Annotated in this window: 37 protein-coding genes and 1 tRNA gene (1 of these 38 running past the window's edge); 25 read left to right on the plus strand and 13 right to left on the minus strand. The window is 53.2% G+C overall.

The annotated features are described in order from the left end of the window. Nucleotides 1–546: 546 nt before the first annotated feature. From PLF13_05230 to PLF13_05245, 4 genes are all read right to left on the minus strand, one after another. The gene (locus PLF13_05230) at nucleotides 547–3,648 is read right to left on the minus strand and encodes an SBBP repeat-containing protein (GenBank protein ID HOP06679.1); all 3,102 of its coding nucleotides are present in this window, start codon (nucleotides 3,646–3,648) and stop codon (nucleotides 547–549) included. 174 nt (nucleotides 3,649–3,822) lie between these two features. Next, complete coding sequence (locus PLF13_05235; protein ID HOP06680.1) at nucleotides 3,823–4,764, minus strand: hypothetical protein; 942 nt, start codon at nucleotides 4,762–4,764, stop codon at nucleotides 3,823–3,825. 193 nt (nucleotides 4,765–4,957) lie between these two features. Beyond that, nucleotides 4,958–7,654 (minus strand): thrombospondin type 3 repeat-containing protein, encoded by a 2,697-nt coding sequence (locus tag PLF13_05240; protein HOP06681.1) that lies wholly within the window; start codon nucleotides 7,652–7,654, stop codon nucleotides 4,958–4,960. A 246-nt stretch (nucleotides 7,655–7,900) separates the two neighbouring features. Then, the gene (locus PLF13_05245) at nucleotides 7,901–9,700 is read right to left on the minus strand and encodes a thrombospondin type 3 repeat-containing protein (protein HOP06682.1); all 1,800 of its coding nucleotides are present in this window, start codon (nucleotides 9,698–9,700) and stop codon (nucleotides 7,901–7,903) included. A gap of 268 nt (nucleotides 9,701–9,968) precedes the next feature. On the opposite strand from PLF13_05245, the gene PLF13_05250 reads away from it, so the two are divergent. Continuing rightward, nucleotides 9,969–11,198: a dicarboxylate/amino acid:cation symporter gene (locus PLF13_05250; GenBank protein ID HOP06683.1), complete on the plus strand. Its 1,230-nt coding sequence runs from the start codon at nucleotides 9,969–9,971 to the stop codon at nucleotides 11,196–11,198. A 242-nt stretch (nucleotides 11,199–11,440) separates the two neighbouring features. Here the strand turns inward: PLF13_05250 and PLF13_05255 are convergent, their stop codons facing one another. Further along, a complete protein-coding gene (locus PLF13_05255) occupies nucleotides 11,441–12,205 on the minus strand; it encodes a DUF4412 domain-containing protein (GenBank protein HOP06684.1) in 765 nt (254 codons plus the stop codon). A 311-nt stretch (nucleotides 12,206–12,516) separates the two neighbouring features. On the opposite strand from PLF13_05255, the gene PLF13_05260 reads away from it, so the two are divergent. Together PLF13_05260 and PLF13_05265 are read left to right on the plus strand one after the other, a co-directional pair. Beyond that, nucleotides 12,517–16,065, plus strand: a complete 3,549-nt coding sequence (locus PLF13_05260; protein HOP06685.1) for a M4 family metallopeptidase — start codon at nucleotides 12,517–12,519, stop codon at nucleotides 16,063–16,065. Between the two features lie 205 nt (nucleotides 16,066–16,270). Further along, nucleotides 16,271–18,532, plus strand: coding sequence for an FG-GAP-like repeat-containing protein (locus PLF13_05265; protein HOP06686.1), 2,262 nt, complete (start codon nucleotides 16,271–16,273; stop codon nucleotides 18,530–18,532). 35 nt (nucleotides 18,533–18,567) lie between these two features. Here PLF13_05265 and PLF13_05270 read toward each other — a convergent pair whose 3' ends face one another. Continuing rightward, nucleotides 18,568–19,491, minus strand: a complete 924-nt coding sequence (locus PLF13_05270) for a hypothetical protein (GenBank protein ID HOP06687.1) — start codon at nucleotides 19,489–19,491, stop codon at nucleotides 18,568–18,570. 638 nt (nucleotides 19,492–20,129) lie between these two features. On the opposite strand from PLF13_05270, the gene PLF13_05275 reads away from it, so the two are divergent. From PLF13_05275 to PLF13_05290, 4 genes are all read left to right on the plus strand, one after another. After that, nucleotides 20,130–21,503: an MATE family efflux transporter gene (locus PLF13_05275; protein HOP06688.1), complete on the plus strand. Its 1,374-nt coding sequence runs from the start codon at nucleotides 20,130–20,132 to the stop codon at nucleotides 21,501–21,503. 86 nt (nucleotides 21,504–21,589) lie between these two features. Further along, nucleotides 21,590–22,570, plus strand: a complete 981-nt coding sequence (locus tag PLF13_05280; GenBank protein ID HOP06689.1) for an NAD-dependent epimerase/dehydratase family protein — start codon at nucleotides 21,590–21,592, stop codon at nucleotides 22,568–22,570. A 10-nt stretch (nucleotides 22,571–22,580) separates the two neighbouring features. Continuing rightward, nucleotides 22,581–23,330, plus strand: coding sequence for an MBL fold metallo-hydrolase (locus PLF13_05285; protein ID HOP06690.1), 750 nt, complete (start codon nucleotides 22,581–22,583; stop codon nucleotides 23,328–23,330). Beyond that, nucleotides 23,327–24,124, plus strand: coding sequence for an HAD family hydrolase (locus PLF13_05290; GenBank protein ID HOP06691.1), 798 nt, complete (start codon nucleotides 23,327–23,329; stop codon nucleotides 24,122–24,124). The genes PLF13_05285 and PLF13_05290 overlap by 4 nt, the downstream gene beginning before the upstream one ends. A gap of 98 nt (nucleotides 24,125–24,222) precedes the next feature. On the opposite strand, the gene PLF13_05295 is transcribed toward PLF13_05290, so the two are convergent. Continuing rightward, nucleotides 24,223–25,014, minus strand: a complete 792-nt coding sequence (locus PLF13_05295) for a DUF4097 family beta strand repeat-containing protein (GenBank protein HOP06692.1) — start codon at nucleotides 25,012–25,014, stop codon at nucleotides 24,223–24,225. A 125-nt stretch (nucleotides 25,015–25,139) separates the two neighbouring features. Beyond that, a complete protein-coding gene (locus PLF13_05300; protein ID HOP06693.1) occupies nucleotides 25,140–26,129 on the minus strand; it encodes a hypothetical protein in 990 nt (329 codons plus the stop codon). Nucleotides 26,130–26,356: 227 nt separating this feature from the next. On the opposite strand from PLF13_05300, the gene PLF13_05305 reads away from it, so the two are divergent. Then, nucleotides 26,357–27,634: a right-handed parallel beta-helix repeat-containing protein gene (locus PLF13_05305; GenBank protein HOP06694.1), complete on the plus strand. Its 1,278-nt coding sequence runs from the start codon at nucleotides 26,357–26,359 to the stop codon at nucleotides 27,632–27,634. Between the two features lie 9 nt (nucleotides 27,635–27,643). Here the strand turns inward: PLF13_05305 and PLF13_05310 are convergent, their stop codons facing one another. Further along, a complete protein-coding gene (locus tag PLF13_05310) occupies nucleotides 27,644–27,925 on the minus strand; it encodes a GYD domain-containing protein (protein HOP06695.1) in 282 nt (93 codons plus the stop codon). Nucleotides 27,926–28,095: 170 nt separating this feature from the next. Between PLF13_05310 and PLF13_05315 the strand changes: the two genes are divergently transcribed. The 8 genes from PLF13_05315 to PLF13_05350 all read left to right on the plus strand — a co-directional run bounded on the left by PLF13_05315 (nucleotide 28,096) and on the right by PLF13_05350 (nucleotide 37,196). Further along, entirely contained in the window at nucleotides 28,096–29,028 is a 933-nt protein-coding gene (locus PLF13_05315; protein HOP06696.1) for a hypothetical protein, read from the plus strand. A 124-nt stretch (nucleotides 29,029–29,152) separates the two neighbouring features. Then, entirely contained in the window at nucleotides 29,153–29,830 is a 678-nt protein-coding gene (locus tag PLF13_05320; protein ID HOP06697.1) for a PhoU domain-containing protein, read from the plus strand. 256 nt (nucleotides 29,831–30,086) lie between these two features. Next, on the plus strand, nucleotides 30,087–31,337 hold the full coding sequence (locus PLF13_05325) for an efflux RND transporter periplasmic adaptor subunit (GenBank protein ID HOP06698.1): 1,251 nt from the start codon (nucleotides 30,087–30,089) through the stop codon (nucleotides 31,335–31,337). A gap of 32 nt (nucleotides 31,338–31,369) precedes the next feature. Further along, complete coding sequence (locus PLF13_05330; protein ID HOP06699.1) at nucleotides 31,370–32,035, plus strand: ABC transporter ATP-binding protein; 666 nt, start codon at nucleotides 31,370–31,372, stop codon at nucleotides 32,033–32,035. A gap of 9 nt (nucleotides 32,036–32,044) precedes the next feature. Continuing rightward, nucleotides 32,045–33,283 (plus strand): FtsX-like permease family protein, encoded by a 1,239-nt coding sequence (locus PLF13_05335; GenBank protein HOP06700.1) that lies wholly within the window; start codon nucleotides 32,045–32,047, stop codon nucleotides 33,281–33,283. Next, nucleotides 33,280–34,473 carry an ABC transporter permease gene (locus tag PLF13_05340; GenBank protein HOP06701.1) on the plus strand — a complete coding sequence of 398 codons (1,194 nt, stop codon included), beginning with the start codon at nucleotides 33,280–33,282 and terminating at the stop codon, nucleotides 34,471–34,473. The genes PLF13_05335 and PLF13_05340 overlap by 4 nt, the downstream gene beginning before the upstream one ends. Before the next feature lie 27 nt (nucleotides 34,474–34,500). Continuing rightward, on the plus strand, nucleotides 34,501–35,889 hold the full coding sequence (locus PLF13_05345) for a sigma-54 dependent transcriptional regulator (protein ID HOP06702.1): 1,389 nt from the start codon (nucleotides 34,501–34,503) through the stop codon (nucleotides 35,887–35,889). Then, the gene (locus PLF13_05350) at nucleotides 35,886–37,196 is read left to right on the plus strand and encodes an ATP-binding protein (protein ID HOP06703.1); all 1,311 of its coding nucleotides are present in this window, start codon (nucleotides 35,886–35,888) and stop codon (nucleotides 37,194–37,196) included. The genes PLF13_05345 and PLF13_05350 overlap by 4 nt, the downstream gene beginning before the upstream one ends. A gap of 157 nt (nucleotides 37,197–37,353) precedes the next feature. Here PLF13_05350 and PLF13_05355 read toward each other — a convergent pair whose 3' ends face one another. Both PLF13_05355 and PLF13_05360 read right to left on the minus strand, forming a co-directional pair. Further along, nucleotides 37,354–37,917, minus strand: coding sequence for a hypothetical protein (locus PLF13_05355; protein HOP06704.1), 564 nt, complete (start codon nucleotides 37,915–37,917; stop codon nucleotides 37,354–37,356). 252 nt (nucleotides 37,918–38,169) lie between these two features. Then, nucleotides 38,170–40,479 carry a TonB-dependent receptor gene (locus PLF13_05360; protein ID HOP06705.1) on the minus strand — a complete coding sequence of 770 codons (2,310 nt, stop codon included), beginning with the start codon at nucleotides 40,477–40,479 and terminating at the stop codon, nucleotides 38,170–38,172. A 118-nt stretch (nucleotides 40,480–40,597) separates the two neighbouring features. Here PLF13_05360 and PLF13_05365 point away from each other — a divergent pair, with 118 nt between their 5' ends. The 8 genes from PLF13_05365 to PLF13_05400 all read left to right on the plus strand — a co-directional run bounded on the left by PLF13_05365 (nucleotide 40,598) and on the right by PLF13_05400 (nucleotide 53,998). Continuing rightward, entirely contained in the window at nucleotides 40,598–41,380 is a 783-nt protein-coding gene (locus PLF13_05365; protein ID HOP06706.1) for a response regulator transcription factor, read from the plus strand. A gap of 119 nt (nucleotides 41,381–41,499) precedes the next feature. Beyond that, nucleotides 41,500–42,447, plus strand: coding sequence for a substrate-binding domain-containing protein (locus PLF13_05370; GenBank protein HOP06707.1), 948 nt, complete (start codon nucleotides 41,500–41,502; stop codon nucleotides 42,445–42,447). 20 nt (nucleotides 42,448–42,467) lie between these two features. Beyond that, a complete protein-coding gene (locus PLF13_05375; GenBank protein HOP06708.1) occupies nucleotides 42,468–43,976 on the plus strand; it encodes a sugar ABC transporter ATP-binding protein in 1,509 nt (502 codons plus the stop codon). Between the two features lie 32 nt (nucleotides 43,977–44,008). Then, complete coding sequence (locus PLF13_05380) at nucleotides 44,009–45,397, plus strand: ABC transporter permease (GenBank protein ID HOP06709.1); 1,389 nt, start codon at nucleotides 44,009–44,011, stop codon at nucleotides 45,395–45,397. Between the two features lie 40 nt (nucleotides 45,398–45,437). After that, nucleotides 45,438–49,364, plus strand: a complete 3,927-nt coding sequence (locus tag PLF13_05385) for a glycoside hydrolase family 38 C-terminal domain-containing protein (GenBank protein HOP06710.1) — start codon at nucleotides 45,438–45,440, stop codon at nucleotides 49,362–49,364. Between the two features lie 137 nt (nucleotides 49,365–49,501). After that, entirely contained in the window at nucleotides 49,502–51,226 is a 1,725-nt protein-coding gene (locus PLF13_05390; protein HOP06711.1) for a hypothetical protein, read from the plus strand. A gap of 928 nt (nucleotides 51,227–52,154) precedes the next feature. After that, a tRNA-Leu gene (locus PLF13_05395) sits at nucleotides 52,155–52,241 on the plus strand. A 182-nt stretch (nucleotides 52,242–52,423) separates the two neighbouring features. Continuing rightward, entirely contained in the window at nucleotides 52,424–53,998 is a 1,575-nt protein-coding gene (locus PLF13_05400) for a hypothetical protein (protein ID HOP06712.1), read from the plus strand. A gap of 63 nt (nucleotides 53,999–54,061) precedes the next feature. On the opposite strand, the gene PLF13_05405 is transcribed toward PLF13_05400, so the two are convergent. Together PLF13_05405 and PLF13_05410 are read right to left on the minus strand one after the other, a co-directional pair. After that, nucleotides 54,062–55,384, minus strand: coding sequence for a TldD/PmbA family protein (locus PLF13_05405; protein ID HOP06713.1), 1,323 nt, complete (start codon nucleotides 55,382–55,384; stop codon nucleotides 54,062–54,064). Nucleotides 55,385–55,415: 31 nt separating this feature from the next. Then, nucleotides 55,416–56,954, minus strand: coding sequence for a metallopeptidase TldD-related protein (locus PLF13_05410; GenBank protein ID HOP06714.1), 1,539 nt, complete (start codon nucleotides 56,952–56,954; stop codon nucleotides 55,416–55,418). A 168-nt stretch (nucleotides 56,955–57,122) separates the two neighbouring features. On the opposite strand from PLF13_05410, the gene PLF13_05415 reads away from it, so the two are divergent. Beyond that, on the plus strand, nucleotides 57,123–57,671 hold the start of the coding sequence (locus PLF13_05415; protein HOP06715.1) for a hypothetical protein. Its footprint extends 996 nt past the window's final position; the window shows 549 of its 1,545 coding nt (coding positions 1–549); the start codon lies at nucleotides 57,123–57,125; the stop codon falls past the right edge of the window.

The following is a 57,671-nucleotide window of genomic DNA, read 5'->3' on the forward strand; positions in this document are numbered from 1 at the left end:
ACAGCAGGCAAAAAAAAGGCAAAACCGCCTGGTGACGAAATTCGGAGTGGTAAAATCGTCTGTTGTTGATAGTGCTGTGAAAGGCCAACAGGGAAGACCTGAATCACTCCCCCGATGGATATATATAGAATGGATATCGAAACCGTAATCAGGAAGCTATATCGTGAATTATGTCACAAGCAAGCTCGCTTTGAAGAAGGTCTTTTTAGCGTCAATATTGTGATTATATTCACATACCGTACCTGCTGAAGCAAGTCAATGAAGTCGAATTGAAGGGTATTCATTAGAATAGAATCGGGCTCGTCTTAAAAGCTGGAAATCGATCTAATAATAGAGCTATATGATCCAATAAATGGTATTATTGGGAGTGCTCGAATATGTAATGTAAGATGTAATTAGTGGTATTTAATGAACGGTTAGAGATCTTTGTCTCGGAGAGGGCGATCAACTTGGGATATGGTGAAATGCTTCACAAACTGTAACAGCTCAGTGGGTCAATATATAAGCTGTCATATAACTAACGTGAGTTTAGTGAGGAGGGCAAAATTATGGGCAGTCTGCCGGTGGCGGACCACTGGAAAACATATAGTCGACCATGTGTATCAGATCGGTAATATCCGGATTGTCGGAGGCGCCTTCTCCGTTGATATTGGCTTCTTCCATGCAAGGAGGTGGAGGGCCGCCGTTGAATAAGTAATTGACCATGTAGACAAGGTCGCTGATTGAGATTTCCTCAGCCGGATCATTGTCGATATTGCCTCGTATAGGCGGGACACAACACCCCGAGTCACAGGCATCACCAACTCCGTTTCCATCGGTGTCGATCTGGTCCGGGTTGTAAGTATATGGGCAGTTGTCATTATCACAGGTATTGGCCGGGAAACCGGGATTGCCGTAACCGTCTCCGTCATAATCAGTACAGGTGTCACAGGAATCGCCTAAGCCGTCGGCATCGAAATCTTCCTGGCCGGGATTGTAGGTTTCGAGGCATATATCGCAGGAGTCACCAACACCATCTCCGTCCAGGTCTTCCTGATCCGGATTATAGATATCGGGGCAGTTATCGAGAGTGCAGGTAGTGGCGGAATACCCCGGATCACCGTAGCCATCGCCGTCGGAGTCGGTGCATTCATCGCAAAGGTCACCGATTCCGTCACCATCGGTATCTTCCTGCCCGGGATTGTAATTGTCGGGGCAATTGTCCGTTTCACAGGTATTTTCGGGAAAACCGGGATCTCCATAGCCGTCATTATCGAAATCGGTACAGACATCACAGGAATCGCCGAGGCCGTCGCCGTCATAATCCGACTGATCGGGATTATAGAGATCGTTGCAGTTGTCGCAGGCATTGCCGGCGCCGTCGGCATCGGAATCGGACTGGAGGGGATTGTGAGTGTAAGGGCAATTGTCGTCCGGGCACATATTTTCAGGATGACCGGGATCGCCAAAACCATCGTTATCAGAGTCAATACAGATGTATTCCTGCCAGTCTACGCGGGCGAAGAACAGGTCGTAAGCTCCTGCGATAGTATCCTGAAGGGCGCCGATCGGATCAATATCAATGGAGTTGGTGTATCCGGACCAGAATACATTGCGATTCTGGTCGACGGCCAGGCCATAACCGAAATCATAGCCGGTGCCGCCATAATAAGTTGAATAAGCTAAAGCACCACCATCCGGTGAAAAACAGGTCAGAAACGCGTCAGAACCGCCATCGAGGAGCGGATCAAAAGCTTCTTCGGTTGGGAAATCCATGGAAGTGGTGTTGCCGGTGACAAAAACATAGCCGTTTTCTGATATAGCAAGTCCTGAGATTACTTCATCGCCGGACCCACCCAGATAAGTACTGAAGCGAACCGTATCACCGGTTGGATTCAACTGAGTAACAATTGCCTTGTAATAGCCGGTAAAAGTGGCGTCATAAGCGTTGACGGTAGGATAAGAATTGGAATATGTGTACCCGCCTACGGTGGCTTGAGATAAGCTGTCCAAACCGATCGTCAGAAGGAAATCGTCTACCGCTCCTCCCAGATAGGTGCTATAGACCAACGAAGCGCCACCCGTCTCAAAACAAGTCACGAAAGCGTCACCGATATGGTTGCCGCCGGCGAAAGTGGGATAAGCGGCATTAAAGATCGGGAAGTCGGTTGAGGCTGTATAGCCGGTCAGATAAACACGCAGAGCCTCATCGACAGCCAGGGCTACGGCATAATCCTCATCAGTTCCGCCTATGAACGTGACATATTCAAGCGCTGAGCCGTCAGCCGCCATAACGGCATAATAACCATCTCGGGCGCCGTCGAGAGCGCCGTCGTAAGGTGTTCCGGCTGTGGGGAGATCTGCCGATTGGGTGTGACCGGCGAAGTAGATTTTAGAACCGGAATCCAGATCGAGCCCAATACAAACATCGTAGGCGCTGCCGCCGAAGTAGGTACTGAAAGCAAGGGCATCACCCGCCGGTGTCAACTTGGTTATAAATCCATCCTGACCACCGGCGTTAGTGCTCTGTAAAGCACCGACAGTGGGAAAATCGGTCGAGGCCGTAGCTCCGGCAATGATGGCTGCGCTGGTGCCGTCTACCTTGATCATAAAACCCTTGTCGTCGCCGTCGGAACCACCTAAAAAGGTACTGTAAATTACCGTATCACCGTCAGGGGATATTTTTGTTATGAAGGCGTCATAATTATCGAGGGCCTCGCCATGATAGACCGGATCGTACGGATCTATGAGTGGGAAGTCGACCGACTTGACATAGCCGGTTACATAGACATAGCCATCATCATCGAGTGCTAAGGCGCGGCTAATGTCATTACCCACGCCGCCAAAATAAGTGCTGAAAGTCAACACAGGGTCGATAACCAGAGGTTTACCGGTGTCATATAGGGGGGAGATGCTGAAGCCGAAGCTGTTGTCATCATATATGACGAATGAGCCCTCGACCGGAACTTGTTCCTCACCGTCGAATTGGTAGATGAGTGGCCGGTATTCGAAGAATTCGCCAAGCTCTGTTACAACTACCAGGTCACCGTCGGCCGAAAGGTAGAGTGAGTCAACACCGTAGTATCTCATTCTTATCGGGTCCGGTGAAACACCACTGCCGATTTCAAAATCGTATTCGAGACGCTTGTTACTGTTTTTGAATCGAAGATCGATGCCCGGATAAACATCGTCGTACAGGAGACCATCATAAGCCTGTACTCCCGTGACCCAATTGGCCGGATTATTAGTTCGGAAATAGTTTATATTGCCGCGGATTGCAGTCGTTCCTGCCGGACGGCTCAGGTCACCGTCTACAGGTTCCAGTCGTATCAGAACGTAGTCGACGGGATCGCCGGATTCCTCAACGTTAAATCCACTCTGATCAAAAGGATCGATTGGTAAATCTGAGACAGTTGAGTCGAATAACTGCAGGTAGACGCCGTATTGAGAAAACCAGATGGTTGAACGGGAAACATCGGCACGATAATCAATTAAGGACGAGAATTGACCATGGTTGGGAATAAAAAGCAGGTTACTCGCACATAATTCCAGAGCATCACCATCCAATAATTGCGGGGTGGCAACGGCATTGGCCGTTCCGCAAATGGATATGATTAAAATTATCAGATACGCCACAAGAACGGTGAGAAGTTTGGTTACTCTTTCCATTCGTTTCCCAAGATGCCAGATCATGGCGATGCTAAATGTTCCGGGCGGACAAATCCAAGATACCCTCTAACTGCTTCGAAGTCAACGAAAACCTTGATCAATGAGAATGCGATTATGGCATTCAAGCCTCTCTTCGCATTCCAACGAATCATTCTGGCTGCTCATTGGAGCAGTTTATATTCCGCTGCAGGTGAGCGGAGAGCCCTGCTGAAACATGAAATTAACAAGATAAACAAGGTCTGATATGTCTATGCTGCCTTCGCCGTTTACGTTCCCTGCAGACATAACCGGCGGCGGCGGACCTTGTGAAAACATCCAGGTTACAAGATAGACCAGATCGGATATGTCTGGTCCGGCCCCGCTGTTATTTATGTCTCCGCATACATAGCCACCTGTAATGGTGATCGACCCATCAGAGACATAAACATTGGCGGAGTCGAGATAACTATAGTAATTCCAATAAGGTACGATGGAATCATTCTCGCCTTGCGGTTCATAATACACTTCCCAGTCAAGACAAGTGTCTCCATCCCAGAGATTGCAAACGTAATAAGCGGTATCCAGCACGGAATCCCTGATAGTGCCGATCGAATAGCCGGATGGATCAGAGAAATTGAAATTGAACAACTGGTCATCGTTGATATTGATATTAACCGTTCTATCCGTTGTGGAATCCGGAATTTGATCGACATCTATGACAAGTATCAGAAGGGGAATATCATCGATTTGGGGAGCAATCCCCGGGGTGGTGGGAGCCGCCGGCAGGTTCGCAATGGCCGCAACTCTTACATCCAGAGGTTGACCGCTAACACTCCGGCTTTCGACATACTCCCAATTCTCAATCAGAGTGCCCTCAGTCACAATATCCGGTCGCAATTCAACCTTACCCGATTCACTGAGTTGGAACCAAAGGGCAAATCCGGCTACGGTGTCCTGGTAATTCTTAAAATAAACCGGAATCTCTAGTCCCGTCTCACCCGGCTGAGCGGTTGTATCGGGGACTGAAATATCAAGGATAGCTGAAACCTGGCTTTGTGAAATGCCAACAGCCAAGAGGATAAAAATGACCAGACTTGGCAATATCAACAATCTGTGTGTTTCTGATTTCTTGTTCATAGGCCAGATTATTCGACGGTCGTATTGGCCCGTCTTTCGGGTATTTTCACCACTTCTAGTAGTATTTCCAGATCGGTACGCCATAAACTAATACATCGACAGAATTAGGTCAAGCCTTCACAACGACTATCAGGCCAGTTGGATACAAAAAAACGGCCATCCCACCAGGGGATGGCCGCATAAATAGGTAAAATTACCAGGGGCAGTCAGGGGGACGTTCACCACCCTGGAACATATAGACTACAAGGTAGACCATATCACCGATATTAATATTCTCATTTCCATCACCATTAACATCGGCCTCTTCAAAGCACGGTGGCTCCGGTCCGTTACCGAACATGTAATCAACGAGATAAATCAGATCACGAACATCCGGTTGTTCAAGACCGTCATAGTTGACGTCGCCTCGGAAACCTTCGCAGCATCCGTCACAAACGTCTCCGATGCCGTCCTCGTCGGTATCGGCCTGGTCCGGATTGTAAGCCTCGGGGCAGTTATCACAGAGATCGCCCCAGGTATCCTCGTCAACATCTTCCTGACCGGGATTATATTCATCGGGACAGTTGTCGCAAACGTCACCGTAGGTGTCTTCGTCGATATCGTTCTGGTCATTATTGTAAATAGTCGGGCAGTTGTCGACATCGCCACAGACGCCGTCGCCATCCTGGTCATTGTAGTAATCGTCGGGGCAGGCATCGCAGACATCGCCGATACCGTCGCCGTCCCGATCGGCCTGGTCGTAGTTGGCGACTTCAGGGCAATTATCACAGGCATCGCCCCAGGTGTCGGAATCGGTGTCGGTTTGCAGGTTATTAGGCGTGTTCGGGCAGTTGTCACAAATATCGCCAACATCGTCTGAGTCGACATCTGCCTGTCCGGTGTTGGCGTCATTGGGACAATTATCACAGACATCGCCGACATCGTCTGAGTCTACGTCTGACTGATCAGTGTTGGCTTCGTTCGGGCAATTGTCGCAGACATCACCGTAGGTATCGTTGTCGACATCGTTTTGGTTGGTATTGGCCATATCCGGGCAGTTGTCGCAAACGTCTCCGACGTTATCGGAATCGCCGTCGGCCTGGTCGGTGTTGGCCACATCGGGGCAGTTGTCGCAAACGTCACCGTGGGTGTCGGAGTCGGCATCATCCTGCTCGGTGTTGGGATCGGTCGGGCAGTTGTCGCAGACATCGCCGACATTATCAGCGTCCACGTCGGACTGATCAGGATTGGCTTCTTCCGGGCAGTTGTCACAGGCGTCACCGTAGGTGTCGCTGTCGACATCGTTCTGGTCCGGATTATAGATGTCGGGGCAGTTGTCCTCGGGACAGGTATTGGCCGCGAAACCGGGATTGCCGAAACCGTCGTTGTCGGTATCGGTACATTCATCACAGGCATCGCCGATACCATCTCCATCGGTATCGTTCTGATCGTTGTTGACCACATCGGGGCAATTGTCGCAAACATCGCCGTAATTATCGCCGTCCGCGTTTTCCTGGCCGTTGTTGGGGACAGTAAGGCAGTTATCACAGACGTTTCCGACGTCGTCTCCATCAGTATCAGCCTGGTTGGTGTTGGAGACATCGGGGCAATTATCGCAGATATCACCGACATTGTCGTTGTCGACATCCTCCTGGCCGGTGTTGGCAATATCGGGGCAATTATCGCAAACGTCACCGACGTCATCGGAGTCGGCATCGTTTTGATTCTGGTTGGCTTCAGTGGGACAATTGTCGCAAATATCGCCGACATCATCACCGTCGGCGTCTTCCTGACCCGCATTCGGATCGAGGATACAATTGTCGCAGGCATCGCCCACGCCGTCGTTGTCAACATCCCCCTGGCCGGGATTGCTGACGTAAGGACAGTTGTCATCGGGGCAGGTATTGGCCGCGAAACCGGGATTGCCGAAACCATCATTGTCGGTGTCGGTACATTCGTCACAGACATCACCGATGCCGTCCCCGTCGGCGTCTTCCTGATACGGATTGTAGGTATCTACGCAGTTATCGACATCCCCGCAGATGCCGTCTCCGTCGATATCGTTGTCCGGATCGTTGGGGCAGGCATCACAGGCGTCACCCAAACCATCGTCGTCGGAATCGTTTTGATTAGGGTTATAGTTATTGGGACAGTTATCGCAGAGGGAGCCTCGGTCGTCACCGTCCGGATCGGCCTGATCGGGATTGTAAATGTCCGGACAGTTGTCGCATACATCACCGTAACCGTCGTTGTCGCCGTCGGCCTGATCGACGTTGCTTACGTACGGACAATTGTCGCAGGCATCGGCCCAGGTGTCGCCGTCGCTGTCGTTGGGATCATCCCAACAAGCGTCGATAGTATAACAAAGCGGGCCGTTCCAATAAGGGATCTGGTCGTAATCCTTGGAAAACATGACCCATTTCCAGAGACCGCTGGGGGGAAAGTACGATGAGTCGACACAGATGGTTTTGCCGTTGTACTCATCCGAAATCGGTCCTACATCAACCGTGTAAACGATGTCGCTGAAGGGACTGGCAAGGCCGGTGCTGAACATGATCGATCCCGCAAAACCGACCGTGTCGGCTCCCGAGCCGGTCACACGATGGTTGATCGTAAACAGCAGATCAAAAATGCTCTTGCCAATAACGCCGGTGGAATCGGCTGCTACGGTAGTCCAGGTCGCTCCTTCGGGTGAGTAGAATCTCAGCCCGTTGGTGAATCCTTTAAGATTGGTGCCGGAGTTGTTGGTGAGGCGGATGTTGAACGTAACCACATTGTCGGTAGGGAATCTCCCCGCCGCCGTCAATCCTTCGACGTTGTCCACGATGAATTCGGTATCCTCGGCAACGGCCAGTCCGGCGCAGACCAAGGCGAGGAGAGCGATCATCAACCGATACAGGAGACCTCTCATATTGGCTCCTCCTTGTGAGGGGTTAGGCGGTATGAGCCACCATGTGCTTGGTTATTCTGATGTACGGATTTCTGCGACTTGACAATTATAACTAACCACCCGCTGGAAGTTTTGTCAAGCCATATTAATGTCACTGAATGTGATGCGAAGGGCTATACGCAGGATAATCCGGTGCGGAGAGTATAAAAAACGGCCGACGCAAATAGCGCCGGCCGTTCCTCAAACTGGGTCGGAATAAGAAGCGAATTACCAGGGGCAATCCGGGAGCGGATAATCCCCCCCGTAATGGAACATATACGATACGAGGCATACCAGATCACTGATGTCAATACGCTCTTTGCCGTCAGCGTTGATATCGGCTTCCTCAAAGCATGGCGGGTCGAATCCGTTTTGGAACATGTGCTCCACGAGATAGACCAGATCACGAATATCGGGTTCGTATAGGCCGTCATAGTTGACGTCACCGCGAATCCCCTCGCAGCAACCGTCACAAGCATCGCCAAGGCCGTCTTCGTCGGTGTCGGCCTGGTCCGGATTGTAGTCTTCCGGGCAATTATCGCAAGCGTCGCCGTAGGTGTCCTCATCGGTGTCGATCTGATCCTCGTTGTAGACGAACGGACAATTATCTACTTCGTCACAGACGCCGTCGCTGTCCGTGTCGGTGCATTCGTCACAAGCATCGCCGATGCCGTCGCCGTCCGTGTCGGTCTGGTCGTTGTTGGCTACGTCGGGGCAGTTGTCACAGGCATCGCCGTAGTCATCGCCGTCGGCATTCACCTGGTCCGGGTTATATGTGTCGGGACAGTTGTCTTCGGCGCAGGTATTGGCGGCGAATCCCGGGTTTCCAAAACCATCGCCATCCGTATCGGTGCAATCGTCGCAGGCATCGCCGATACCGTCACCGTCGGTGTCGACCTGATCGTTGTTGGCTACGGCCGGACAGTTGTCGCAGGCATCGCCGTAATCGTCGCCGTCAGTGTTCTCCTGGCCGCTGTTGGCATCATTGGGACAGTTATCACAGACGTCACCGTAGTCGTCGCCGTCGCTGTCAATCTGATCGTTGTTGTCAATATCAGGGCAGTTGTCGCAGGCGTCACCGTAGTTGTCGCCATCGGCGTTCGCCTGGCCGGGGTTGGCGTCATTGGGACAGTTATCGCAGGCATCACCGTAGTCATCGGCGTCAACGTCGGACTGGTCCGGGTTGTAGACGTCCGGGCAGTTATCCTCAGCACAGGTATTGGCCGCGAAACCGGGATTCCCAAAACCGTCGCCGTCCGTATCGGTGCATTCGTCACAGGCATCACCGATACCGTCACCGTCGGTGTCGGCCTGATCGTCGTTGGCAACGTCGGGGCAATTGTCGCACACATCGCCGTAGTCATCACCGTCGACATTGGATTGATCGACATTACTTATCGCGGGACAGTTGTCGCAGGCATCGGCAATACCGTCACTGTCGCTGTCGTTCGGGTCGTCCCAACAGGCATCGATCGTATAGCAGAGGGGACCGTTCCAGGCTGGGATCGCGTCGTAATCCTTGGACAGCATAACCCATAGCCAGAGACCGCTGGGGGGGAAGTACGTGGAATCAACGCAGATGGTTTTGCCGTTGTCGGCATCATCGATCGGACCGACGTCAACGGTGTAGGCGATCTCGCTGAAGGGGCTCGCCAGTCCCGAACTGAACATAATCGACCCGGCGAAACCGACGGTGTCGGCGCCGGAGCCTGTTACACGATGGTTTATAGAGAAGATGAGATCGAAGATGTCTTTACCTATGACGCCCGTGGAATCCGCCGTAACCGTGTTCCAGGTAGCGCCGTCGGGAGAGTAGAACCGAAGTCCGTTGGTGAATCCTTTGAGGTTGGTGCCGGATTCGTTCGTCAGGCGGATATTGTATGTTACGATATTGTCCGTCGGGAATCTCCCCGCAGACGTCAATCCTTCGACATTGTCCACGATGAATTCGATATCCTCGGCAGCAGCCTGTCCGGTGCAGACCAGGGCGAGGAGGGCGATCATCAACCGATTTAGGAATCCTCTCATGCTGGCTCCTCCTTGTGAGGTATTAGGCGGTATGAGCCACCAGAGCTTGGTTTGTTCGACTATAGTCCGGGTCTTTTGCAAGTTGACAACAATAAATAACAAACGATGGGGAATTGTGTCAAGGCCAAAGAGAGACAAAAACTGGATAGCGCGCACCACGATATGGGTGGGAACGTTTCTCCACATATCTTTTGGTTGTGCGAAGCTGCCTGTGTCTCTATAATCGTAAACGATACGACTGCTTAAGATCTCGTACTGAGAGGAGATAATGGATAAGAGAACCGGCAATATCATACTGATTGGAATGATCGTTGGCGCCGTGACCGGTGCTGTTGGGGGATATTTCCTGAGCGACTGGTTTGCGGCGATCAGTTTTGTCGGTGAGTTGTTCCTTAACGCCCTGAAGATGATCGTGGTGCCGTTAATCGTTTGTTCCATGATCGTCGGAGTGGCTTCGCTCGGTGACGTTCGCAAACTGGGGCGCACTACCGGTAAGACCTTGTTGTATTATCTCGTTACGACCGGTTTCTCGGTGGTTATCGGGCTTATTCTGGTCAATGTGGTGCGTCCGGGGACGGGAGTCGAGAGCTTCGGCGCTTATGTGCCGGATCTGGTCGAGGCCAGCCGTGAAAAGAGCCTGATCGATGTCATTATGGGGCTTATCCCTGCAAACATCGTTAAAGCCGCAGCGGAAGGACAGGTTCTTCCATTAATCGTTTTCTCACTTCTATTTGGTGGTGTGCTGGTAACGATAGGAGAAAAGGGGAAACCGGTGCTGGCTTTTTTTGACGGCCTTAACGAGGCGATCATGAAGCTGGTGACGATAATCATCTATTTTGCTCCGCTCGGTGTTATGGCATTGATTGGCGGAATCGTGGCGCGCGAACGTGACTCTCTCGACCAGTTGATCACGGGATTGGGATGGTACGCCTTCACGGTAATCGCCGGACTGACCATTCACGGCGTAGTAATCCTGCCGTTGATTTTAAAGCTTTTAGGTAAACGAAATCCCTGGGAGTATTTCGTTAACATGGGTCAGGCGCTTACGACCGCGTTTACCACCGCTTCATCTTCGGCCACTTTACCGATTACGATGGAAGCGGTAGAAGAGAAAAACGGTGTCGATGGCCGTGCCGCTTCGTTTGTTCTGCCGCTCGGAGCGACGATCAATATGGACGGGACCGCTTTGTACGAAGCGGTGGCAGCTCTGTTCATCGCTCAGATATATGGGGTGGACCTTACCCTGGGAGCACAGGTAGTAATCTTCCTGACGGCAACTCTGGCCTCAATTGGGGCTGCTGGTATCCCGCATGCCGGTACGGTTACGATGGTATTCGTACTCGGGGCGGTCGGTTTACCGCTTGAAGGGATCGGACTGATCTGGGCGGTTGACTGGTTTCTTGACCGCTGTCGCACTACTATCAATGTCTGGGGCGATGCGGTTGGCGCTGCAGTGATCGGCGAAACAAAGGAAATGCGGTCGGAAGCCGGGAAGTAACTCCAGCCTTAGCGATTGTTGTAAGAAATTCCGCGCGACACCTTCTGCCGGGGAGACAAACTCCCCCGCTATGCGAAGCAGGGCTCTAACCTCGCGTAGCGGGCGGTCTTGTGTCGACTGCATTACAGACGTGTCTTGCTGGCCATTCGCGCGTGAGGCTTCTTCAATAGACACCATAGAGTGCAAAACGCCGCTCCGGATAGACCGGAACGGCGCTGTTACATTTAGACCGATGTGGATCTCTATTTGCCGCCGCCGGGCATCTGCATATCGGTTTTTTTATAGCCTTCCGGAACAGTATAGGCACCTGTCGGAGCACTCGCTTCCTCGTACTTAATCAATTTGGAATGGGTTTTCATAACGATCCCGTTGAAGTTAGTCTCCGAACTACTTTCAACCGTCACACCCTTGATCTTCTCGAGTTCAGCCATCATTCCATCGAATCCCGGGAGGATAGCCTTCATGGCATTGCTGGCGATGCTGTAGATATTGGCATCCATATTGATGTCGGTGGTAGTCCAAATTTCAGTGGGGACAACCGTTCCCATCAGTTCTACCTTTGACAGATATTTGGTGCAGTTCCAGTCGTCGATTTTCTTCGTCTCTTCAGTTGGAGTGACGGTAGCTTTGACCTGGAACATCGCTTTCATTTGTTCCATCATCGGACCGGCATCGGCGCCCATTTCACGCTCAAGCAAAGACTCAAAATCACCTACGGAAAATTCGAAATATGATTTGTCGACATGGTTCAGACCGTACATGGTCTTGGTTTCGCTGTGATAAATGAAGCTGGCGCTGTCACCCATGTTTACCCGCGCGTTGCCGTTCTCAAGCCAGTATTCCGTGGTATCGGTTTTATCCGGAATGGTCTGACCGGCAACCTGGTAAGCATCGACATGATTCTCCATCAATAAATGCTGAGCGGCGGCATTAGCGATGGAAGCCATGGCCATGAGAAGGATCAGGGCCAAGCTGAAAGTGAAGTAACGTTTTTGGGACGGTGTCACCACATCCTCCTTAATGTTGGTTTATACTAATCAGTGGTTTCAAACCTAAATGCGCCGAGTATTACCTGATACATATACCCCTGCGCCGAACGCCGTTAAACTATCAATTACTCTTATGGCTAACAAGGAAATAATCAGGGCTGTCGACAAAGAAATATGGAGGTCTGTCTATGGTATTGACTAATCACAAGAATTCATTATCTTTCTTTAACTTAGAGGTGTGCTGTAGACGGATTCGCTTTACTTCGTTACTTACCCGGCGGCGCCGTCCGCGGATAGAATGGAAATATGGGTCAAAAGGAGTCTTACCGATGAAGAGCCTGCTCGTTGCGGTATGTCTTGCCGCTATGCTGTTTAGCACTACCGGTGCAGCCAACTCGGAGGAGACGGTTTTCGGACCGAACCTTCTCCGAAACGATCCAACAATTTCAATTTACCGGGAATCCGGGTCCGGTGTTGCAACCTTCGTGAGTGGCCATCTGTCTTCGAATAAGTCCACGGGCAACGAGGTTGAAGCCGCTCTCGAATTTCTTGAGGCTAACCAGGGGGCTTTCAGGATCGAATCACCGCGTGAAAATTTACTCGTCAAGCGGGTGGATAAGGACGATCTTGGGATGGTCCATGTTCGTTTCGATCAATACTATCAGGGGATCAGGATTCTGGAAGGGGAGTTGCTCGCTCATTTCAGCGCCGACGGTCTCCTGCAAACGGTCAACGGTAATGTTGAGACGGAACTGGATCTTTCGATAACTCCGGATATCGATGCCGCGACCGCCGTTGCCGTTGCCGAGCGTGAACTGATGGATCATTTCGGTAAAGGCGAGCCGAATAAGCCGGAACTGGTCGTATTCCGCTGGCAGGATGAAATTTATCTCTGTTGGCGGATGTTCTTATGGTCCTCAACTCCGATGGGCCGCTGGGAGTATCTGGTCGATGCCCATACCGGTGATATTCGCTTCCTGGCCAATCGTATCATGGATGCCAACGATATCGGAACCGGTGTCGGAGTAATGGGCGATCCCCGTTATCACATTGACACCGACTACAACGGTTCTGTCTATGAAATGAACGACTACACCCGCCGTCTGAACAACAATCCTCATGGACACGACGGCGAGATGCCCGCCGGGGCTTATATCCGCACCTATCTGGCGACTTCCTCGTTGCCGGGATCGGTAGCAACCGACGCCGATAACTACTGGAGCGGCACGACCTATGCCCCCGCTGTTGACGGTCAGGTGTACACCGGTCTGGTTTATGATTATCTGTTGCATCATCTCGGTCGGAACGGTTTCGACGACGCCGGCAGTTCCATGCGGACTTCGGTCAACTACTCTGCCGAGGGCGACAACAACGCCTATTGGAACGGTGATCAGATTGTGATCTGGAGTTATTCCGGAAGTTACCGTTCACTGGCCGGATGTCCCGACGTGATTGCCCATGAATGGGGGCACGCGGTAACCGAGAACTGCTCTGACCTGGCCTATCAGCTTGAATCCGGAGCACTAAACGAGGCGTTTTCGGATATGATCGGCACCGCTTTCGAGTTCGCCCACGATACGCTGGATACTCCTGATTGGTTGATAGGGGAAAACGGGACTCTCGACGGCAGCGGCTTCCGCGACATGTCCGCGCCGCATAATGCGGGTGATCCGGACTACTACGGCACCAGCGATCCTTATTGGATCGATGTCGAGAATTGTTCCCCCTCTTATTTTAACGACTACTGCGGTGTTCATACCAACTGCGGTGTCGGCAACAAGTGGTTCTATCTCTATTCCGACGGCGGGAGTCATCACAGTGTGACCGTGACCGGTATTGGAGTGCAGAACGCCATCCAGGTGGCATACCGCGCCAACCGCTACTACTGGACTTCGAGTACGGACTACCATGAAGGCGCTTTAGGCACTCTGCAGGCCGCGGCGGATTTGGATGCTACCGGCACCTGGCAAGCCCAGGCGGCTTTGGCCTGGAATGCGGTGGGCGTCGAAACACCCATGCCGGGTCTCCAGTTCACCTGGTCCGAAGGCGTTCCGGAAACCGTGTCTCCCGGTGAGGATACCGATTTCTATGTCACCATTGCCGGTGAATACGGCGGGCAACTGGTTGTTGCCAGTCCGACGTTGTTCTACAGCGTTGACGGCGGCGCCTACAGTTCCACGTCTATGATGGAAATGCTCAACGGTAATTATCTGGGAACACTGCCGTCGGTCGATTGCGGCAGCTCGATCGATTTCTACATTCGCGCCCGCGAACAGGACAACGGTTATTACTACGATCCGGATCCCTCAACTCCATACCATGCCGTCCCGGTTACTTCCATGACTGTTCTGTTTGAGGATGATTTCGAGACTAATAAAGGCTGGACGGTCTCGGGTTCGGTTGACGACGGTGCCTGGAATCGCGGTGTTCCGGTAGGAGGCGGTGATCGCGGTGATCCTCCGACCGACTACGACGGCTCCGGTTCCTGTTATTTGACCGATAATGTCGACGATAACTCCGATGTCGACAACGGCACGACTATCCTGACTTCGCCGGTCATTGATTGTTCCTTGGGTGACGCTCAGGTCAGTTATGCCCGTTGGTTTAGTAACGATTACGGCTCTTCGCCGAACGAAGACACCATGCATGTGTTCGTTTCCAACGACAACGGTTCAAACTGGATTCTGGTTGAAAACGTGGGACCGGTCGATGAAGCCAGTGGCGGGTGGTACACCCACAGTTTCCTGCTCTCGGATTTCGTAACACCTACTTCACAGGTGAAGGTACGTTTCACTGCCGAAGACCTGGGTGACGGCTCGGTGGTGGAAGCGGGTGTGGATGCTTTCAGTGTCGTCCACATGGAATGCGTCAGCGGGAATGCTCCTCAGATTCAAACGACGACACTACCGGAATGGACCCAGGGGGTAGCGTATTCTCAGCAGTTGACGGCTATCGGCGGCACCGGCAATCTGACCTGGACCGATCTGAACGGCGACCTTGTCGGTACCGGTCTGTCTTTAACCGGTACAGGTCTGGTAACCGGCACTCCGACCGTGTCTGGAGATATTACCTTTACGGCGGAAGTAACCGACGAAACTCCAGCCAGTGACACTCAGGTGTTGACGATAACCGTCAATCCGGTTATTTCGGTCACAACCACGACGCTTCCAGACTGGACGGCCGGAATAGCGTTTTCGCAGCAGCTTGCTGCCGTCGGTGGTACCGGAACGCTAAGCTGGCTGGATGAACTCGGCGATCTGTCCGGTACGGGATTATCTCTGAGCAGCAGCGGTCTATTGTCCGGAACCCCAACCACAAGCGGCACGATTGATTTTACCGCTCGCGTTAACGACGCAATAGGCGGAACACAATTACAGGAATTGTCGCTTCTCGTGAACGATGCCGTCGCGGTGTTGACCACTAGCTTGCCCGACGGAGTCGAGGGAGACGCTTACTCGCAACAGTTGAATGCCGACGGCGGCACCGGGACAATCGCCTGGACCGACGCCGGCGGTGATTTGGCCGGAACCGGTCTGACGTTATCGACTGCCGGTCTGGTCACCGGAACAGTAGCCTCGGCGACAACGATAACCTTCACGGCTCAGGCTGAAGATGCCCTCGGGAGTTACGACACCCGGACGCTTTCCATCCTGTTCACGCAGGCCTGGATCTGCGGTGATGCCGATGGGAACGGAAGTGCAACTCCGGATATTCAGGATCTGGTCTACCTGGTTGCATACATGTTCAACGATGGGCCCCCGCCTCCGGTAATGGCGACTGTTGATGTTGACGGCTCAGGCTCCGGCCCCGACATCTCCGATTTGATCTACCTGGTGAGTTACATGTTCCAGGGCGGACCGGAGCTACAATGCCCGTAGAAGGCTGATTATTCCGAAGTGAAAAGTATTCGGAATCACGATCAGACAGTTTTGATTTTCTGTCCGACGGGCGACCTATCAAGTCGCCCGTTGGCGTATGGAGCGAAAAGCTGAATTACAATACCGGTACAACAGCCTCGCGATATCCCGCGTCTTTAGAGAAATTCGGTTCAAGGATAGACGCAGGCCTTCAGGAGGAAGTCACATGAGAGCGATTATTATTGTTCCGGCGATTCTTCTGACCGCAATGTTTACGACCGTTACCGGTCAGGTTCCAATTGAAACTGTCCCATTTTGGCAATCGACGGAGGTTGATGCCTATTCAACCGGTATGATCTGGGAAGACGCCAACGGCGACGGTTATATCGACTTGTTCGTATCCAACGGCAACGACATGAACCGCGCCGCCAATACCATCTACCTTTCTCATTACGGTGAATTGGCCACCAGCGGGAGCTGGTATTCATCGGACGCCGAATACTCCGGACATTGTGCGGTGGGAGATCTCGATGGCAACGGTTTCCCCGAGTTTTTCGTTTCCAACTACATCGGCCAGAGCGGATTCGGCGAACCCAGTCTCGTCGTCGGATATTATAACTTCACCGGCTTACCGCAAAACAGCACCGCCTGGCACAGTGCCGATTCCTTTTTTACGTTCTCATGTGCGTTGGGAGATGTCGATAACGACGGCGACCTTGATCTGGCCGTAGCCACCGGGGAAGGGTATTACGGCTATTACAGTCCGGAATACCTTTTTCTGAACGAGAACGGGATTCTTTCCGATACCGCCTGCTGGCAGAGTAACCTTTCCACGGCGGCGCTGGATGTCTGCTGGGGGGACTACGACAACGACGGCGATCTCGATCTAGCCGTCTGCGACGAATCTCACGGAGCGTTCATCTTTAACAATAACAACGGAAGCCTTGAAAGTAATCCCGGCTGGCAGTGCTCCAATCCCGGTTCTTCCAACACCGTCATTTTCGGCTATGTCAACGATGATCGCTGGCTGGATCTCGTGGTGGCTTTTAACAGCCAGCTCGGGGGGCACGGTAAATTCTGTGCTTATCTCAACGACGGCGCCGGTTCGCTTCATACCAGCCCGGATTGGGAGTCGGCCGACGGCGGTTATGGCTCCGCTCTGAGTCTTTACGATTACGACAACGACGGCGACAACGATCTTGCCGCCGGGCGCTGGTATGATCGAATACGCATTTATGAGAATATCGGCGGGACCTTTGTCGTTTCTCCGACCTGGCAAGCGTCCCCGTCGACTGTGGCCGAAGAACTCTCCTGGATCGATATTGACGGCGACGGCCTGGAATTGTTCGTTGATACCTTCGCGGTTGACGGGAGTCGGCGGCTGTTCTATCTGAAGCGTCAACCGATTCAGATCATTGATTCAATCATAGTCGACGGCGCTCGGATCGGTCTTACCGACTATTGCCATGACCTGCGCGACGGCTGGATATCGCTGGCCGCGGCGCCTGTATCGGAACTGCTGGTTTATTATCAATACTCGTTCAAGAATGATCTGACCGTGGTCCATTGGGATACCTGCAACATGGCCTTTGCCAACACCAATGATCCGCTGCTTGATTTCTATGTCGATGTAGAAATGGGCTGGGCTCCGTTCACCGTCAATTTCAGCGACAGCAGCGCGGGCAGCTCGAACCAGGTATGGGATTTCGGTGATGGACAAACCGGGGCAGGGATGGAAGTCTCGCATATGTACGAATCGGGTGGAGCGATGGATGTTTCGCTTGAGGCCGATCTGGCTGACGGTTATCATCATCGTCGTTGCCGCAACATGGTCGTCGTGTTGGCCGACACGATCTATTTCGAGGATATCCACGCCGGACAAGCCGGGAGTGTCGTCGTCCCGGTGTATCTCAAGAACAGCAATCCGCTCAGCCGGTTGGTTCTGCCGATTTCGTATGCGGGGGATGTAACATTGAGTTATGCCGGTTTTGACACAATCGGATGCCGGACGAATTACTTCAATGAAGTAACCGTGACCGGTGTCGCCGACATGGTGCAAAAAGTCTCATTTCGCCTCACCGTGTCCGGTACCGGGAACTATCAACCGCCGCTGTCGCCCGGAGACGGCCCCATTATCAATCTGCATTTCAACCGTCAGTCGGGATTCGGAGCAGCAGTCCTGGACAGCACTTCATTCAGCGGTCGAAGTCTCGATTTCGATGCCGACTACGCCTCGTTTGTACCGGCGGTGCGATCGGGAACGGTTACTTTCGGGATTGCCTGCGGTGATATCAACGGCTCCGGGACCGTGGCCGATATCTCCGACCTGGTTTATCTGGTTGACTATATGTTCAACTCCGGATTACCTCCGGCTTCACTGGCGGCCACCGATGTTAACGGCTCCGGTTCCGGTCCGGATATCGCCGACCTGGTTTACATGGTGGACTACATGTTCAATTCCGGCCCGGATCTTGACTGCGGCTTCTAAACCGGTCGGGAATTGCTAAAGTCGGTTTTGTCTTTTCAAGCACCCGAAGCATGACGTTGCGCGAGAATGGTCGGAAGATATCGACGGACGGAGTCCTCTGCCGGAAGGTCCCACCAGCAGTCGTCGGCATTGCCGCGTCGGACCTCGCCGACCAGGTCAGGATCGATGCACTGGTGGCAGCGGAATAAAACATCATCATCCTCGACCATTACTATTTCCCATTTTCCGGTGCTGTTGGACATGACCCAGCGCGGAGTTTTAACGACGCCCGTACAACGAGATTGAGCTCCCGCAAACACCTCATGGCCGTCGCGAAAAGACATCATGAATCGCTCATTGCCGATGGCCGGACGACATTGGAAAACATAATAAGGCTGGAGACGAGCGCCGGTGCCGGCGTACCATAATTCAGCCAACGTTTCGGCATCATCATTGATTCCGGCCAGCAGCGGAGTTTGAATCAGAAAACCGTAACGGTTGAACTCATCGACAACCTTGCGTAAACCGGGGCGGATCTCTTCTGGGCGGACGATATGCAGAACCAGAAAAATCCGCTTGGTGAGTCCCGTGGGAATACGGGCGGCATATTGATCAGGATCGTGGACTAAGGCGCGGGTACCGATTCGGATCGAGTGAATATGGTCTAGCGCTTCCAATCCCCGGATTAGTTCCTGAAGGTAGTCTCGATCGGCTAAAAGGGCATCTCCGCCGCTTAACAGGACGGAGTGAATTTCCCGGTGCCGTTTGAAATAATCGAGGGCCGGACCGATCTGGGCTATGCGGTCGGAAGGAAGGCTCTGCCCTTTGAACAGGCGCTTCCTGAAACACCAGTCGCATACGGTATGGCAGTTTCGGGAGACATAAACCAGGGCCGTCTCACGGTATTTGTGCTGCACGCCGGGAGTTACGAAATTTCTCTTTTCGCCGGAGGGGTCGTGTTGATAGATGCTGTTATTCATGATGTCCTCGCTTAATCCTATAGCCTTGACAAGTCGAGTTGAAATACGGCAGAGCAACTACGAGGGGACCTGAAACAGCTCTCCGGGTGATATGGATTGCTGGAAGATCGAAGAGCGGGCAGTTCCGGCAAGCGCCTGTTGTCTTGCCGTAGCCAAAGCCATCCCATAAGGATGGCTACAGGGTTATTCCTGTCTGTCAAGCCTGGTTCATATAATAAACGAGCGAGACGAGTCCTTTGTTTGCCGTACATATCATGCGATGCTTTATGGGGTATGTGTATCGGTATGTTGTACAATAGGTTGGTAGCGAATCGTGGTGGGTGGCGTTATGCTCGCAGGAGATAGTATAAACAAATCAAACTATTATAATGAAACGCAACTCCTTGTATCTCCAGTCACATTGTATCTTCGAGGGAGTGTTGAAAAAACGTTGGCGGTAGGAGACAAGTCCAGTCTACCCCTGTCCTCGTGTAGATGATGACTTTCTGTTGTCTGTGTTACGGTTTTGTTATCTCGAATGGCGGGGCAGATGTTATTCAAACAGACTCATTGAGCCGGCAAGTTTATGGTTCGTTTACTCCGAAGTTTGTTGCTAATCCACTGTTATTCGGTAAATTGCGGCCTTTGAAGGAGTGCCGTTGAGTCAACCGGTCGATAAAATCCGCACTGACTACACCGAAGGCTCGGTGATCGGGTCCATTCTGAAAATGGGCTTGCCGTCCATGTTTGGTTTTCTGAGCCAGAATATATACTCCCTGGCCGATACTTACTGGGTCGCCCAATTGGAACAGGGTGAGTCCGGAGTGGCAGCCATCACCTTCTTTGCAACGATTCAATGGCTGTTTTTCTCTTTCAACCATCTCATTGGACCCGGATCGGTGGCTGTTATTTCCCGTCGATACGGCGAAAAAGAATTCGATCAGACCGAGAAAGCGATCAAAGAGACGCTGATTCTTAAGCTGTTTTTCGGATTCGGTTTTGGTCTCCTGGGTTATTTCCTGACAAAACAAATGCTATGGGTGATGGGCGCGCGCGATCTGGCACTCGAACAAGGGGTTGTGTACGGGCAGATCATGTTCATTGGGATGGGGATCATGTTCGGGACCTACTCGATCTACACCGCTTTGCGCGGTATCGCCAATCCCAACAAGGCCATGATATTGATGCTGGCCTCGAATGCGCTGAACATTATCCTCGACCCGTTCTTTATTTTCGGGTATTGCGGTCTCCCGGCTATGGGCATTGCCGGAGCGGCGTTGGCGTCGGTGATCAGCTTTACTCTGACCTTCGGGGTCGGGATCGGCATTCTGTTCAGTGATTCGGTCAACGTACGCCTCCATCTAAAAAGTAAGATTCCGCTCGAAATCATCACTATGTGGAAAATCGTCCGCATCGGACTCCCTGCCTGGCTGGGACAGCTTTCGTTTTCTTCGGCCCGGCTGGTGATCACGCCGATGATTGCGACCTTCGGAACCAGTGTCGTGGCGGCCTATGGGGTAGGCAACCAGGTTACTCATTTTGGGATATCGATCCTGGTAGGGATCGGACTCGGGCTTGGGTCTTTGATCGGTCATAACATAGGCAGTAAAAAAATGGAGCGGGCTCGTCACACCGGAGACCAGGCTATTATGCTGGGCACCAGTGTCATGACCGTGTTCGCCGTAGTCTCGTTGTTGTTCCCCCGGCAGATCATGGGGTTGTTCTTTAACTCGACGGATACTATCGAATACGGTGTTTCCATGCTGCGGATTTTTGCCGTCGGTTTCCCGTTTATCGGAGCGTTTTTCATGGTTGAGGAGATCCATGTTGGAGTCGGGCTCAACATTCCGGGAATGGTCCTGAATATCGTCCATGCCTGGTTTCTGGAAGTTCTTCCGATTTTCATCCTGACTCAGGTGCTGGGCTATTCTCAGAATGCTATCTGGTGGTCGGTGACGCTGGCCATGATGTGTGCATCAACCGCTTTCTTCATCTACTATCGTCGTGGGGCCTGGCTTTCGGCCAAACTCTGAAGTTTTTGTTTTAGTTGGCAACCGGTAATCCCCGGCTTAGTTTGCTTCGCATAAGATTAAACATCAAGCAGGATTAGATTTTACCTATGGAGCTGTCCGGCAAGCGTTTCTTGGTAATTGGCGGAGCCGGTTTTATCGGGTCGCATATCGTCGATCAACTCACCCAAACCGATGCCCGCGAGATCATTGTTTACGACAACTTCTGCCGGGGAGCTCGATCCAATCTGGCCGAGGCCCTAAAGGACCCGCGTGTTTCGGTGTTTGATATCGGCGGCGATGTTCTTCAGACCGATATTCTATCCCGGGCCATGGAGGGAATCGACGGCGTGTTTCATCTGGCGGCTCTCTGGCTTTTGCAATGCTATGACTATCCCCGAGCGGCGTTTGATGTCAATATCCGAGGGACGTTCAACGTAGCGGAAGCAGCCATCGCCGCCGGCGTAAAACGCGTAGTGTATTCTTCCAGCGCCTCGGTTTACGGCAACGCACTGGAGATTCCGATGACCGAGAATCATGTGTACAACAACGAAACTTTCTACGGTGCGACCAAAATCTGCGGCGAGCACATCTTCAAAAGCCTTGGTTGTCGATACGGACTGAACTGGGTAGGTCTTCGTTACATGAACGTATACGGTTCCCGTCAGGACTATAAGGGGACTTATACCGCGGTCATTCACAAGGTGCTCGATCGCATTGAGGCCGGCCAACCGCCGCTGGTGTACGGTGATGGCTCCCAGCAATACGATTTCATCGATGTGCGCGATACCGCCCGAGCCAACCTCCTGGCAATGCAGGCCGATGTCAACGGTGAATGCTACAATGTCGGCCGAGGCATCGGAACGACTATCAAAGAACTGGCGGAGTTGATTCTGCAATTGACGGACTGTCATCAGAAGATCCAATACGAACCGGCCGGGCGGACTTTCGTTACGAATCGAATCGGTTGTCCGAAAAAGGCCGATCGTGATCTGGGCTTTCGCTGGCAGATCGAGCTCGAGGACGGTCTCCGGGACCTGATTGACTGGCGGCAACAAGACCGGGTGCGAACAACCGCGGCTGAACACTGAGGATAAAGCCATGCTGTACGAATTCCCGACATACGAACCGTGGAGCGGTAAACACCTGTCGGTCCAGGTATTGTTCTCAACGGCCGGTCTGGCGCAGTCGGTGGTAATCGAGTCCGAGAAGCAATCGCTGCTGGTAGACGTTGGCGACGGGTGTCTCCGTGACCTGTTGATCCACGGTATCCATCCGGTCGATTTGTCCGGGGTCGTTATCACTCACGGGCATTTCGATCATGTCGGCGGTCTGCACAGCCTGCTGAGTTTCCTCCGGATGATCATGCGTGTCGAATGTCTGCCGGTGATATATCCCGAAGGCGCCGTCGAGGTAATAACCATGCTTGATTCTTTCGAGCGATGTTATGCCGGAACGGTTCCGTTCCTGATCGAACGACGGCCGCTCAAGCACGGGCAGTCGTCAACGATAGGTAATTTTAACATCTCGGCGTTGGAGATGATCCATTGCGGCAGCCTTGCCGAAGGAACGGTATTGGACCCGATTCCCGCTCTCGGTTATCGAATCGAGGCGGGCGGGGAGACGGTGGCCGTGACCGGCGACACCGGGCTATGCGACAATCTCCGCGATTTGGTGCGTGGGGTTGACCTGGCCGTGATCGAGGCAACTTTCTCGGAAGAACACGAAATCGCAGCCGACATGCTCAAACGGGTTCATTTATCGGTACGCATAGCGGAAGAACTCGCGGCGACGGCCAAAGCCAGTCGGCTGGTGCATCGCATTGCCCGAAGAAAGTCTGGTCTGGCGTGAAAATAGAAGCGGTTGTCTTCGATCTTGACGACACCCTCATCGAAGACGAACGAGTAGCTTTAGCTACCATCCAGGAAGCCTGTGGTCTGGCGACCGAGAAGTATGGAATCGATGCCGAGACGCTTCGTCACACGGTTCGCTGGACTGCCCGGGAGATCTGGTATGACGGCCCGGCGGCTGATTATGTCCGGTGTATCGGCAGCAGCTCCTGGGAAGGCCTCTGGATGGAAATCCGCACCCAACAACCCGAGACGCGTGCTCTGGCCGACTGGTTGCCGGAGTATCGCCGTCGCGCCTGGAATGAGGCACTATCCAAGCATGAAATCGTGGATGAGGCGCTGGCCGAGACGATGTCCGCAAGGTACATGGCCGTCAAACGAAAAAATCCGTTTCTGTTCGAGGACACCATACCGACCCTCGAACGACTACGGGATAATTATCGCCTCGCCATACTCACTAACGGGCTGATCGATCTGCAACAGGACAAGGTCGATATCGCGGGACTCCGTGATTATTTCGAAATAATCATGGTGTCGGGGGAGATCGGCATTGGCAAACCGGATCGACGCATTTTCGAGTCGGTGCATGAAAAACTCGGTCTGCGGATAGATCAGACGGTGATGGTCGGCAACAGCCTCAAATCCGATATTGCCGGAGCGCGTAGCATTGGAATGAAATCAATCTGGCTCAATCGGAAGGGGGAAAGCCCCGATTTCGATCTTCTGCCCGAGTTGGAGATACCGAATCTCACGCAGCTTTTCACGATCCTGACAGCGCCGCGCCGACCCTGGTAGGACGGAATAGTCCCGCAATCGCCTTATAATTTTCAGAATAACGTCGTTGGCTGTAACGCTTCTTCGTAAACCGGGATGAATTCTTTCCCCTGGGGAAATCAAGTCCCTGTAACACTTATGTTGCCGTTGCTGGACGACAGATTGATAGATCCCTGACCTCCGCCGAACCTCCCGCTAACGGCATGTTCGGAAACATCGGCGTCGTCGAGAGTCAGGTCGTACAGATTAATTGTACCGTTAAGGGCATTGGCTGAAAACATAGCCGAGGTAGTTGTCGGGATCAACAGGTCAATTGAGCCGTTGACGTCATTCAATTGTACCGAACCACCGGTCGGCAGGTCACATTCGACCGTCAAGTCTCCCTGGACAACAGCAACATGAAGGCTTCCATAGTGGTCCGCGATATTGACGTACCCGGTCACATTGGCTATATCGAGAGTGGCATGCATCGATTCGATATTAACCGTCCCGGTTGTCTGAGCCAGATCAAGAAGCATGTCGGCCGGCATCCTGATAACATAATCGACACTGTATTCGCGTTGACTGCCGGATTGCGGCTGATCGCTTTCTACGGTGTAATGCGTCGTCTCGTTCTTGGTAATGATCTGAATTTCACTGAGGTTGTCTTCGGCATCGGCCTGACTGACAGAGGAACTGACATGTCGCGTTCCGACAACATATATCGTGTCGAGATTCTGCACTCCGGTCACCTCGACCGAACCTGAGATATTGATTAAAGCGAGCATGACCTGGTCGGTTACCGGAAAGGTGAACTTGAAGGTCGAACTCGCATTATAGTCGTAATCGGAGCCGGTAGAGGAAGAGTCATTACCGCAACCCGACAAAATGAGGAGGAACAAAGAGACGATTAAGAACGATTTGAAAGGCATAGATAATTCCGTGCAACAGAAGATTGTTATTGATACTTATGTTTCCTCCCAAAAAACAGCGGCTTGAGTAAAAGTGCAAGAGACGATTTGTAGCCGGGATTCCGTCTCTACCCAGGCATAAGCATCTATTCCCGGGCTGCATATTTCTTCAGCCAGGCGATTCGGTCAGCCGGACCTTGTAGTATTTTATCCCAGTTTTCGATCCCTTTTTCAAAAGCACCCTCAATGCGGATAACGGCTACATCGGTAATGTTGTGAAAATCGTGTTTAGCGCCATAGGTCTCTTTGAAGAAGATCGGGTAGTTGTATTTCGCCGACAGCTCCAGCCGTTGTGAGGAAGTTGTGTTGTTCACTACCGTTCCGGACAGCGCCGCCTGGAAAGTGAATATCCACTTACGCTGATCCTGTTCGCAGGCGCTCAACACCGTGGAGTCGACACCGACCTTAAGAAAGTCTTTTTCCCATTGTGCCAAAAGGCCGTGCTCCGGTCGCACGATCATACAGCCGGCGTTAATGTAGGGGAGGATCTTTTCGTCGTCGGCAGGGGTGATAACCGGAAAGAGTTTCGAGCGGTCAACCTCCAACAAATCATACACGCGGTTCCAGAAAGGATCGGGGCCATCCTCGAAAAGCGGGCAGATGTTGCGATGCATGACCGGGCGATAACCATAAGTCTTGTCTTTTGGAAGGTTGAACTCGGTCGGTTCTTGCAGGATAACGGCATCGTTGCCAAGAAACGCTAAAAGTTCAGCCTGGTTTCGAGCTGCCTGCTCGGCGGCCGACGATGCAAACACGAGGGGAGAGAAAAAAGATTGGGCGACTTCAGGGATGGAGTATTCTTTAATCGTCACCTCCAGATCGGATAGACGCTGCCATATTTCTGTCTGTTTCGAGGTAGTCCCGGCAGGCACATAGAGCCAGAAGGGGGCATGGCTGAAATGTCCGCCGAACTCCCGGAGACTGGCGGCAAGCACTCCGGCGTTTTCGAGAGTTTCGGGTGACCAGACGGCGGTGGCAAAAACAATTGGTTCAGATTGGTTAGATGTCATGGTTGATTCCTGACCGGTGGTAAACAGATTCAGCCACAGCAGGATTGTGGCACAGAGGATTCTCATGGTTCCGGTCTCTCCTGAATTAGGGTTGTTGTCGCTTGGTCTCTAGTCTCCAATATATACGAGTCAACCGAACCATTGTTTATTATACCATGCGATCAAGTTTGTTTTACTGCTAGTGGGTCGAACAATATGTCCGGCCGGGGACCTCTTTGATTATTGACAGTAGGTCAGATAGCGGTATATTAAAATGTCAATAGTCATCAGATTTCTTCCGAGGAAATATCATTATGTCCAAGTATGTGATTCTTATGTTAGGGCTGTTTTGTATCACGGCGAACGCTGCGGTAATCAACGTCCCGGCTGACCAGCCTACGATCCAGGACGGCATCAATGCCGCAAGCGAGGGCGACACTGTTCTGGTTGCTCCGGGGACTTATACCGGCGACGGCAACCGGCGCATTGATCCGGATTCGCTTAATATCGTGATCATATCCTCGGACGGCCCCGCAACGACGATAATCGACTGCCAGGGCTCCGAATCTGATCTTCAATTTGCCTTCAACATTCACGGCGGACAGGATTCCACCTTCGTTATCGAGGGCTTTACCATCACGGGCAGTTCTCATTCTTCATGGGACTCAGCCGCGGTTTCGGTACAAAAAGCTTCACTGACAATTCGCAATTGTGATTTGCTCAACAACGAGGGCCTGGCGATTTACATGTACGGCAGTTATCCGATTTGGCGCACCTTGCAAATAGAGAACTGCCGGATAAACCATAACAACGGAGATGCCGCGATATTCGGTGACTACGCGATAATAAGAATCTTCGATTCGGAATTCGGTCATAACGCTCATTCCGGCTTTCAGGCCTGGCAGATAATCGAGTTCGAAGTCGAAGGCTCGGTGTTCCATCACAATCCCGGAACCGGTCTGGGATTTTCGCAATGGAGTCCCAATTGCCGACTCGCCAATTGTACCTTTGCCTATAACGGTACCGGTTTGTCAATGGAATGGGATTATCCCAAAGGCGACACGCCGGAGTTTACCGCGACCTTCGATTCCTCGGGGATGACCGGCTGTATTGCCTCGCTCAACGATTACTACGGTGTGTATATGGCCTCACCTTACGACTATTACATGACCTGCAACGATGTTTTCGGTAACGGCCTTGAGGATTGGCTCAGTACGAGTGAGTATTACGATGGTGATCCTTACGGTAATTTTGCTCTCGATCCGCAGTTTTGCGATGCCGCCAATGATTTCTTCGGTATCTCATCCGGTTCACCCTGCACCCCGACCAACAATTCCTGCGGCGTATTGATCGGTTCCGAAGCGGTCGGTTGCGCCTGTTGCGCAATACGGGGTGATGTCAACCATTCCGGGGCTGAAACGGATATCTCGGATCTGGTCTATCTCGTGGCGTATATGTTCATGCAGGGGCCGGCCCCGTTCTGCCCGGACGAGGGAGATATCGACGGTGATGGTGATATTGATATCACCGATCTGGTTTCTCTGGTCAACTACATGTTCCACGGCGGCGAAGCCCCCGTGCCGTGCGAATGATCGGACGCTTCAGATTATTTTTGAGAAATCGTCGTAGTCGATAACCGGCCAGGTCTCCGTCTGAAGAATGCCTCGGCTGTTGATTTGATTCGCGACTCGAAAAGCACTGTTTTGATCGTCGGCCTCAAATATCGCGATATAGTCATAGCGGCCGAGAGTCGCGAACAGATTGTTTACCGTCACACTATGCTCCGCGAAGATATCCAGCGATTCGTTGATTTGAGCTGATAAATTAGGATGTTCCTTGCGAGCGTTCGGATTGATTTTAAGTGCCATGATAAACGAGGGCATGGTTTTGTCCTCCTGTTTGTGATTGATCCTGCTTTAACATAGCAATGGCGGATCGATTATACAATCCTTTTTCGTCCGCAATCCTCGATGAATAATTGAACTTGCCGTCGAAGTATTGCGTCATGTATTTAGGACTTGGGGAAAGATGATTAATAGCATGTGGGGGAAGAATGCCGAAGACATTGATCTGTTTAGCCTTTCTTGTAATTCTGGGGGAACCGATATTCGGGACGGCACAGAATGCGGACCGAATCATTGTCGAGGGATCGGAGTACAGCCTGTTCAACGAACCTCTGGAATGGTATTTCGCGAAGTATTGTAAGCGACCTCAAGTCCTGACAGGTGGAATACGGAGTACGGATTGCTGGCGCGGATATGTCGCAACATGGGAATTGCAGCATGACTCGCTGTTTCTTATTAAAGTATCGAAAGAATATCCAATAGCGACGGGGGCGCATCAAACCGAATGGTGTGAACTGCCCTTAAACGAGCTGATTCCCGGAGCAGATTACCCGTTATTTGCATCCTGGTTTTCGGGGATTCTTTGTCTGCCGCAGGGCAAACTCCTTAATTATGTCCATCTCGGTTATGCGAGTCGTTATGAAAAGAATATGGTGTTTGCACTCGACAGCGGGTGTGTGACAGCCCGGGGAGTAGTCGAGAATAAGTATGCCGACAAATTCCAGTCCGATGCCGACCGGAAATGGGTTGCACTGGGGGAACCACCCAAAGATCCCGGTAAATGGTTCGATGCGCGTCTGTTCGGCTGCAAGGAGATATCGTTACTTCTGGAAAAAGGGGATACGGTGGTTACGCGCGGCATTATCAATGGACTTGCCGATATGCCGACTCTCTGGATTCCCTCGACCGATACTACCGAAGGAGCCACGTGTATGCTCTCCGGCATGACAAAATCAAAACTACGGCAGATGGACGGTCAACATGTGGAAATTAAGGCTGTTCTGACGGAGTTGACGGAAATGCCGACTCTCGATTTATTCTACATCCGTCCGCTGCGATACGGAGAAACGATCCATTCTCCGGAATTACCGGGGCTGATGGACCACTGTCCCGAACTTATCGGGCACAACTGGCTGTATTAGATAAGTTCCCTGACCAGAGCGGAAGATGAGTCCTTTTATTCTTGTTGTTTTTCTTCGTACAGATAGTGATGGAAAGAGATATTAAGCCGATGCAGGAATAAAACCCCCATTATGAGGCTCAGCTATGTTCGATAAGCTCAAGGAAATGTTCAGTTACGAGAATCTCTTTGACCAGGCCTACGAGACGACCATAACCATGCTCGAATTCGACCATAAGATGTTCCTCGATTCGGTCCAGGCGCTGCGGGAGTCGGACACCTCCGAGTTGCCTTATGATTTCAAAGAAGCGGATCGTAAGATCAACAAGTTCGAGCGGGAAGTCCGTCGCAATATCCTGACGCATATCGCTATCAGTCGACCGCAGGATATGGTGCCGGGGTTGGTGCTGGTGACGATCGTAATCGACGTTGAGCGTATCGGGGATTTCTGCAAGAACATTTCGGAGATCGCAACCGCTCGTAAGGAACGTCTGGGCGCCGGGGAATATGAAGAGCGTTTGTTCGAAATCGAGCGGTCAATCAAAGAACACTTCCCGGCGGTGATTGAATTACTCAAAACCAATGACCGCGACAAAGCCTCGGTGTTCGTGGCGAAAGAACCGATTATCGCCAAGAAAGCTGAGTCGATTTTAATCGATATGATTTCCGCCGCTCGCACCGAATGCTGCAGTCCCGATCTTGTTCGGTTGACTCTCTACGTACGATATCTGAAGCGGATCAACGCCCATTTGACCAACATCGCCTCATCGGTCGTCAATCCGTTCCCAAGAATCGGTTTCCGTCAGAAACAAACCACCGACTAGGAAAACTCCTCAACCGGCGAATCGGAGAGGAGAGGAGTCTTCCGATGTTCATCCATAAGATGTACGTTTGCCGGTCATCGCGCCCGATCGTGACTGATTAAATCCAACATAGCTTTCGATATCGGACAGACTGTCCGTTTCCGGACAGTCTGATTCTTCTTACGCATCGTAAACTCGTTGTGCTGCAACGAGGTGTCGTTTGGCACAGGGCTTGCAATAGAGTCTGGCAAAAGAAGATACACCCGGATAAATAAGTATGGATCGAGAAATTCCCCAACACGAAATAAAGCGCAAGAAAGCCTGGCGATGGCTCAAGTTGATGCTCATTTCTGTATTCCTGATTATTGCTGTTCTAATGCTGAGAGCCTTCATTTCGCCGAGTGTCGACAGACATCGCATCCTCGTATCGACTGCCGAAATCGGGGATGTTGAGGCCAGTATCTCCGCCAGTGGCGTAGTGGTTCCGGAATACGAACAGGTGATAACCGCTCCGGTCCAGACGACTGTTCAGGAACTTCGGCATCATTCCGGTGACACGGTGCAGGCCGGGGAGGCGATAGTAGCGTTGGATATCAGTGCCCTGACGTTTCGGGCAGGGAAACTTCGTGATGAACTGAACTACCATTTAAACCAGAAACGGCAGATGCAATTGTCTCTCGAACGAAGAACGATTGATCTTGAGGCAGCGCTGGATATCAAACGGCTGGAAGCGGAGTTCAAAAACACCCAGTTGGAACGGACGCGCAAGCTGCACGAGCTTGGCGGAGCGACTCAGGAACAGGTGGCGCAGGCCGCGCTTGATAAAGAAATCGCCGACCGGCAACTCGATCAGGCAAAATTGAGTATTGAGAACGAGAAGGAAGCTCTTCAGACCGAAATCGAGGGTCTTGACCTGACCATCAGGATGAAGGAAAATGAAATCAGCGAAGCGGAACGCGATCTTACCCTGGCCGGGGCAAGAGCCGACCGTGACGGGGTGGTGACCTGGGTCAACGACAATCTCGGTGCGCATGTTGCCGCCGGTGAAGCCGTGGCGCGTGTCGCCGACCTTACTCGCTACAAGGTCGAGGGGCAAGTCTCTGATATTCATGTCGACAAGTTGTGTGTCGGCGGACCGGCTGTTATCCGAATTGGAAACAAAGAAAGTATCCCGGGGATCATCACCGCCGTCCGGCCCAGTGTAGAGGGGGGGCTGGTGCGGTTCGATGTTGTCCCCGAACAGCCTCACCACCCATCGTTGCGGCCGAACCTGAGAACCGACCTGTATGTGATCACATCCTACAAAAAAGGAGTGATTCGAGTGAAAAACGGGTCGTTTTACCACGGTCGGGTTGACCAGAAGCTGTTCGTGATTGAGGGCGACCGGGCGGTTCGGCATTCGGTCGATATCGGTGTCTCCAACTACGACTGGGTCGAATTGATCGGAGATATTAAACCGGGTCAGGAAGTGATCGTATCGGATATGAGTGAGTACGAACAGAACGAGTCGATCCGGATTAACGATTGAACAATGCATTATTTCAATAAAGGTCGGAAACAATGATCAAGCTAACCAACGTCGAAAAAGTGTATCGCACCGACACGATTGAAACACTGGCGCTCAAGAATATCAATCTGTCGATCGATAAGGGGGAGTTCCTTTCGATAATGGGACCCTCAGGTTCCGGCAAAAGCACTTTGCTGAATGTGATCGGTCTCCTGGATGTTCCCACGCGGGGGGGCGTCGACATCGGAGAACAGCCGGTCAGCCGAATGAACGACCGCGAACTGGCCCGGCTTCGCAACGAGCATATTGGCTTCATTTTCCAGAGTTTTCATCTGATCAATGATTTGTCGGTGGTAGACAATGTGGAATTGCCGCTGTTGTATCGGCACATATCCGCCCCGGAGCGTCGCCAACGGGCGCTGGCGGCTCTGGACAAGGTGGGGCTGAGCGCACGCACGCGGCATTTCCCGACGCAGTTGTCCGGGGGTCAGTGTCAGCGGGTGGCGATTGCCCGCGCCATTGTGGGTGAGCCGGATGTTATCCTGGCCGACGAGCCGACCGGTAATCTGGACTCGGTCATGAGTGATGAGATCATGGATATCCTGCTGGCGCTGAATAAGGATGAACAGGCAACGATAGTTATGGTCACCCACAGCCAGGCCATGGCCGAACGGACGAAACGGATCGTACGTTTGCATGATGGCTCTCAGGTGGAGTAGGGAGGAACGATGTTCAAGAATATCGTCAAAGTTGCCTTGAAGGTATTGATGCGACGGAAGTTCTTCACGATAATCAGTCTGTCGGGTATCACTTTTACCCTTACGGTTCTTATTATCGCGGCAGCTTTCGCCGAACGCATGCTTTCTCCGGCCCGTCCCGGTTCCAAATACGACCGATCCATGTTCATTAATCGCATTGATCTCTGGAGCGAAGATATGAGAATCGGCAGCGGTCCGGGATACCGGTTTCTGGAGAAATATGCCAAATCGATGACAACACCGGAAGAGGTATCGATTCAGACAAAGGGCATTACGGTAAGTTCATACGTCGGGGATCATCGTATCGACCTGAAGATGAAACACACCGATGCGGAATTCTGGGATATCCTCGAATATGATTTCGTGGAAGGGCATCCGTACGACAGTCAGGCGGTAGCGCAGGCTGATTACGTTGCCGTAATCACCGATTTCACTCGCAACCAGGTGTTCGGTAATCGTTCCGTTCTCGGCGAAATGCTGGAAACGACCGAAGGGAATTATCGTGTCGTTGGAGTTATTCATAAAGAGGATATCCCCGCTATGGAGGCGGCGGCCGACTGTTTTGTCCCGATTACCACCGAACCGACCGTGAAAATAAGCGAGGCACTTTGGGGTGATTACCTCGCGATTGTTCTAGCTGATTCAAAAGGCTCCTTCCCGTTGATAAAAGAGGAATGGGAGCGGAGTCTGGAACAAGCCCGCACCGATTATGCCGGTGAGTTCTCGAAAATAGAATCTCATATACGAACCAGCGATGAACTGATTACGGCCAAATTGTTCGACGATGAAAGCAATACCCCCATTATCGCCGTGGTTGGGATGATAATCGGTTCCATGTTGTTGTTTATGTTGTTCCCAACGATCAATCTGGTGAATCTCAATATCACTCGAATCATGGAACGCGCTTCTGAGATCGGAGTGCGGAAAGCATTCGGTGCGAGTCGCTCGGCGCTGGTGGGACAATTTTTGATCGAGAATATCATTCTAACTCTGATAGGTGGTGTTGCCGCCTGGATTTTATCCTGGTTGTTATTGTCTTTAGCCACCGGCAGCAGTCTGGTGCCTTTCGGCAAATTCGAACCTGATTTCGTGTTCTTTCTGTATACTCTTCTGATCTGCCTCGTTTTCGGTTTGATCTCCGGTGTTTATCCGGCCTATCGCATGGCTAAAATGAAACCGGTGGAAGCCCTGAGAGGAGTGGAATCATGATTCGCCACATGTTCAAGCTGATTTGGAATCGCAAGCGGCGCAACATGCTGCTCATGATTGAAATACTGGTTTCCTTTTTAGTGTTGTTCGGGATAACGGCAACTATGGCCGGTTGGGGAATGCAATGGCTCGATCCAATCGGATTTAATCCCGATGACCTTTGGGTTATGCAGGTCGAATGGGAGGATAAGGTGGTCGGCCAGACCAGGGAGCAGGTGCGTGAAATGCTGCGGCGTATTGAATCCGAAATGCTGGCCTATGAAGAAATCGAAAACATCGCCTGGTGTTACAACAACACACCGTACGGTGACGCCGTCTGGCGCTCGGATGTGGAAATCGACGGGCGCGAAATTGCTTTCGATGTCATGCCGTGCACTGATGAATATGTCAATGTCCTGGGAATCAACCTGGTCGAGGGAACCTGGTTCGGCCCCGAGCACGATGCCCTGTTGGCGAAACCGGTAGTGGTCGATCTCAGCCTCGCGAAAAATGTATTCGGTGATTCTTCGGCGATAGGACAAACGATTGCCGATACACACAAAGAGTATTTCATCGTGGGCGTGATTGACTGTTATCGTTACCGGGGTGAATTCATTGACCAGTATCCGCAGATGTTTCAAAGGTTGAGTCTGACGAGTGATGCCAACGTGCCCCCCAATAGGGCCGTTGTTCGGGTCAGGCCGGGAACGGGAGTTGCATTCGAAAACAACCTCGCTAAATATGTCAACGGCATGGTCCCGAGCTGGTCGATTCGCATCGATAACATCGCAGAATTGCGCTCGGAATACATCAAGGACAAATATCTCGGATTGTTAATACCGGCCGTCATCGGCTTCTTCCTGATTATTAACGTCGCCTTGGGTTTGTTCGGTGTTCTCTGGTATTCGATTAACCGCCGCCGCTCGGAGATCGGCCTGAGACGGGCTTTGGGGGCCTCCGCGATCCTGGTCAATCGTCAGATTCTGGGTGAGGCGCTGGTGCTGGCTACTTTCGCGCTTATAGTGGGAGTGGTGCTCGCCATTCAGGTTCCGGTGCTGGGACTCATGGGACCGGAAATAAGCCCTGGCGCATATCTACTTGCCATTTTAACCTCAGCCGTGGTAATATACCTGTTGGTGGGACTATGCGCCTGGTACCCGGCCCGCCTGGCTGGTCATATTCACCCGGCACAGGCTTTGCATGATGAGTGATCTCACCGAAGGTAAGAGATAAATCGCATGACTACCGACAGCGCTCGCATTCTGATTATCGACGACGACGAGGCGGTTCGCGCCTCGTTGAGTCTTTTGCTGAAGCACGCCGGATACACGATTGCGACTGCTGATGGACACGGGTCGGCTCTGGAAGCGGCTAAGACCGTTCCCCCCAATTTGTTCGTGCTCGATATGAATTTCTCGGCCAATACCAGCGGCGACGAAGGCCTGGTGTTGTTGCGGGAGTTGCACGAATTGTACCCGACGCGACCGGTGATTCTGATCACGGCCTGGGGTTCGATTCCTCTGGCGGTCGAGGGAATGAAACGAGGCGCGCGGGATTTCATCACCAAACCCTGGAACAACGATCAGTTTTTGCGTTCGGTTCGTACCGCGCTAAGCCTCTCATCATCGGACAAAGCTACCGGCACGAAACCGGCGGCGCGCGAGGATTTGGATAAGACTTACGATTTCGAAAAGCTGATCGGATGTGATGAGAAATTCCTGGAGGTCCTGCGCACCGTGGCGCGGGTCTGTGCTACCGATGCCCCGGTGTTGATCGAGGGGGAAAGCGGCACCGGCAAGGAACTGGTAGCGGAGGCAATTCACGCCAACAGCCGGCGAGTCGAGGGACCGTTCGTGCGAGTCAATCTCGGAGGGATTCCTGCAACGTTGTTCGAGAGCGAGATGTTCGGGCACAAGAAGGGAGCGTTTACCGGAGCGGCCGCGGATCGGATCGGTCGTTTCGAACTGGCCGACGGCGGCACGATCTTCCTCGATGAAATCGGCGAACTCGATCCAGCCAGTCAGGTCAAACTCCTGCGCGTGCTTCAAGACCACTCGTTCGAGGTACTCGGAACCAGCATCAGTCGTTCTTCTGATTTCCGGCTCGTGTCGGCGACCAACCGCGATCTCGAAAAACAGGTCGGTGAGCGCAAATTTCGCGAAGATTTGTATTATCGCATCAATCTGATAAAGGTGCAACTTCCGGCTTTGCGCGACCGACGCTCTGATATTCCGTTGCTGACGGCGCATTTCGTGGACAATCTCAAAGAGCTCTATGACAGGCCGCAACTGACCGTCAGCCGCGCCGCGATGGATCGGCTCAAGGCTCATCCCTGGCCGGGAAATATCCGGCAACTCAAGAATGTGGTCGAACGAACGGTACTGGTTTCGACCGATAACTTACTGGATGAAGCCGATTTCATGCGGCAACTCGACCGGGCGCCGCAAATGTCCGGCACGATCGAACTCCCGGCGGTGGGAACGGTGACGCTCGACCAGATGGAGGAGTCGATGATCCGTAAGGCGCTGGATCATCATGACCACAATCTCAGCCGGGTAGCCCGCTCACTGGGACTCAGCCGCGCTGCGCTGTACCGTCGCCTTGAGAAATACGGGATATCGTTGTGAGTCTGCGTCTGCGTTTCATTCTCTTCGTGATACTCGTTCATGTCGTTGTTTTCGGTCTGGCGCTTTTTATTCTTCCGACCGACAAATGGGTATTTCTTATAGCTGAAATCATTTTACTGGGGATTTTGTTTTTTTCAATTCATCTCTATCGCGCTTTCTTGAAACCCCTCAATCTCATTGCATCGGGCGTGGAGACGATCCGCGACAAGGATTTCCAATCGAAGTTTCTCCCCACGGGACAACCGGAACTCGATGAGTTGATCGATGTCTACAACCGCATGATCGATCAGCTTCGCGAGGAGCGAACCAAACAGCGAGAACAGCATTACTTTCTCGAACGTCTGATCCATGCCTCGCCGACCGGCGTGTTAATTCTCGACCTGGACGACAAAGTCAGCCTGGTGAATCCCATCGCGGCGCGGTTACTGGGATGTACCACTGATGTCCTTTTGGGACGCTCGTGCAACGATTTACCCGGTCCCCTTGGCGAAGCGCTGACAGGGATGGAGCCGGGAGAAAAGCGAGTGATCAGTCTCAGCGGTATGCAAACCTATCGCTGTCAGAAATCGCATTTTCTGGATCGCGGTTTTCATCGCCATTTTCTATTGATTGAGGAACTGACGAAGGAGATTCTCGACACACAGAAGAAAGCCTACACCTCAGTGATACGGATGATGTCGCACGAGGTGAACAATACGGTCGGTGCGGTCAATTCGATCCTCGAGTCGAGCCTGGCCTTTGCAGCGCAGCTCACTGACGGAGACCGGGAAGAGTTCACCAGCGTCGCGCATGTGGCGATCAACCGAAATAACGGTCTGAACAGCTTCATGACTCGCCTGGCTTCGGTGGTACGTGTGCCGGAACCTGATAAAGTTCCTTACGACCTGGTGAATCTGCTCAAGTCAATTCAGGTGCTGACGGCGGCCGAGGCGCAGGAGCGGGGGATCGAGGTGAAACTGACGCCGTGTGAACAACCAGTGATGGCGGCAATCGATGTGGACCAGATCGAGCAGGTGTTGATAAATATCGTCCGCAATGCGATGGAGTCTATCGAGAACGACGGTACGATATCAATGCAGGTAACTTCGGCGCCGCCGTGTATCACTATTGCCGACAACGGACGAGGAATAAGTGAAGAAGTCCGCAAGCAGATGTTCACGCCTTTTTACACGAACAAACGTAACGGTCACGGGGTCGGTTTGACGCTGACGCGCGAGGTGCTGCTGAACCACGGCTGCCGGTTCAATCTGGAGCCCGGCCTCAACGGCGGCGCGGTCTTCTGGATCGAGTTCGAAAGCGGGGAGTAACCCTTCAAGAAGCATCCATTATTGTCTGATTAAGGCAATGCGGAACGACAAATCTGATTCCAAAGAAAAACCGGCGGGGACTCTAAGGTCGCCCGCCGGTGGGGTGGGATTCTGATATAGGAGGGTCTTGAAAAGCTTTGCTAAAAGGTCCCGCCGACTAGCGGAACGAAACCGTGTTGTTCTTCTGCGACGGTCTGATAATCTCCACCTCAGCGACGGTTGACAGGTCAACCGTAAAGCTGTCGGTATCCGACGACGCCGTGAAATAACCATCGACTGCCGCCACGACGGTGGTGTTGGCCAGTGCCTGGGTTACCGGGCTGGCAATCACCTCGCTCTTGTTGAAATAAATGACCAGATTGTTGTCGATGTAGCAGTAGTAAAAATCATACGCGTCAACTACTGCTTCGCCGTTAAAGGACAGCGTAAAGGCAAAATCCGAGATGTGATAATCGCTCGGGATGACAACGCTGATGATTGCCTGGACGCTCTCGCTGGTGGTGCTGGTTGATTGAAGATTAATCTTGTGGGGACTGAACTGCATAGTCTCGTCGATATCGAGGCTGTTGTAAGCCGACTGCTGAATTAAGCTGGACGAGGTAACCGGGCTTGCGGCTGATTGATCGGAACAGCCCGGTAAAGCCAGGGCAAAAAGGCCTATCATCAGGATAGATATCAAGCCAAGGTTTTTGTAAGAAATGGAATTGTTCTTAACACTCATTCTGTCTTCTCCGGTATGAAAGTGACCAGATCCTCCATAATCAGTTTCCGAAGCGGGAGTATTACAAATGTCATGCCCAACTAATTTGATGGGTGCAATTTGTCCTGCAGCAACCTGATACGAGAAAGGGTGGACGAAATTATGACTATTATGGCGCCCCTCGCGGTACATCTGTACCGAATCCTTGTTCGTGTCGGTCCGATTAGGCAGTCTATGAGAGAATTGCGTCGATAAGCAGCGGAAGACCTCGGCCTACAGCTCCCATTCGATTCCGAGGATCGGCATGAGACCCCATTGGGTTACTTCATCCGGCTTGTGTTCTAACTCATTCCAGTAATAGGCGGCAATGTTTTTATGATTGTATGCGTTCCATAACGAAAGGTATATCACGAGGTTTGAGCCGGAGAAGTAATAACGATGGTCAACCCGCAGATTGAGCGAATGATAAGCCGGGTAGCGGCTTTCGTTAACGTGGAATTCATCCAGCACGGTACGGTTTTGAGCGGCTGATTCGGTCAGATTGAGCGGAGTATAGGGCCGTCCGCCGGCAATAATCCAGCGAGCGCTGAATTCCCAATGTTTGTTTGGTTTGTACCCTCCTTCCGCGCTAAAGATAAAGCGGTTGTCGAATACACGATTGCGCCAGACGCCGCGCAAATCACGGTATTCGCTGTGTGAAAGCGAGAATCCGAGCAGGCCGTAGATGCCGTGGGCGAGCTTTTTCTGCAGGGTGGCTTCAAAGCCGTAGCTCTTCGCCCGGCCGCGATCGGTCAGATATTCGTAAGTCTCCGCACTGAACTCGGCGTTGTCGGCATCAAGGACTAAAAACTGCGGCAGCGAGGTGTCCATGGTCAGACGACGATAGTCTTTATAGTAGCTCTCGACCGTCAGCCGGGTGTCCTCGGCCAGTAAATGTCGCCAACCTATAATGTAGTGCCGGGCCTGTGGTTCCTCCAGCTTCGCTGCTTCTTCGTTTTGAACGAGCACGAGCGGGGTGAGCGGCTGGTAGTAAAGGCCGACGGCCGTGAAAAGCGAGGTTCGGTCGGTCAAGTCAAATGAGGCGGACAGGCGAGGGGATAAATGAGTATGATCGCCGCAATCGTTCCGGTCATAACGCAGGCCAATAGTAGTAGTGAGTTTTGATCCGGGGTGTAGAATCATACTGGCAAATGCCCCCAGATATGTGGCCGTCAACTCCTTCTGTATGTCGATAGAGGAAACCGGTTCGCCCAGGGCATTCACCCCGGGATTGGCGAAGTAATCGAAGTCGTCGTAAAGATAGGTCACATCACCGCCAAACTCGATCTGCGCCCGCTCGCTGATGTTGTAGAAACTGCTGTTGCGTAGATTGGCCTGGTGCTCGAACGAACGGTTTATTTGAAGCAGACTGTCGGTTGCGGTGCGATATGCCTCGGAGCCGTATTTGACTCGTTGCAGCGAGATCGAGCTGTTGGAATAGCCTTGCTGACTCCAGCGATAGCGCCAATTGAGTCCGAAGGTGTAGTTGTTGTTGTCGGTCACGGCATAGTTGGAATTGCCGTCTTTCACCGCTTGTTCGCGAGTGTAGTCCATGATGCTGACACCGGCCAGGCCAACCAGGCTCAGCGAATGAGCCGGGGAGAGGTCATAAACGATCTTCCCCTGATAATCGTTCACCTCCGGTGCCAGCTCGATACTCGCAATATCAACCAGCAGATCAAGATAACTCTTACGAGTCGACACCAGCCAGGAACCCTTGCCGCCGGGGAAGGGGCCTTCCGCGACCGCACCCAGGCCGATCAGATCAAAGCTAGCCTGGCCATCGAACTCCTCGCGGTTGCCCTCACGAAACGACAGCTCCATTATTGAGGACAGCCGATTGCCAAATCCGGAAGGGAAACCTCCGGCCGAGAATTTGACATCGCGGATCAAGTCGACATTGATCAGACTGAGACTTCCTACCGAAGTCCCCTCTCGCGGAAAATGATTGATATTGGGAATCTCGATGTTATCGAGGTAGAAGCCGTTCTCCGAGGGATTGCCGCCGCGCACCGCCAGGGCGTTGACCTGATCATCGGTTTTAGCGATGCTTGGAAGCGCGCCGATAATGCGACTGACATCTCCGGCCGATCCGGGCGCACGGCGGATTTCCTCGCCCGAGAACTCGGCCGTGCTGGCCGGCTGGTCATCCTGCTCGATAAAATAACCACTGCTCACCGCCACTCCTTCGATTACGATCAGGGTCGGCTTCAGTTCCATCTCAATCCGGGTAATTCGTCCGGATCGGACAATTACGTCGGGCTGGGACAGCGGCGTGTAGCCGAGGCTGTTGACACGAACGGTATACCCTCCGACGGGCACGCGCTTGATAGTGAACTCACCACTTTCATCTGCGACGGCTCCGAGTTTGGTCTCGATCACGCTGATGCTTGCGCCGGGGAGCGGAGCACGGGTGGAAGCATCGACCACGCGGCCGCTGATTGTGCCGATGAGGTCTCCGGCGATAACCCCGGTCGCTGTGGCGAGGGTGAGGGCTATGATTGCTGCGGTTAAGAGCGGATACGAACCGGAATATCTTGTCATCCCAAATGTCTCCTCAATTTCACAAGACAGGCCGACTGTTGCCAATCGACGCTTTGTTGTTGAAAGATCGCCGAATCAGGATTTATTACAATCGTCAGAAATCAGTATTTGAGGACGTATGGATCAGGAACTTACCCGGCTTCAAAATGAATTCGCCAGGCTGCTGGATGCGCAGGAGTTTTCCGAGACGGACCTTGATCCGGCCATCGCGCAGCGCCATATCGATCTCCTGACCGCCATGGATGAGGTCGAAACGGCCGCGCTTTCGGTGTTCGATATACACCGGCGCGAACATATCTACGTTTCCCCCAAGTATCGCACCGTATTCGGTTGGGAGTGGGACCCGGAGCGCCCGGGCGACAGCGTCCGCAACGATGATCGCCTGCATCCGGAAGACCGGCTCCAGCTTTTTCGGTCCGGGATCTACTTCATGAGTTTCCTCCTGCGTATCTCCCCCGAGCGACGCAGGGACGGCAAGATGTTCGCCGATTACCGCATGCTGGGCCCCGAAGATAAATACATCCGGGTGCTCGAACAGCAATCGGTGCTGGAGTTGGATAGGCGGGGCAATGTCTGGCTCGCCCTGAGTGTGCTCAACATATCGCCGTACGCCGATACTGAGACATCATTCCGCTGCCGGATGATCGACTCAAAAACCGGGCAGTTGTTCGAGTGGCCCCCGCGCGAGGCGACCGCCGATCTGTTGACGATGAGGGAGAAGGAGATCCTGCACCTTGTTTCAAAGGGGCTGGTCAGCCGGGAGATCGCCGATCTTCTTTACATAAGCGTCAACACGGTTAACACGCATCGGCAGCGCATTCTCAAAAAACTTGATGTCTCGAACACCGCAGAGGCTATCCGATATGCTCTCGACATCGGCCTTACCTGGCCGGAGGAGTGAGGAAGTCCCTTCATAGATTTGCTTTGAGTTGGAACGGCAAACTATTATAATCTCTCAACAAAGAATTCTTGAAAAGAAAAGCTCTACGAGCTAAGAGCATATCAAGAGTGAGGTTGCAAATGTCCAGAAGCGCGCAATGGGGAGTGATTGTTCTATCCATCGGTCTGCTGACCCTGGGACTGGCCTGCGGTCAGGCCGACAACGACGGCAAAGCGAAATCCTCGGACGGATCGCACGTCAAAATCGGGGTTTCGCTTTTAACTCGAACCCATCCGTTCTATCAGGATCTTGAGGAAGGCCTCAAAGCGGCGGCCGATTCAGCCGGATTCGAACTGCTCGTCACGGCGGGTGAATTCGACGTTGCCAAACAAAAGGATCAGGTTCAGGATTTCATCGTCCAGAAGGTCAACGCGATTGTAGTGTCACCGTGTGATTCCAAATCAATCGGGACTGCGATTCAGGCTGCCAACGAGGCCGGTATTCCGGTCTTTACGGCCGATATCGCCTGTCTGGCCGAAGGGGCCAAAGTTATCTCGCATTGTGCCTCGGATAACTACGAGGGCGGCAAACTAGCGGCTCAGGCGGTGGCCGAGGCCATCGGCAACAGCGGCAAAGTGGCGATTATCGATCATCCCGAAGTGGAATCGGTGATTCAGCGTGTTAAGGGATTCGAGGATGAAATGGCTGCCCATGAGGGGATCGAGATCGTGGCCAAACTCACCGGTCACGGTGTCAAGGATCAGGCGTTCCGGACTGCCGAGGACGTGCTTCAGGCGCATCCCGATGTGACCGCGTTTTTCGGTATTAATGATGACTCCGCTTTAGGTGTTCTGGCGGCCGTGGAAAAAGCCGGCAAGGCAGGCAAAGTGAAGATTATCGGTTTCGATGCCGTCCCGGAGGCGCGGAAAGCGATCAAAGAGGGAAAAATCTACGCCGATGTGATTCAGCAGCCAAAGCTCATCGGGCAGACTACTATCGAATCGATTAAGACCTATCTGTCGGGCGGTGAAGTCTCCCCGACGGTACTGATCCCCTGCGGTCTTTTCGGTCAGGCCGAAGCGCAATAGTCGAGCGGCCGGAGTAGCGCATGGGTTCTCCCGACAATAGGACCGGGAATAATCACTCGTGTCTGGTCGTCATGTCCGGGATTCGTAAATCGTTTCCCGGCGTGCTGGCCGTCAAGATCGCCGATTTCGATTTGCGACCTGGGGAGATTCATGCCCTGGTAGGGGAGAACGGCGCCGGGAAAAGCACCCTGATCAAAGTTCTGACCGGTGTCCATGAACGCGATACGGGCGAAATCCGTATCGCCGGAAGACCGGTTTCATTTCGTAAACCACTCGATGCACAAAAAGCCGGGATCGCCACAATCTATCAGGAGTTCACCCTGGTGCCCGGATTGACCGTAGCCGCGAATATCGCCCTCGGTCATGAAGCCACTCACCACGGTCTTTTGGATCAGCGCCGTGAATCAGGTCAGGCGGCCGCTCTGCTCGAACGTCTTGGCGCTGATTTCAAGGCGAACCTGCTGGTCTCGGAACTGACCGTGGCCCAGCAGCAGATTGTCGAAATTGCCCGCGCTCTGGCTCGTGAGGCGAACGTTCTGGTAATGGATGAACCGACCGCAGCGCTTGCCCCCCAGGAGGTGGCACATCTCTTCGAGAACCTGAAAGAATTCACCGAACGCGGTATGGGGATCATTTTTATCAGTCATCGTCTGGATGAAGTCCTCAAAATTGCCGACCGGATCACGGTCATGCGAGACGGCGTCACGGTGGCTACCCGCCCGACCGTTGAGTTCAACCGCCGTGATTTGATTGAGACGATGGTCGGACGATCGTTGGATCAGGAGTACCCTAAGGAAAAAACGACGGCCGGTGAGGAGTATTTCAAGGTGCATGATTTGTGCGGCGGCATCGTGCGTGATGTATCGTTCGTCGCACGACGAGGTGAGGTGCTCGGTCTGGCCGGACTCATGGGAGCCGGGCGCACCGAACTGGCGCGACTGATTTTCGGGGCGGACCATAAGGAATCGGGCGAAACTTATTTAGATGGTCAAAAGGTTGATATCTCCTCACCACACGAGGCCATCGAAGCGGGGATATGCCTGCTGACCGAGGATCGCAAAGCTCAGGGACTGGTGCTGGGGGCGTCGGCTATGGACAACTTCGCGCTGCCCAATCTTAGAAGCTGGTCGAGGTTGAGTTTTATCGATGCTCATAAGGAAAAAGAACGATTTATCGACCGCACTTCGGAGCTCAATATCCGGCTGTCGGGATTCGACCAGCGCGCCGAAGAGTTGTCCGGCGGCAATCAGCAAAAATTACTGGTGGCGCGGTGGCTCGAAACCAACTCGGAAGTGATCATTTTCGATGAACCAACCAGGGGAATAGACGTCGGCGCCAAGTACGAAATGTATCTATTAATCAACCGGCTGGTGAAACAGGGCAAAATTATAATCGTGATTTCATCGGAACTGCCGGAATTGCTGGGTATCTGCGACCGCATCCTGGTCATGCGACGAGGAAGGATATCCGGAGAGATAAGCGATGTGGCCGGGACCGATCAGGCCGAGATCATGTCAATGGCGGTTTGATTCGACAATACGGGAGTGAGCTTTTGGCAAACGTGACTGACAACAAAGCCTTGATAACCAATCGTACCGTCTGGTGGCGTCGGATGATGTCCGACTACGGCATGATCGTAATCCTCGCGGCCCTCTGCGTCTTGTTTTCGCTGCTGACGATCAAAGACCAATATCCCACCGGCGCCGATGCCGCCGAGAATGTGTGGGAGCAGCTTGAGGACCGTCTGACTGCAGGAGCGCGTCTGATTGTCGTGACGCAGGACGGTAAGGCCGACAGTGAGTTCACGGAAGCGCTTAATGTCAGGCTTGAAGGTGCAGCCTCGACGTTATTACCTGCGGTGTCAGGCTCACCCGTTGAGATAAGAGCCGCTTTGGAGCAACTCGATTCCACCGGGCAGACTCCGGACTACATTTTGACAACGAGCGCCTTTGCTGCAACCGTGCGTATGGTAGCTCAACATCTTTCCAATAGTTCAAGCCTCTCAATCCTGTCACCGACGCCACATCGCTGGCCGAGTTTTCTGTTGCCTGAAAACATCCGCAACGTCGCCAACCAGATCACGGTTATTGCGATTATCGCTATCGGCATGACCATGGTTATTATCACCGCCGGTATTGACCTGTCGGTTGGCAGTTTGATCGCTCTATCGGCCGTCGTGGTGGCCTGGTTGGTTGGACAATGGGGAGGGACCGAAGCCTCAACCGGGGCCATGATCATGGCCTCTCTTGGAGGTATTCTGCTGTGTGCGGCGGTGGGAGCATTTAGCGGATTTATGGTAACCGGATTCAGCATCCCGCCCTTCATCGCGACGCTGGCAATGATGCAGGTTGCCGCCGGCTTGGGGTATATCATCTCACAGGGAAAACCGATTTATCAACTCCCCGACAGTTTCGTCTGGCTTGGGCGCGGTGTCGATCCGTTGTTACGCATTCCTTATGCGGTGATTCTCATGCTCGTGTTGTATGCCGTGGCGCATGTCGTAATGACAAGAACTACCTACGGTCGTTATATCTATGCCGTCGGCGGCAATCCCGAAGCGGCCCGCCTGGCCGGGATTCGCGTTAAATGGATACTCTTTTCGGTTTACGCGATCTGCGGTCTCCTGGCCGGATTAGGCGGGGTGGTCATGGCCTCGCAGCTCAAGAGCGGTGCGCCGACCTACGGCCTGACCTATGAGCTATATGTAATCGCAGCGGTAGTGGTCGGCGGGACCAGCCTGGTGGGGGGTGAAGGAAGAATCCTCGGTACATTGATCGGAGCTTTTATCATTGCCGTCATTCAGAACGGCATGAATCTCGTGAACGTCGAGAGCTACACACAGAAAGTAATCCTGGGTCTGGTAATCTTGGGCGCGGTGCTGGCCGACCGCATCAAACAAACCCGGTTCAAGCATAAATCGAATAAACCGCAAGCTGAATCGACGGCTTGATTATCGTTTACTCGCCCGCAGGGCGCAAAGGAGAGAGACTTTGACAAGAAGCTATCGTTGGCCCGCAATAGCGCTGATGCTGGTCCTGATAACGACCGTGTCGGCTCAGGATATGACCGTGACTCCGGACTCGACACGTCCGAACCTGTACGTTGTCGGGACGGCGCATCTGGATACGCAATGGCGCTGGACGATTCAGAACAGTATCGAAGAGTTCATCCCGGCAACCTTCCGCGACAACCTGGCCCTGATGAAACTCTATCCCGAATACGTGTTCAGCTTCGAGGGCTCCTTCCGCTACCAGCTCATGGACGAATACTACCACGATGAGTTCGAACAGGTGCGGCCCTTCATAGGGTCGGGTCAATGGCGCGTGACCGGTAGCTGGGTCGATGCGGTCGATGTGAACCTCCCGTCGTTCGAATCGCTGGTGCGGCATACGCTTTACGGCAACAGTTATTTCAAACGTGAATTCGGCAAAACCAGCCGCGATATCTTTTTGCCCGATTGCTTCGGTTTCGGTTATGCCCTTCCGTCGATTGCCCGCCATTGTGGTCTGGAATCGTTCTCGACCCAGAAACTGACCTGGGGGGCCTGGGTCGGCGTACCGTTCGATATCGGTATCTGGAAAGGAGTCGATGGCTCCTCGATAATCTGTGGTGTTAATCCGGGTAAGTATGTATCAAAGATAGAAGACGATCTGAGCAGCGACACCACCTGGTACAACGCCGCCGAGCGCCAGGGCGACAGCAGCGGTTTGTATGCCGCTTATCATTACTTCGGCACCGGCGACTCCGGCGGCTCACCCGATTCTGCCTCGGTCGACTGGCTGGTGAAATCGATTCACAGCGACGGCCCCCTTGCCGTGCACAGCATCGGAGCGGACGATCTGGTTGATATCGTCAAGGCCGCGGACATTAGCCGTCTTCCCGAATACGACGGCGAACTCGTTATGACTCGTCACGGTGTCGGTTGCTACACCTCAGAAGCAGCGATGAAACGCTGGAACCGGAAGAACGAGCTGCTGGCCGACGCCGCCGAGAGAGCTGCGGTCATTGCCGATTTTTGGAGACAGAGCGATTATCCCCGCGATATGCTGCGCGACACCTGGACCCGTTTTCTCTGGCATCAATTCCACGATGACCTCACCGGCACGAGCATCCCGGAGGCATACGAGTTTTCCTGGAACGATGAAATCCTCTGCCTGAACCGGTTCAGCGCCGTACTCGAAGAGGCTGTCTCCGGAGTCGCAGCCGGACTCGACACACGGGCCAAGGGAACCCCGGTTGTTGTTTACAATCCTCTCTCGATTGACCGCGAAGAGGTTGTGGGGGCGGTGATACATCTCCCGAAAAGCGATGTGAAATACGTGCAGGTGATCGGCCCCGATGGCTCCGAAGTCCCGGCTGATGTGGTGATGTCCTACGACAAGACCGCTCTGGTGCGGTTCCTCGCCCGTGTGCCCTCGGTCGGATTCACCGTTTACGATATCCGCCCAGCCAAGAAGCCGAGCGAGATTGACACCGGCCTCAAAGTGACCCTGAACTCTCTTGAGAACGAGCGCTATGTCGTAATGCTCAACGATCTGGGGGAAGTGGCCTCGGTCTACGACAAGCAGAACGCCCGAGAACTGCTCGGTGCGCCGCTCCGATACGAGTTTCTTGCCGATACCCCAAAAAACTGGCCCGCCTGGGAGATCGACTACAATGATATTATGGCCGCTCCTGAACCGCTGTTTGTCGGTGAGCCCCAGATATCTGTAATAGAGAATGGCAGCGCTCGGGTTGGAATTCAGGTTGTACAGAAAACGGCCAAGTCTACTCTGACCACGATCATCCGCCTGAGTGCAGGCGAGGCCGGCAATCGCGTCGAGTTCTTCGCCAATATCGACTGGGGCGAGGAAGCCACCCTCCTGAAGCTGGCGCTGACCACTGCCGCTCCGAGCGATTCCGTCACCTACGACATCGGTCTCGGCACTATCACCCGCCCGGTCAACACCGAAAAGCGCTACGAAGTACCAGGGCAGCAATGGGCCGATATCTCCGCCCCCGACCGCTCCTACGGCGTTGCCCTCATGAACGACTGTCGCTACGGCTGGGATCACCCCACCCCCGAAAAGCTGCGCCTGACTCTGGTTCACACACCGGGGATCGGCGAGGGCTGGGCCTGGGTGGCCGATGAGCACAATCAGGATCAGGGTGTACACACGGTTAACTTCGCTATTCAGGGCCACACCGGGGACTGGGCCGACGGCGGTGTCGCCTGGCAGGCGAGTCGCCTGAATCAACCACTCACAGTCTTTGAGACTTCCTCACATAAGGGATCTCGGGGCATGAGTTATTCGCTCGTGAACGTTGACGATCCTGGCGTCATGGTGAACGCCGTCAAGAAGGCCGAGGAGAGCGATGAGATCGTGATCCGCCTGCGTGAACTGACCGGGAATAACCACGACCGCGTCACGCTGCAGTTCGACCGGCCGGTTTTGTCGGCGCGTGAAATCAACGGCATGGAGGAAAAAATCGGCCCGGCCACCGTCGAGGACGGCCGTCTGGTCTGCTCATTTACCGCCTATCAGCCGAAAGCATTCGCGGTTTTATTGGGACGGCCGGAGGTTGAGGTAGATCGCATTGAGGCGGTTTGTCTGGACCTGCCGTTCAATATGGACGGCGTCAGCCTCGACGCCGACCGTTGCGACGGCGACTTTGACGGCAAGGGCTATACCATCGCCGGCGAGTTTATTCCCGACACTCTGGTTTATCGCAACGTACCATTCGTCTTTGGCGATGTGACCGCCGGTGCTCTCAACGCAGTTGCATGCGAAGGTCAGAAAGTGGAGCTTCCGAAGGGTGATTTCGACCGTCTCTATTTGCTGGCGGCATCCACCGGCAGCCCGGCTAAGGCGCATTTCAAAATTGGCGAACATGAACAGACCGATTGGATCATGGGCTATGCGGACCCGATCGGGCAATGGGATAACAGGCTTTGTGATGGCATTCAGACCGATATGCGCGATCAAATTCTTCCGGCCTATATTAATCGGCAAACGGTGGCCTGGTACGGCTCGCATCGCCACACGCCTGAATGTGAAAACGAGGCGTATCGTTTCACCTACCTGTTTCCGATTGAGTTGGAAGTACGGAAGGGAGACCGAACGCTGACCCTGCCGGACAACGACAAGATTCGTATAATGTCCGCCACGGCGGTAAGGCAGCCTTACGAAGCGGTCGACCCGGCGCAGCCGCTCTACGACATCGTGAACAACGCTTTCGCCCGCATCTTTGCCGACAGCATGTCCTTTGCGGGCCGGTCGATCATTACAATGGACAGCCCGATCCCGAACACTACTATTCGCTATACCCTCGACGGGACCGAGCCAACCGCCACTTCGGCCTTATACACCGAGCCGATCATTGTCACGACAACGACAACCATCTCGGCCAGAGCGTTTAGCCCCGGCTATAATGAAAACTTCGTCGCTCGGAAAACGGTAGCGAAACTCGAGTTACGCGATTCTTACGATGTCGGTGATCTGGAGAGCGGATTGAACGCCCGCTATTACGAGGGCGAATGGGACAGTCTTCCCGGATTTGACACGCTGGAGGTCGTAACCGCCTACGTCGCCGACAGCATCGTAATTCCGGACACGGCGCGCGAGGAGTATTTTGGCCTTGTCTTCGAAGGCTTCGTCAAGATTCCGGCCGACGGTGTTTATGCGCTTTCGATCAACTCCGATGACGGCAGTCGTATTTATTTTGCCGACACTATGCTGGTCAACAACAACGGTCTCCACGGCGATTTCGAAAAGACCGGCTTAATCGGTCTTAAAGCGGGTCTCTATCCGATTCGAGCCGAGATGTTCCAATGCGAGGGAGACGCCGAACTCGGGGTGCACATCGCGGGGCCTTCGCTGCCGAAACAACCGATCCCGACTGATATGTTGTTTCATGCAAAATCAGAGATTGAATAATCTCAAAATTATGGCGGGCGGCCTTGTACCGCCCGCTATACTCATATATCGGAACGAAAAGACACTATGAACGGCTTCACGGAAAGTCGATGCTATTTCAATAGCGCGACGAGTTCAACAAACTTATATTCCCACTAATGCTCAAAGACATTTTCAAAACTATCGGAACGGGTGTGCGCTGGATTGTGCTCGTCGTGGTCGTGCTGTTCCTCGTTGAGGAATTGATCCGCGTTTTTTGGTATGTGGTCGGCGAATGGGGATTTTTACATGCTCTAATTGACGGCGCCGTGCTGTATAAAATCGGAGAGGCGGCGATTCTCATTCCGTTTTTCCTGTTTGTCCATTGGGTTGGCGTCTGGGACTCGGAGCGCTCGCTTGTCTTCGCCCGCAAGACACGCTGGTTGATCCGGGCCGGCGGACTTTTATCGCTCGTTGCGTATTTCGATCTGTTTCACCGCGTCATCTGGGCCTGGTGGGTGATCCTGCTGATCGCTCTCGCTTTGATTCTCCCGCCGCTTATGAAGGTTATCGCTCGGAAACGTGCCGTGTGGTGGGGACGTATCCTGGCTGCCGTCATCGTCATCGTCATGCTGATTCATTATGTCCTCAGCTTTCTCTTGACCGGGTATTTCATCGCGCCGTTACCCGGACCGACTCCGTCCCCGGCCGACACCCCCGAAGGCCGCTGGCAGCAGGATCTCGTATATCTGGCGGACAACCTCCCGCGCCTTCACCTGAACGCGTTTCATACCGTTACGAAGGAGCGGTTCAACATGGAGGTCGAGCGCTTCCGTGAGGCCATTCCCGACCTGAACCCGCATCAACTCAAGGCTGGTTTCTATCGCATTGTGGCTCTGATCGGCGACGGCCACACCGGGATCAGCAATTGGGAGGGGCCGTTGGCCGGTAAGCTTCCGGTGCGCTTTTATTGGCTGAGTGACGGCCTGTTCATCACGGCAGCGGCTCAGGACCAACCCGACCTGCTCGGTGGAAAAGTCCTTAGGCTGGACGGCCTCAGCGCCGATTCGGTCTTCGACAGCGTCTGCACTCTGTTGCCGTATGAAACCGACAGCTACTTGTTGCATCAAGGTGTCCGATATCTCATTGATGTCGATTTTCTCCAGGGGCTTGGTCTGGCCGACGACAGCGGTCGGGTGGATATCACGGTTGTTAGCCGCACCGGCGACACGATTCACACTTATCTTGAACCGGTAACCGGAGCGGGGCAGAAGCTTCTGACTCAACTGCCGGAAACGCCACCTGCGTTCAAGTCTTCCGAGAAAGGGGAGTACTGGTCGGAGTTTTTTGACGATGGAAAGATCGCTTATTTGAAGTATAACGCGTTCACCAGCCCGCTCGAATTCCCGAAGTTCACGAAGACGTTTTGGGCCGAAGCCGACTCGCTGGGATCGGACTATCTCATTATTGATTTCCGCGAGAACGGGGGCGGTATGTCGTACTGCTTTGACGATTTCTACGACCAGATTTTGGCTCACGAGCGCATCAATCGGAAGGGACATCTTTATCTACTGACGAACCGACGGACTTTTTCGTCTGCCTCGATGTACGCCGCGATTTTGCGCCGGGAAACTGAGGTTATTCTGGCCGGTGAGGATATGGGAGGCGGTTTGAATCAGTACGGCGACATGCGCTTTTTCACGTTGCCGAACTCGGGCGTGCAGGTGAGCTATAGCGTGCAATACTTCGAGCTTTGGCCCGACAGTCTTGGCCCGTTCGTCCTGGACCTTCCGATCCCGGTCTCCTCGTCTCAATACTTCTCTTCTCAGGACCCGGTCCTCGACTCGGTACTGACGGTGATACGAGGGGAGGAAGCGGCCGAGACAGTCGAGTCGACCGATTAGCAATCCTTTTGTGGGTGGCCCGGGGCTTGGGGATTGTTGACAAACCTCAATCGCGGCGGAGACAAGCCCCGCCGCTACGCGTAAAGTGCCTTAACCTCGCGTAGCGGGCGGCCTTGCGTCGCTCGCATTATAGATGTGTTTTTACTGAATATCCGAACGGCGGGTGGCCCGTGGGCTTGCCCCGGGTTTCCAGAAGAACGTTCATCAGGTCTCCGCAAGTTCTATTCATCTCGTGCATTTCGATCGACGTCTGGGTGGCCAACCTTTTAGGTGGGTTCCTTTCTGTGGTCTTCACTTCCGCATTCCCTACAATCCTTCTCCAACAACCGTTATAGCGGCGTTAGGTGAAGGACTGGCGGGTGGCCCGTGGGCTTGCCCCGGGTTTCCAGAAGAACTTTCATCAGGTCTCCGCAAGTTCTATTCATCTCGTGCATTTCGATCGACGTCACGACCGGATAGGCGAATCTGAGCTCCCCCCGCATTCCCTACAATCCTTCTCCAACAACCGTTCTCGCGGCGTTAGGTGAAGGACTGGCGGGTGGCCCGTGGGCTTGCCCCGGGTTTCCAGAAGAACTTTCATCAGGTCTCCGCAAGTTCTATTCATCTCGTGCATTTCGATCGACGTCACGACCGGATAGGCGAATCTGAGCTCCCCCCGCATTCCATACAATCCTTCTCCAGTAACCGTTCTCGTGTTATTAGGTGAGCGGCCAGCCATAGGCGAGCTATGAAGCGGAGAAGAGACAAGACGGGGACAGGATTCAAGCCCAAACAAAAATCTGCAAAACGAACCCAATTCGCCGTATCCGATAGAACTACACGCAAATACAGCGAATAGATGCGCGATCGATTCAGCGGTAAATGTTGTTGGGAAGCCGAAAAGTTCATATTGCGTTGCCGCCCCTAACTCACTATTCTTACCCCGATTGCCGGAGTGGTGGAATGGTAGACACCAGGGACTTAAAATCCCTTGGGCTGTTAGCCCGTGCCGGTTCGAGTCCGGCCTCCGGCACCAGCTTGGCTGGTTTTTTCGCGAGGTAGTTCACAAGAGCGACAAGGGGAGGCGCCGCGGTTGAAATGTGTTTGTATGTTGTGGCCTCTCCGGCACCAACTTGGCTGGTTTTTTGTGAGGTATTTCAAAGGGAGGTCGAAACTCCTTGTGCCCCACCCCTCGGGTGGGATTCGCGAAGCGAGGTATTGACATTTCATCTGATTATCGTTGACACTCGCACCGGGTCGGGACAGATTGGAACCATGACGCAAGGACGCTTCAAACTGCCCTGTTGGATCGAGCGCCATCCGCTTCTGACGGTGATACTTATCGCAATCGCCGTACGGGCGGTGGCGGTTGTTTTCTCGAAAGGTTTCATCCATTCCGACGACCATTACGATACGGTCATGATCGCCTATGACTGGCTGCGCAACGGTTTCTGGGGGGCGAACGGTTTCCTCCGCTGGCGACAAGAGCCCTCCGATATGATCGGCCGTTTTCCGCTTTATGTCATGTCGCTTTGGGCGATGATGAAAGCTCTCACTCTTTGCGGCGTGCAGGCGCTCAACAGTATGATGTACGTCGTCCGCGCTGTCCACGCGGCGATCAGCCTGATTCCCGTCTGGGTGGCATTCAAAGTCACGGTCTGGACGACCCAATCGAAACGATGGGGGATGCTGGCGGCGCTGGTAGTGGGACTCAACTTTATGATGCCGTTCCTGGGTGTCCGCAACCTGATCGAAATGGTCGGCGGCAATATCTGGATGCTCACGATCATTGCGGTCTATCAATACGAACGTAACCGCAGGGAAAGCTGTCTCGTACTGGCCGGCTTGGCGGCCGGACTGGCCTGGATGATCCGTTTTCAAATGGCCTCGGCGGCAATTCCGATCCCGTTCATCCTCTGGTGGCAATATCGATCCGTCAAACCGGCGCTGAGTTTCGCCGTTGGAGTCGCAGTGATGTTGTTTGCCTCGGGACTGGCCGACCTGTACTGGCTCGGACGATTCGGTGGCTCGACCATCACGAACATAACCATGAACGCCGGACTGCCCGCTCTCTATAAGACTATCCCAGGGCTTTTCCCGTTGATTCTGCTGCTGGCCCTGGTGCCGCCCTGGTCATTCGTTTCGGCTGTAGCGATGTTCCGCAAGAGCTTTCTGATGCGCCACGCGGTTCTGGTCGGCAGTTCATTTTTCTTCGTGTTGTTTCACCTCGCGATGGCCAACCAGCAGGAGCGATTCGTATTCCCGATCATTCCCGCCTTTTTGCTTATGTCGGTCCTGGCTGTCTGGCACAAGAAAGAGGACAAAGGGTATGTTCTCAAGAGTCCGCGTTTGTTGCATTGGCTGGTCGGAAGCAGCGTTGTCCTTGATCTGGTATTGTTGATATTTCTTACGCCCGGTTACGGACATAAAGGACTGATCGAACCGGTGGTGCGGATCAGAGCGGAGGAGCCTTCGGCGCATGTGCTGTTCATCCAGCCGGGCATCCACAAATGGATACCGATAAGTTACGGTGGTGAGGCAATGTCTCGTTTTTATGTGCGCGAATGGGACGCTCTCGATCGTGCCCGATCCGATGGCGGTGCGTTCGATTACGTGGTGTTGCTGCCGCGCGATGCTGCCGATCTGAACGCCTATGAGGACTCCGCACGCACGGTTTGCGGAGCGATAGTCCCGGATTTCGAGGTAGCGCCGTCTTGCTATGACTGGCTGCTGCACAAGGCCAACCCGCATCATAATCCTGATTACGCGGCGTTTGTTTATAAGTCGAAGTAATAGAGGTCTTTGAATATGGGAGTGGGAAAGGCGGTTGCCGAAAAGCAACCGCCCTGAACGCAACTATACTCCAGCGAAGGAAATATCTTTGAACAAAAGGCTCGGTCGGATGATACTGGAATAGCGATAGACATCGTTGCCGACCTCAGCCAGACTCCCCCAGAGATCGAGAGTGTTGCCGGAAATGTTCATCTCGTTCACCGGCTGGGTAAGCGCCCCGTCTTCGATCAGCATACCGATAATACCGTAGGAGTAATCGCCGGTGGTGCTGTTGTTGTTGCCGCCGACGAAACTGGTCACGAAAATACCGTGTTTCACCTGGGCGATCAACTGGTCGAGATTCTTGTCGCCCAGTTCGAAGGTAAGGTTGGAGTAACCACCGGTTGTCGGTTTCATGCCTAACTTGCGGCCGTAGTAGTCATCCACGAAATAGTGTTTAAGAACGCCTTTGTCGATCATGGTGCGATGTTTGGCCGCGATTCCCTCACCGTCGAAAAGGCGAGAGCCCATGCCGCGCGGAATAAAGGGATCATCGATCATGGTTAGTTTGTCGGAGGCGATTTTCTGCCCGAGTTTACCCTCAAGAAACGAGGACTTTTGTTGTAGAGCGCTGGCCTGCATGGGATAAGTGAGAGCGCCGATCATGCGTGAAGCGGCGCGGTTCTCGACCAGCATGTCGTAAATGCCTGAGGCCAGTTTCTTTTGTCCCAGTTGGCGCAGGGAACGTTGCACCGCCTCTTTTCCGCAGGCAGTTGGGTCCAGCAGATCAGCAATGTAATGCACCGGGGCATAGCTCCAGTCGGATACCTTGTGACCTTGACCGTCATCGACCGTGACTTCGACTCCGGACCCGAAATTGGTTGATTCCTGGGATCCCTGGAAACCGTTGGAATGCACTTTTACCGAGCTGGATTTGCCGTCGTAATAGTAAGCGGTAGCGGATGTGACTTTATCGCTCGCGGCGCGAGCTACTTCTTCCATATTGGCGGCAATCTGAACCCGTTTCTCGGGCGTTACCTGATCGAGGCGAGCATCGTACAGCTCCAGGTCATGTGCTTCGCGACCTTCGTAAAGGGCTGGGTCCGGCAGGGTGCGATAAGGGTCGCTGTCCAGATATCTGGTCATGGCAACCGCCTCGCTGATGAAATGTTCGAGTGTCTCTTTGCGGATGTCGCAGGTGGAAGAACTGGAATACTTGCCGTCGATATAAAGCGCCAGGGAAAGAGAATTCTCGGTGGCTTCGGTAAGCCGGTCCAGTTTCCCGTCGCGATAATCGACATTGACGCCTCGGTCGTTGGTAATGTTGACCTTCACTTCGGTAGCGCCGTGCGCTTTGGCGCGGCTTATTACCCAATCGGCCAGTAATAATCTATCGTTATTGTTCATTTTCGTTACCTCGTTGTTGGATCGTCGGACCTTAGCCGGCGATGCCGCCCACGGTTATTGAGGAAACCTTGACAGTTGGCAGTCCCAGAGAAACCGGAACCGACTGGCCGCCCTTGCCGCAGGTCCAGACACCATTGTCAATCTCGAAATCATCGGCGACCATAGTCACCTTGGTCAGGACATCCGGACCGTTGCCGATGATATTTACGTCCTTGATCGAGCTGGTCAGTTTACCGTTTTCGATAAGACGTCCCGATGCGACATAAAACGTGAAATCCCCCGGACCGATACGGACTTCGCCGTTGGTAAAGGCTTCTGCGAGGATGCCGCTTTTAGTTGAGGCGATAATTTCATCGCGCGTGTGCGGTCCCGGAGGCATGTATGTGTTGGTCATGCGCGGAAGCGGGGGGAAGCGGAATGATTGACGACGTCCGTTGCCGGTGGATTTGACCTGGTAATGCCTGGCGGAGATGCGGTCGTGCATGTAAGTCGTGAGGATACCGTCTTGAACGAGGTAGTTCTTTTGCGAATCATTGCCTTCATCGTCGCAGTTGATCGAGCCGCGTTCGGCGACCGTGGTACCGTCATCGACAATTGACACGAACTTCTCGGCGACCGGTTTGCCGATCTTGTCGCTGAAGATCGATTCCCCTTTACGGTTGAAATCGGCTTCCATACCATGGCCGATTGCCTCGTGGAGTAGAATTCCGCTGGCGCCTGCGGCCAGAATGACCGGCATTTCACCCGCCGGTGGTTTGACCGCTGTGAACAACCGAGTGGTCCGTTCTACCGCTTCCCGGGCAACACGATCGATCGTTGCGTCGGTGAGACATTCCAAACCGCTGCGTGAGGCAAAACTGCGACCGCCGCTTTCGACTTTTCCATCCTGTTCGGCCGTACAACTGGCGTGGATGGTTACCATGGGTTGATAGTCACAAACGATACGACCGTCGGAGGTTGCCGCCATGATATACTTGGTCTCGTCGTTGAACCAGACTTTGGTCTTAATAAGTCGTGTGTCCTCTGTTTTCATGTGTTCGTTGAGGCGAGTAAGGAACGGCATTTTACGGTCAATGCCGACATCTTCCCAGGCGGTTTTGACCGGGTAATAATTGGGGATATCGTGAAGACTAACTTTGGCCGGCGGGGCGGTTCTGGAATCGCTGGCGATATTGGCGGCTGTTTGAGCGGCCAGTTTCATGGCTGCCGGTGTGATCTCCTCGGTGTAAGAGTATCCCGTCTGGTCACCCTCGATCACCCGGATACCTACCCCGAAATCGACATTGGCATAGGCACGGTTAACGGAGTCATCTTCCAGACCTACCCAGTTCGATATGGTGTGCTCGAAATAAAGATCGCAATAGTCGCCACCCTTTTCTAGGGCGGTTGCCATGATTTCCCTGATGGTGGCTTCAGTCACCCCGAAATGATCCAAATAACCGGATAGACGATCCGCATCCGGAATGCCAAAAGCTCTGGCGGGATCGATTCTCAAGAAGAATGGAATCGAGGCCAGAGCGATTCCCTTGGCGCTGGTAACCAGAAAGTCTCTGCGGGTTTGGTTTGCCATGCTGCTCTCCTGCAAGGTTTTCTATATCTGATGCTGTTGCTTGTATACCAATTCATTGCTCTATTACCTATGACGAAAAAATACGGCCGGGTATGCATTTCATTTGAGTTTTTTTCTGCTTCAGTTGCATTTCTTGACCCCAATACCGTTGGGAGCTATTATTCCGGTATGCAGAATAAGGCTACCAGCAATAAGGAAGGCATGCATTGGTCATGGCGGTTGAAAGCATTAATGGCCGTTTTGATCCTTATCGTTGTATGTGGATTGCTCGAACTGGCCGCTCATATGGTTGTCCCAGGTGCGGACAGTGAGACAAAAACTCCCCCAAATGTCGGCTGGCAGGCGGAGTTTTTCAGTCAATCTTTTGGCTGGCATGAGCCTGATCCGGAACTTCTCTGGAGGATGCGGCCCAAACTAGAGAATTCGTATCTCAGGACCAACTCCGAGGGACTGATCGGGGAAGAGGTAAGTCGCCCCAAACCTGACGGGACTTATCGTATTCTGCTGCTTGGTGATTCATCGCCGGTGGGATTGGGATTGCCGTCATATCGGTATGCCTTCGGACCACAGGTGGAAGCGTTGGTGGAAGGGGAGTTGGGTTTCGAGAGGCCGGTGGAACTGGTCAATGCCTCGGTTTCGGGTTACACCTCGGAACAGATCAGGCTCTGGCTGGAGCGGCACGGCTGGAGTTATGAACCTGATTTGGTATTGTTGTAC

It is taken from the genome of Candidatus Zixiibacteriota bacterium (genome assembly GCA_035380245.1).
Lineage (GTDB): Bacteria > Zixibacteria > MSB-5A5 > GN15 > FEB-12 > DAOSXA01.

Coding starts and splice junctions, on each gene's coding strand:
- PLF13_05270 (HOP06687.1), bottom strand. CDS start 19,491: ATGAATAACAGCATCTATCAACACGACCCCTCCGGCGAAAAGAGAAAT.
- PLF13_05235 (HOP06680.1), bottom strand. CDS start 4,764: ATGAACAAGAAATCAGAAACACACAGATTGTTGATATTGCCAAGTCTG.
- PLF13_05230 (HOP06679.1), bottom strand. CDS start 3,648: ATGGAAAGAGTAACCAAACTTCTCACCGTTCTTGTGGCGTATCTGATA.
- PLF13_05335 (HOP06700.1), top strand. CDS start 32,045: ATGTTCAAGAATATCGTCAAAGTTGCCTTGAAGGTATTGATGCGACGG.
- PLF13_05260 (HOP06685.1), top strand. CDS start 12,517: ATGAAGAGCCTGCTCGTTGCGGTATGTCTTGCCGCTATGCTGTTTAGC.
- PLF13_05360 (HOP06705.1), bottom strand. CDS start 40,479: ATGACAAGATATTCCGGTTCGTATCCGCTCTTAACCGCAGCAATCATA.
- PLF13_05315 (HOP06696.1), top strand. CDS start 28,096: ATGCCGAAGACATTGATCTGTTTAGCCTTTCTTGTAATTCTGGGGGAA.
- PLF13_05320 (HOP06697.1), top strand. CDS start 29,153: ATGTTCGATAAGCTCAAGGAAATGTTCAGTTACGAGAATCTCTTTGAC.
- PLF13_05370 (HOP06707.1), top strand. CDS start 41,500: ATGTCCAGAAGCGCGCAATGGGGAGTGATTGTTCTATCCATCGGTCTG.
- PLF13_05280 (HOP06689.1), top strand. CDS start 21,590: ATGGAGCTGTCCGGCAAGCGTTTCTTGGTAATTGGCGGAGCCGGTTTT.
- PLF13_05240 (HOP06681.1), bottom strand. CDS start 7,654: ATGAGAGGTCTCCTGTATCGGTTGATGATCGCTCTCCTCGCCTTGGTC.
- PLF13_05300 (HOP06693.1), bottom strand. CDS start 26,129: ATGAGAATCCTCTGTGCCACAATCCTGCTGTGGCTGAATCTGTTTACC.
- PLF13_05265 (HOP06686.1), top strand. CDS start 16,271: ATGAGAGCGATTATTATTGTTCCGGCGATTCTTCTGACCGCAATGTTT.
- PLF13_05365 (HOP06706.1), top strand. CDS start 40,598: ATGGATCAGGAACTTACCCGGCTTCAAAATGAATTCGCCAGGCTGCTG.
- PLF13_05250 (HOP06683.1), top strand. CDS start 9,969: ATGGATAAGAGAACCGGCAATATCATACTGATTGGAATGATCGTTGGC.
- PLF13_05310 (HOP06695.1), bottom strand. CDS start 27,925: ATGCCCTCGTTTATCATGGCACTTAAAATCAATCCGAACGCTCGCAAG.
- PLF13_05405 (HOP06713.1), bottom strand. CDS start 55,384: ATGAACAATAACGATAGATTATTACTGGCCGATTGGGTAATAAGCCGC.
- PLF13_05285 (HOP06690.1), top strand. CDS start 22,581: ATGCTGTACGAATTCCCGACATACGAACCGTGGAGCGGTAAACACCTG.
- PLF13_05345 (HOP06702.1), top strand. CDS start 34,501: ATGACTACCGACAGCGCTCGCATTCTGATTATCGACGACGACGAGGCG.
- PLF13_05245 (HOP06682.1), bottom strand. CDS start 9,700: ATGAGAGGATTCCTAAATCGGTTGATGATCGCCCTCCTCGCCCTGGTC.
- PLF13_05390 (HOP06711.1), top strand. CDS start 49,502: ATGCTCAAAGACATTTTCAAAACTATCGGAACGGGTGTGCGCTGGATT.
- PLF13_05305 (HOP06694.1), top strand. CDS start 26,357: ATGTCCAAGTATGTGATTCTTATGTTAGGGCTGTTTTGTATCACGGCG.
- PLF13_05340 (HOP06701.1), top strand. CDS start 33,280: ATGATTCGCCACATGTTCAAGCTGATTTGGAATCGCAAGCGGCGCAAC.
- PLF13_05325 (HOP06698.1), top strand. CDS start 30,087: ATGGATCGAGAAATTCCCCAACACGAAATAAAGCGCAAGAAAGCCTGG.
- PLF13_05295 (HOP06692.1), bottom strand. CDS start 25,014: ATGCCTTTCAAATCGTTCTTAATCGTCTCTTTGTTCCTCCTCATTTTG.
- PLF13_05330 (HOP06699.1), top strand. CDS start 31,370: ATGATCAAGCTAACCAACGTCGAAAAAGTGTATCGCACCGACACGATT.
- PLF13_05410 (HOP06714.1), bottom strand. CDS start 56,954: ATGGCAAACCAAACCCGCAGAGACTTTCTGGTTACCAGCGCCAAGGGA.
- PLF13_05375 (HOP06708.1), top strand. CDS start 42,468: ATGGGTTCTCCCGACAATAGGACCGGGAATAATCACTCGTGTCTGGTC.
- PLF13_05355 (HOP06704.1), bottom strand. CDS start 37,917: ATGAGTGTTAAGAACAATTCCATTTCTTACAAAAACCTTGGCTTGATA.